The following is a 57,671-nucleotide window of genomic DNA, read 5'->3' as shown; positions in this document are numbered from 1 at the left end:
CGACACGCATAGCGTATATTGCTGAATTTGGAGCAGGGAGGACAGGGGAGATCAGGCGGTGGCTGGCGGTGATGGATGTCAATGGTGGCAATCATCGTTTCATTGCGCGCTGGCACGATAACACGTCTTTCCCTCTTTTTTTAGGCGATAGTGAGGAGCTTCTCTATGTCCTTGCTCAGGGTCATTCGATGCGCTTTTTTGTCTTCGACCTCTCGACGGGGCGTCATGAGTATATTGATATGGTGGAAGGACGTCACGCCCCCTTCATATGGGTGGACTCCCATACGTCACTGGTGATGGGTGCTATGGTTGATGGGAAGGAGGACATTATGATGTTTCATCTCAAGACGGGACAGCGTATGGCTTTGACGGATGATACGGCGACTGATTGGTCGCCTACGTTATACGGGCGTGGCGACAGAGTCGCTTTTTTATCGGATAGGGGCGGTGTGACGGCGTTGTATACGGTGCCTCTTCCAGAGGCGTGGCGTGATGGTGCGCAAGACCCGCAAGACAACATCGTTCCCTTACCTCACCAGCCCGTTCGTCCTTATGATATGATTGTCCATGCTCCCCATCGTGATGGTTTTTTTGCCTTTTATCGTCATATGGGTTCTGATGGGGCGGGTGCTGAGGGAACGGGTACTGAGGGAGAGATGGGGACGTTTGATAGCATGACGGGGAAGGAGACCATTGTGCTACGAGGTGATATAGCGCCCCACATAGGGTGGGCGCCCAGCGGTTGTTGCTTGCTCTATGCCGAGAGGGGTGAGTTGCAGCAGGGACAACAACGTAAGATGTATCGTTTGAAGGTGCTTGATATTGACACCCAGCAAGGGTTTCCTTTGACGATTCCTTTTCATGGGCGCTATGCCGTGTGGTCGCCTTTCATGACGCTCGAGTGACATGTAGAGTGACATGTAAAGTGATATGGGAAGAGAGCGTCCTAGCATTTCTATGCGTTGTATTTTATGGTATGGGTGTATCGGTCACGGGGCCGTAGCTCAGTTGGGAGAGCGCGTCGTTCGCAATGACGAGGTCAGGGGTTCGACTCCCCTCGGCTCCACGCCGTGGTTGTCCTGCCGTAAGCCCTTCCTCAAGCCCTTCCGTAAACCATGTCCATAGCCCCTTTCGTCTTTATGACGCACTCGAGATGACGGATGGTTGATGGCTCTTGTGATACGTCTTTTGTCAATGGAGGGTGAGGGGTTACCTCAGTGTGGCTTATCTTTGTTGCTTGCCGTCCATCGTCGAAGGCGTGAGCATTACCCCCATCTTTGTGCGAGCACGGCATCGAGTGGGGAAAGTGGGCGCTATAGCATTTTATTCGCTTGCCCTCGTTCTGAGATTATCTTCCATCGAGGACGTGGCATTTCTCATGATGGTGTTGTTGTGAGGGAAGACAATTTTTTAGCCTATGTCGTCCAGCAATGGCGTTTGGAGCGTGACATATGGGCGGCCTATGGGGCCTATGGCGAGAGGGCGTGCGCTGGAGCAGAGATTCCGTTTCGTGGTGGGTGGTTTGTCTATGTGGGGTATGAATTAATAGAACAATGGGAGCGTCATCTGATTCTTCCTTCGCCTCCTCAATCATTGCCTGATGCGTGTGCGACCCGCTGTGCGGCGGCTCTTATTTACGACCATCAGCGCCATCGATTGTGGGCGATGCATGAGGGCGGTGAGGACGCTGCCATGTCTGTGGCGCAGATGGAGGAGGATGTGCGGGCTTGTGCTTGTGCGAGGACAGGGGGGGAGCGCGAGCAGTCTATGCCGTTACCTTCCATCCATATGCGAGAAGACGAGGAGGCCTTGTATATGCGGGCATTCAAGCGGTGCATCGAGTATATTTATGCGGGGGATGTCTTTCAGGTGAATTTATCGCGTCTGTGGCGTGGCCTATGTCATGAGGATATGACAGCGGCGGACATATTCGAGCGTTTAGCGCGCCATAATCCCGCCCCTTTCGCGGCATTAGCGACATGGTGTCATCAAGGGGAGCAGGAGAAGGCGGGAGATGGAGCGCGGATACAGGCGGTTATTAGTTCTTCCCCCGAGCGTCTTGTGCGGGTGGATAGGCATGGGGTCATAGAGACTCGTCCTATCGCTGGCACACGTCCACGTCTCAACAGGGATATGGATAGGGAAAAGAAGGAAGAACTTCTCGCCCATCCCAAAGAGAGAGCAGAGCATATCATGCTGGTGGATTTAGAACGCAACGACCTCTCGAAGATATGTCGTGCGGGGAGTGTGTCTGTGGATGAAATGATGATTGTCGAATCTTATGCGCATGTCCACCATATTGTGTCGAATGTGCGAGGTGTTCTGTCAGCACAGGCGTCGGTAGCGCATGTTTTAGAGGCATTATTTCCGGGTGGCACGATAACAGGCTGTCCCAAATTGCGTTGTATGGAGATATTGGCTGAGTTAGAGCATGGCGGTCGTGGTCCCTATACAGGTTCATTGGGGTATGTGAATCATGATGGTAGCCTTGACATGAACATTTTGATTAGGACGATTGTTTGTGATGGCAGGGAGCTGACGTTTCGTGCGGGTGGTGGCATTGTTGCTGAGTCCGTTGCCGAGCAAGAGCTTGAAGAAACGCGGGCAAAAGCGCGTGGCATGGTCAATGCCGTAGCGGGATAGGCGACAGGGTAGGCATATGACGGCAAATGTTTTGGTCAATGGCGGGCAATCTGTGGATGAGTCGCTCTTATGGGACAGAGGGCTTGCCTATGGCGATGGTGTGTTCGAGACAGCTGTGGCCTATAAGGGGAGGATTGCCTTTTTCGAGAGGCACTGGCAACGTTTTCTGTCGGGATGTGAGCGATTGGCGTTACCCCTCTTAGCGCGTTCATGTCTCGAGGAGGACATAGCGCGCCTTCTTGTTGGCAGGGATGGGGAGCGTCATATCATTAAGTGGATGTATACCCGTGGCAGTGGTGGTCGAGGCTACAAGCCGCCGCCCCTTGTCACCCCACGGCGTATCGTCATGGTGACGCCTTATGACTCGGGATATTATCGCGGGCTTGCTGAGGCTGGTGTCCATGTGCGCTATGGTCATGGATGTTTGGCGCGTCACGCCCGTTTAGCAGGGATTAAGCATATGAGTCGTTTAGAGCAGGTCTTGGCGCGCCAAGAATGGTGTGACGAGTCTATCTATGACAGCCTTCTTTTTGATGGGGAAGGCATGTTGGTGGAAGCCGTCATGTGCAATGTATTTTTACGTTGGTGCGGGACGTGGTATACGCCCCTCCTCCATCATTGTGGCGTCAAAGGTGTGATGAGGGATGTTGCCATCGCCTTGGCGCGGGATATGGGGGTGGTTGTGAGGCAAGAGGAGAGCATGCGAGGGCGCGTGGAAGAGAGCGAGGAGATGTTTCTCACCAATGCTGTCATAGGGATTGTGCCAGTCGTTCGTTGCGGGGACAAGGCGCTCTCCATTGGTGAGACGACGCGTCTCTTACAAGGGGCGTTAGCGCAAGAGTTTTCTTGATTTTCACGAAAAGCCCATCTAGAATAGGTGTGTGCGGGGACGGGAGATGGGGTGGGTTTGGTGATATTTTGTATGAGGATGTGTAACATGATGACACGATTCAGAGAGCCTTTATTGATTTTTTCGGGGTTAGGGTCGGTATATGGCATGGGCGTTCGTTTCACGGATGTGCTCTTGCGTATTGTGGCGGGAGGCTTTCTTATCCCCCATGGGATAAAAAAGATAGGAGGCACGGATAGATTTGCGGCGTGGTTGGGGGGCTCGTTAGGCATGCCTGTGCCTGAGCTCTTGGCGTGGCTTGTCGTGCTTGTTGAGGTCGTTTTTGGTGCGTGTATTGTCATTGGTTTATGGACGCGTGCGGCGGCGCTAGGCGCGATTGCTCTCATGGCGGGCATTGTTGGCTTTGTTCATTGGGAGAAGGGATTTTTCATAACGAGCAATGGCTATGAATATAGTCTTATGTGGCTTATCGTTTTGCTGTCCGTGTTTTTCAAGGGGAGCGGCGCGTATTCTGTGGATGCCATGATAGGCAAGCAATTTTAGAGTGGCACATTATCGATAAGGCGTGTTGTGCCGAGCCATGCGGCGGCAAGTAATCGGCAGTCTTTGTGGCGTGTTGTCGTTGGGGTGAGGGTGCGTCCATCACAGAGGTCGATATAGTCGATGGGGTCGAAGCCGTGGGTGCGGAGCTGTTGTTGGGCGTGTGTTATGCACTTGGTGATGTCCTGTCCTTGTTGGATGGCGCGTTGTGTCGTGAGGAGGGTTTTATAGAGGAGGGGGGCGCGTGCGCGTTGCGTGTCGTCCAGATAGGCGTTGCGTGACGAGAAGGCGAGTCCGTCATCATGGCGATAAGTGGGGACGGGAAGAATGGTGATAGGCATGTGCATATCTTTGACGAGTTGTTGGATAAGGCGGAGCTGTTGGTAGTCTTTTTCGCCAAAGACGCCAATATCAGGCTTGACGAGCATCAAGAGGCGAGCGACAACGGTGAGCACAGCGGGGAAGTGGTGTGGCCGATAGCGTGCGCAGAAATGGCGTGTGTGCGTGGGCATGGTGATGGATGTGGCAAAATCTTGAGGATATATGAGGTCTGTGGGGGGCATGAAGAGGGCGTCGATGGCTTGTGCTTTGGCACAAGCGATGTCTTGTTCTGGCGTGTGTGGGTATTGGCGCAAATCTTCATGGGGGGCGAATTGGGTGGGATTGAGGAAGATGCTCACGATACGTTTATGGGCGTGAGAACGTGCGACATGCATAAGATGGCCATGGGCGTCGTGGAGGGCGCCTAAGGTCGGGATAAGGGCGATGGTGTGTTGTTGTTGTCGCCATAGGGCGCATGTGCGTTCGAGGTCATGGAGGGTGCGTATGATAAGCATAGGATGGCGCTGGTGTTTTGGTCTCTATGTTTTTGGGTGAGGCGGCGCGTTGCGGTCGTAGCAGTGTTTTTTTTCTGGAAATTGTCGATGGCGCACATCATGGGCATATTGGCGCACAGCTTGGTCGATGCTATCGCTTATCTGGGCGTAGTGACGCACAAATTGGGGTGAGAAAGCGCGATAGAGTCCTATCATATCCTCTGTGACGAGGATTTGCCCGTCGCAATGGTATGATGCCCCAATACCGATGGTGGGGATGGTGAGGCGTTCTGTCACATGGTGGGCGATATGTTCGAAGCAGCTTTCGATGACGACAGCGAAGGCGCCGGCTTTTTCTACGGCGATGGCGTCATCGATAATTTTTTTCTCTTCGCTGGCGTTGCGTCCTTGCACGCGATAGTCTTGGGGATGAGAGACATATTGTGGCATGAGGCCGATATGTCCCATCACGGGGATATGATGGGCGCACAGGAGGGCGATGGTCTCAGTTGCCTCAGCGCCGCCTTCAATTTTGACGGCGCATGCGTGTGTTTCATGGAGAAGGCGTTGTGCGTCATTGAGGCAGTGTTGTGGCGTTGATTGACATGAGGAGGCTGGCATATCGATAATGACGCATGCGTGGGTGCTGGCGCGCATCACCGCTTGGCCGTGGGCGCTCATCATGTCTATGGTGACGTGGTGGGTTGAGTCCATGCCATAGAGGGTCATGCCTAAGGAGTCGCCTACAAGGATGACGTCACAATGGGGGTCGATGATATGGGCGATTGGGTATGTGGCAGCCGTCAAGCAGACGAGAGGCGGTTTTTTTCCACCCTTTTTATGCTGTTGCAGCTGTGCTATGGTGATACGTTGCGGGGATGATGGTGTTGTCATGGTGGATATGACAGGGGCGGATATGACGGGTCGTATGAATGGGGGTGTGACGTGAGACAGGAGAGACAGAGTGATGTGGTGTGGACGGCCTATTATGCGTTTTACCATTGTTCTTGCTATGGCGGGTCTATTTTATGGCTGTGAGGGTTTGGAGGCACAGCATGGTGAGTCTTTGAGTGGTGACTCGCCTGAGGGCGGGCGTCTGTTTCGCCATGATGTGGAGTCGGTCTATGGTCGTCAATGGATGGTATCGACGGCGAATCCTCTGGCGACTCATGCGGCATGGGCGGCTCTTGACAAGGGTGCTAGCGCCATCGATGGCGCGATTATTGCTCAGATGGTGCTGAATGTCGTAGAACCGCAATCATCGGGGATAGGGGGAAGTGGCTTTCTTCTTTATTACGAGAAGGCATCGAACAGCCTGTTTGTCTATGATGGGCGAGAGGAAGCGCCAGACGCCATGCCGCAGGATGCCTTTTTGGATGACACAGGCACAGCCTTAGGGTTTATGGAAGCGAGTTCCAGCGGTATGGCGGTAGGTGTGCCGGGGTTATTGGCGATGCTTGAGCATGCCCATGAGAGGCATGGCGCATGGGCGTGGCAACGTTTGTTTGATGACGCCATAGATAAGGCGCAGAATGGTTTTGCCATATCCCCGCGTCTCCATAACGCCATCAAGAGCAATCCGTGGCTCCTTATCCAAGATGGTGAAGGGGGATTTTTTGATGATGAAGGACAGCCTCTTGCCATCGGGAGCGTCTATAAGAATGCGCCATTAGCGCACACCTTGCGCGCCATTAGGGAGAGGGGACGTGCAGCTTTCTATGAAGGGGAGCGGGCGCGCGCCATTGTGGCGGCCATTCAAGAGTCGCCTCACAATGTGCCAGCGGGACGAGGTGTCATGACGTTATCGGACCTCTCTTCTTACGATGTGAAAGTGAGAGCGCCATTATGTCGCCCCTATGGCGCATGGCGTGTGTGTTCTCTCATGCCTCCCAGTTCTGGCGGTGTGGCGATAGCGCAGATTTTAGCGTTGCTCGAACCATTTGCTGTGGGGCAGATGGATGATGTGACATATCTTCATATGCTGGCGGAAGCCATGCGCCTTGCCTATCGGGACAGAGCCAGATTTCTTGCCGATAGTGACATGGTGTCTGTTCCAGTAGAGGGACTCCTTGCCCCTTCTTACGTGGAGAGGCGTCGGGCGTTGATAGGCACAGAGAGAGCGCGCCCCTATGTAACCTTTGGCGCGCCCCATGACATCCCGAGCGCCATTGATAACAATGACGACATCCATGACGACACCCGTGATGGCAAGGACACACAGCCTGAGCGTGTGTCCACCACCCATATCAGCATCATCGATAGAGAAGGCAATGCCGTTGCCATGACGTCCAGTATTGGTCCTGCCTTTGGTTCTTCCTTGCGTGTGGATGGTTTCTATTTGAATGGCGAGCTCACGGATTTTGCTTTTATGCCTCATATGGCGCATGGTGATAAGTCGCATGTGAATCGGGCTGAGGGAGGAAAGCGTCCCCTCAGTTCTATGTCGCCGACCATTGTTTTTGATGACGAGGGTCGGGTGCGTCTTGTGTTGGGGTCAGCGGGCGGTGTCCATATCATTGCCTATGTGGTGCGGGTGCTGTTGGATGTGTTGGATAGAGGCATAGACATTCAGGATGCTTTATCTATGGGGCATTTTGTCAAAAAAGAGCATGGGGATCGTCTCTGGTTGGAGGAGGGTCGTCAGTTAGAGCGTTGGCAGTCTGTGCTTGAAGAGAAGGGGCATGGGCTGTCTTATCGTCCTATGAATAGCGGTGTGCATGCCATTTATGTCGATGATGATGGCGGATTATGGGGCGCTGTGGATCCGAGGCGTGAAGGGTTAGCGCGTGGTGATATGTCCGTGCGCTGTCTTGAGAAAGATGGTAAGGTCTGTTAGTCTTGTGATGTGTGAGGGGAGGGATATAGGGTGCACCCGTAGCTCAGCTGGATAGAGTGTCGCCCTCCGAAGGCGAAGGTCGCAGGTTCGATTCCTGTCGGGTGCGCGAGTCAGTTCATAGAGGAGAGAACAATGCCAAAATGTTCATGTCGATGGCGTCTTGTGAGTCGAGAGGGGGGTCTGGGGTTGGCGTTAGGGATATGTGTGGCGCTGTTGTCGGGGGGCGCTGAGGGCTATGGGGAAGAGACGCGCCTTAAGGTCTCTGTGCTCAGTAAGGGGGCGAAATTCATTGGCTCTTCTTTAGGGGGTGCGCGTGTCCTGTTGCGCGACAAGGAGACGGGTGAGATTCTTGCACAAGGTGTAACGAAGGGGACGACGGGGTCGACGGCGGGGATTATGTTGGATGATAGGGAGGCGGGGCGTCCTCTCTCTACTGCCGACTCTGCCCATTACAGCGTGACGTTGGATTTAGAGAAGCCGCGCCTTATCGAGTTTCAAGCCTATGGTCCTCTTGCGCAACGCCAAGCGGCGAATAGGGCGTCGATGACGCAATGGGTCGTGCCGGGCAAGCATATAGACGAAGGTGATGGCATGATGCTGGTGCTTGCTGGCATGGCGGTGGATATTGTCAGTCCTCTTGCCCATAGGCGTTTGGAACTGGCGGGCAAGGAGTCTTATGCCGTGCCTGTGGTGGCGAATGTCACCATGATGTGTGGTTGTCCTTTGACGCCAGATGGTCTTTGGCGCGCCGATGATTTCGTTGTGGAGGCGGTGCTTTCTGATAGTGATGACAAAGTGATTGCGCGTCAGCGTTTGCGCACCCATGACATTCCCAGCCGTTTTTCTACCCAATTCGACATATCCACCAAAGGATGGTATCAGCTCATGGTCTATGCCTATCAGGCAAGCACAGGCAATACGGGACTCGATAGGACGAGCTTCGCCATCACCCAATGACATATGTATTACCTTAGCACGAGGGGGGAGGATAACAGGGTCACCCTTGAGCATGTGTTGACACACGGGCTGGCGAGCGATGGCGGGCTCTACATGCCTGAGCGTCTTCCCCATTATACGATGGAGCAATGGGAGGCATGGCGTCACCTTCCCTACCCCGCCTTAGCCCATGTGTTAGGCGTCCCTTTCATAGGCGATAGCGTCTCTGAGGATGTCTATAGGACTCTGTGTGAGGAGGCATGGCATGCGTTTTCCCCTCCTCGTGCCCATGACCATGAGGCTGGTCGTATTCCCCTTGTGGCTTTGGAGGATGGCCTGCATGTGTTGGAGCTTTTTCATGGGCCCACATTGGCTTTTAAGGACTATGCCATGCAGCTGTTGGCGCGTCTTTTTTCCCATGTCGTGCAGAGGCAGAATCGCCACATGACGCTTTTAGGGGCGACATCGGGTGATACGGGATCAGCCGCCATCCATGCATGTCTTGGTCGTCACGGGATTCGCATATGTATTTTACATCCCCATAACAGAGTATCACCATGTCAGAGGCGACAGATGACGACGGTGAAAGCAGAGAATGTCCTCAACATCGCCATCGAGGGGAGTTTTGATGATTGCCAGCGCATTGTGAAGACATTGTTTTTAGACAACGAATTTGCCCGTCGTTTTTCTCTTGGCTCGGTGAATTCCGTCAATTGGGTGCGTATCATGGCGCAAATCCCTTATTATGCCCATGCCGTTCTTCGCATGAAGGATTGGCGCAAGGGTGTGATCGTCGTTGTGCCTACAGGGAATTTTGGCAATATCTTCGCTGGATTTTGCGCCTTGTGTATGGGGCTTCCCATACGTCGCCTTGTCATCGGGAGCAATCACAACGATGTGTTGGTGCGTGTCGTCGAGACGGGGATAGTATCCATTGGTGCGAGCAAGCCGAGCCTCAGTCCCAGCATGGATATACAGCTTCCCAGCAATCTTGAACGTTGGCTTTATAGGCAGACAGCGGGACATCACACCGAGAAAGCGAACGCTGTGACAGCCTCTATGCGTCTTCTTCAAGAATCGAGGCAATTGTCTCTTTCCTCCCCTATGCATGAGGCTATGGGCGCGGTTTTTTCCGCCACCCGTGTGGATGATGACGAGACGATGAAGACGATGGCGTGGCTATGGGAGACCTATGGCTATGTCTCTGACCCCCATACAGCGGTGGGGATTGCCGCCGCCAGAGCCTATCAAAAACGCTATGGCGCTGAGCCATATCCCATCGTCTGTTTGGCAACAGCCCATGCGGCAAAGTTTGCTGATAGCGTGAGTCGCGCCACAGGAGTCCCATGCCCGTCCCATCCCACCCTTGACGGGACGACATCAAAAGAGGAACATTACGACAGGCTTCCGCCTATCGTCGCGTCTGTAAAAAGCAGGATAGAGGAGCAATGGGGCTCTTGTGCAAAAAAACCATAAAAAAGCTTTGACATATGGCGTGTTTAGTTTGTAGCCTGATAGAAAATCAACCTAAAGTAGTAGGTTAGGAGGGAAGAACGATGGTGACGATAGTGAAAAAGACGCGTTTGCTGTTGTGTGGCGTGGACGAGCATGCGGACTCGGTGTATGACCACTACAGGGGCGTGTTATCGGGGGATGACAGGGTCGAGCTGGTCTCGAAGCGATGTCGCACCTTGTATGAGGGCAATGGCGTTGTGGATACGGCATCGGCGTATGATGGGGCGGTCTTTTGTGTTGGGCAGAACACGAGGGCGGGGGATGTCTATAGCGCTCTTCATGCCGTGCGTGTGCGTCATGGCAACGATATGGTGTGTTTGGTGGCGCGCGCTGGCGTGGACTCGTCTCAGGGCGACACCGATGCGGCGTGGGTGGAACATGGCTTTGACGGCGTCATGCGTGGGGTTCTTGATGCGGACGGGGTGTTAGACCGCCAGAGGTGTCTTGCGTTATTGCGCGATAGATGGCGGGGTTTGGGCAACAAGGAGTCGTCAGAGGGGCATGGCACTTTGTGTGGAGATAGGTGGGCGTTGGGGACGTCTCACGGCGAAGGAGCAGGATATTCTTGCTTTGCTCATGCGCCATCCAGATAGGGTCTTTCACAAGGATGCTATTCACAGGCATATTTATCCGCAGGGTCGCACCAAGACAGCGGCGCCAGATATAAGGATTATCGATGTTTATATCTGTAAGCTACGTGCGAAGATAGAGGCTCTCGGTGGGTATGGCGGGTATATCCAAACCATATGGGGCGGGGGCTATGTCCTATCGGCAACGGTTGTCCAGAGCAAGAAGGTCAAACGTTCCGATAGCGGACAGCGTGAACGGCATGTGGCGGATAAGCACTACATACGCGCTGTCTAGGCGCGCTATCTAGGCGTTGTGCTGTAGATGATGGACGTGGCAACAGGGGAGGCGCACAAGGAGCAGGAATGCTGGGCGCAAGGGGGCGCAAGGGGTGGGGGGGGCAAGGTTGTTGTCATTGGTGGCGGGATACAGGGTCTCGCATGTGGTTGGTCTTTGGCGCGCGCTGGTTTCCATGTGACGTTGTTTGAAGCCAAAACATGCGGGGCGGAGGCCAGTGGGGCAGCGGCGGGCATGTTGAGCGGACGCGCCGATAGCAAAGCCCATGACGATGGGGTATTGCGCGGGTTATGTTTGCTCGGTCAGCGTTTGTGGCGTGATTTTGCGCGCCATGTCCAAGAGGCCAGCGGTATCGATATCGATTACCGACAGGAAGGCACAATCCATCTTGCCTATGATAAGGACGAGCACCATGCTCTTGCGAGGCATATGGCAAGCCATATGGACGAGACATGTGACGAGGATGCGCGGCCCTACTGGCTCAGTCGGGAGCAGCTCACACAGCGAGAGCCTCACCTCACTGGCAATATCTTTTCGGCATTATATTATCCTGATGAACATAGTGTTGATAGTCGCCTTGTCATCAAGGCGTTGTGTAAAGCGCTGAGAGCATCTGGTGGTGTCATCCATGAGAAGGCGCATGTCTCGGCGGTGCTCACGGATAACGGGCGTGTCTCTGGTGTCATGAGCGCTGGCACGGCATGGGCATGCGACTATGTCATTGTGGCGGCGGGGGCGTGGAGCATGGATGTGGAGGGGATAAGGGGAGGGCATGGGCGAAGAGCGCAAGGCGCGGGTTTAGGTGTCGTCCGTCCTATCAAGGGACAGATGATAGCGTTACGTATGGAGGACTCCGCCTCTATCCGTCACCATGTGTGGATGTATACGAAGGCACAAGAATGGGGAGAGGGATGTTATCTTGTTCCCCGTCAGGATGGTCGTCTGTTGGTGGGGGCAACCATCGAGGATAGGGGCATGGATAGAGAGATGTATGCTGGTGCTGTTTCTTACCTGTTACGTGCTGCATGTCGTATGGTTCCCGCCGTTGAGCACATGGCCATCGAGTCGTTATGGACGGGCTTGCGTCCACAATCGTCGTCGTCTCTTCCGTGGATGGGACGTTTAGAGGGGAGTCCCCGTGGGGTTTTTTACGCGTGCGGGCATTATCGCCATGGCATTTTGCTTGCTCCTGTGACGGCATCGACGCTGCTTTGTGCCATAAGGGCAGAGAGGCAGACACATGATGCTTCTTCTGTCTCATCAAGGGCAGAGCTGTTATAATGGCGTGAGGGGGCATCTGTTATGGAGTGGACAATCGATGCAACTGATGGTCAATGGTGAGTCGTTTTCTTGGGATGGCGCATTGACGCTGGCGCGTTTATTGGCGTTATGGGGTGTTTCTCTCGAGCGCGCAGGGATTGCGGTGGCTGTGGATGGCACATTGGTGGTGCGTGAGGAGTGGAGCATGCGCCATCTTCGAGGGGGGGAGTGTGTGGAGATCATTACAGCAGTCCCCGGTGGATGATGGGCACTAAGACGGGGATGACACCATCCCATGACGGGTTGCAGCTGGCTGGTGAGACGTTGTCTAGTCGGCTATTGATGGGCAGTGGTCGCTATCCCAGCCTTGACGTCATGCTGGCGTGTTATGGGCGGGCCTGTCCCGCCTTTGTGACGGTGGCGATGCGTCGCTTAGGTCATCGTCAGAAGGCGGAGGATAGTTTTTTTCATGTGCTCAAGGGGCGCTATCGTTGCCTTCCTAACACGGCAGGCTGTTATACGGCGCGCGACGCCATATTGACGGCAGAACTGGCGCGGGAGGCATTGGCGACATCATGGATTAAGGTGGAAGTCATAGGCGACAGACAGACATTACTTCCCGATAGCGAGCAGCTGTTAGAGGCGGCGCGTGTTTTAGTCAAGCAAGGCTTTCATGTCATGCCGTATTGTAGCGATGATGTCATCTTGTGTCGTAAATTGGCGGATATGGGGTGTGTTGCTGTCATGCCACTGGCAGCGCCCATTGGCTCAGGGTTGGGTATACGCAATCCCCATAGGATCGAGCTGATATGCCACTATTGTCATGTGCCTGTCATTATCGATGCGGGTATTGGCACGGCGTCGGACGCTGTGCGCGCGATGGAGCTGGGATGTGATGGTGTCTTGGTGGATTCGGCTATTGCGGGTGCGCGTGTTCCCGAGCGTATGGCGATGGCGATGGCGGAAGCGGTGCGCGCAGGACGCCATGCCTATATGGCGGGGCGTATTGCCAAGCGTTACGATACCGCCATTGAGACGACATCCTTTCAAGGAATGATGACATCTCAGACACCCCATACATCTCAGGGGGAGGGGCAAGAAAAAACAACGATACCTTGACAGAACCATCCCATCCCTCTAAATAGCAAGGGGGCGAGGACATATGTTAAGAGGAAGAGAAAGTGGCGGCACTGTTTGCGATTGTTCGGCATGGGGGGCGTCAGTATCGGGTGAGAGACCAACGTTATATCTTGGTCGATAAGATGTCTGCCGATGTGGGTGAGGAAATTGCTATGCGTGACGTCTTGATGTTAGGGTCTGACGATGACAAGGCTATGCTCCGTGTGGGCGAGGATGTGGGGAAAGACACGTATGTATCGGCACGGGTGATAGAGCAAAGGCGCCTCCCTAAGATCATTGTTTTTAAGAAGAAGCGTCGCCAGAATTATCGCCGTAAGAAGGGCTTTCGCGCTGAGATGACGTTACTAAAGATTGAGTCCATTCTTCCAGATGGCAAGGGTGGGAAAATAAGTCATCCCTTATCGGCAAAGCCGTCATCGGACATCAAGAAGGAGTACACCCATGCGCAGTCGTCACAGCGACAAGGCGGGGTGGGACAGGCTATGAAAGAGGAGGATACACAGCATGGCGCATAAGAAGGCGGGTGGTAGTTCACGTAACGGGCGCGACACGGCGGGGCGTCGCCTTGGCGTTAAGCGTTTTGGTGGCGAGCATGTTTTGGCTGGCAACATTCTTGTCCGTCAGCGTGGCACGCGGTGGAAGGCTGGCGATAATGTGGGTGTCGGGCGCGACCACACCTTGTTTGCTCTCTGTGATGGCCAAGTGGCATTTCATAAGAAACGTCAGGCGCGGGTGCATGTCTCTGTCGTTCCGAGCATATCCTGAGCGACGTGGCGTTTGTTGATGAAGTCAAAATACACGTCAAGGCAGGTGACGGCGGTGATGGATGTGTCAGTTTCCGCCGAGAGAGGAACATTCCCTTTGGTGGGCCACAGGGAGGGAATGGGGGAAAGGGAGGCGATGTCGTTTTGGCGGTTGATGCGCGCGTCCATACCCTGTTAGATTTTCGCTATCGACAGCATTACAAGGCAGCGAGGGGCGGCGATGGGCGTGGCAGACGTTGCCATGGCCTGTCCTCTCCTCATGTTCTTGTGAAAGTGCCTTTGGGGTGCGTTGTCCTTGCTGAGGATAAGGAGACCATGCTTGCCGACATGGATGCCACAGGCAAGGAGATGACTCTCTGTCGGGGGGGACGTGGCGGGCTTGGCAATACATGCTTCAAGAGCTCGATAAATACAAGGCCGCGTATGGCGACTCAGGGTGAGGCAGGGGAAGAGCGCTGGGTGTGGTTGCGCCTCAAGTTATTTTGTGATGTTGGCTTGGTTGGCATGCCTAATGCGGGCAAATCAACCCTCCTGTCAAAGGTGAGCGCCGCGCGTCCCACCATCGGTGACTATCCTTTTACGACTCTTGCGCCGTCCCTAGGGGTGGTCGACCAGCATGACACGCGTTTTGTCATGGCCGATTTACCGGGGCTCATCGCCCATGCCCATAGGGGTGCAGGGCTAGGCATACGTTTTCTCAGCCATGTCGAACGGTGTCGCTGTCTTCTTCATGTCATTGATGCCACTGGCGACAATGTGGCAGCATGTTTTGACACACTCATACATGAATTGCGCTGTTATGGGCATGGCTTATTGGATAAGCACCATGTCGTTTGTCTCAGTAAAATCGATGCCATCGATACAGACCATGCGCGCATGCAGGTAAAAAAGATGACATCCCATCTTAAGACGCATGCCCGTAACATCCCTTTCCATGGGGATGTCGTTGCCATATCATCTCTGTCTGGCGCAGGCATCGATGATATGTTGACACGCCTTGCTCACCTTATGCGTTTCCACAGACACCCCCACGGGCACACTATGGAAGACACACCAGCCCCCGCACAGACATCCCCGCAGACTCTTACGTGGCATCCTCTCATGTCCGAAGAGTGAGGGGATGGAACAATGGCACGATTAAGCACAAGCAAACGTTTTGTTGTCAAAGTAGGCTCGCGTTTATTGGTGGAATCGACCGACTTGTCTACGAAAGAGGACTGGCTCCAGAATGTGGCAGAGGATATTGCCTTATGTCGACAGCATGGGCAGGATGTCATTGTCGTTTCATCGGGGGCTGTGGCGATGGGGCGGCGCGCCTTAGGGCATCGATGCCATGCTGTAAACCATGTAGCACAACAACAGGCAGCCGCCGCTGTGGGACAAGGCATGCTGTTATCGGCTTGGAATCATGCCCTTGCGCGCCATCATCTTCAGGTCGGTCAAGCGCTGTTGTCTTTGGAGGATATGGAGACAAAACAACGCGCCCTCAATGCCCGTGATACGTTTGACACGTTGCTTTCCTTTGGTGTTGTGCCTGTTATCAACGAAAATGACACCGTTGCCACAGATGAGATTCGCTTTGGCGACAATGACCGCCTTGCGGCGCGTGTTGCCCAATTGGTGGATGCGGATACGTTGGTCTTGTTATCGGATGTGGATGGTTTATATACCGCCAACCCACAACAGCATGCCCATGCGCGCCATATCCCGTTTATTGAGGAGATAACGCCTTCCATAGAAAAGATGGCAACATTATCTGCCCACCATGCGAGTACTGGTGGTATGGTAACGAAACTGATGGCGGCGCGTATTGCCATGCAAGCGGGATGTCGTGTTGTCATGGCAAGCGGTCACGAGGCGTATCCCTTACGCACGATCGATGATAAAAGTCGAAAAAAGACGTGGTTTTTACCTCAATAAAGACCTAAGGAGAGAGAGTCCCGTTTGCTGATCTATGGACATGGTGTGAGAATGATGGAAACAAGGGTGCTATGGTGTCGACGATAAGGCGTGAGGAGCATGCTTTGTGGGATGATGGCGGGGATATTGCCAGCAACGTCACGCGCCTTGCCTGTGAGGTGAAGGAGGCGTCGCAATCCCTTGCCTACGCCTCAGAAGAGAGTCGCAACAAGGCGCTACGTTGTGCTTCTCGCCAACTGCGTCAGAATAAAAAGGCGATATTGTCTGCCAACGAGCAAGATTGTGATATGGCGCGCCAGCATCTACCTCCCGCCTCGCCTTTACTCGACCGTTTGGCGTTGACGGAGGCGCGTATCGAGTCGATGGCGACGGGGTTAGAGAACATTGCCGATATTGACGACCCGCTAGGGCGTGTCTTGGCGTCATGGTCTTGTGCTGGCAACGGGTTGCGTATTAAACGCGTCTCTGTTCCCTTAGGTGTCATTGCCGTTATCTATGAGGCGCGTCCTAACGTGACGGCTGATGCGGCAGGCTTATGTATTAAATCAGGCAATGGGGCGCTCTTGCGCGCTGGGTCAGAGAGTTTACGTTCGTCCCTTGTCATCATGCAGTGCATGCAAGAGGGGTTGCGTGAGGCGGGGCTTCCTCCTCGCTGTGTTTGTCTCATTCCCCATAGATCTCGCGAGGCTGTGGGTGTGTTGTTGTCTTTACAGACGCTCATCGACATCATTGTTCCCAGAGGCGGCGCGTCTTTGATTAAGCGTGTGGAGGAAGAGAGCCGTATTCCCGTCATTCGTCATCTTCAGGGACTATGCCACAGCTATATTCACAGGCAGGCAGATAAAGACAAGGCGCGCGCCATTGTCTTCAATGCAAAAATGCGTAGACCCGGCATTTGTGGCGCTACCGAAACGCTCCTCATCGATAGAGATGTCATCGCGACACATCTTGCGGGATTGGTTGATGACTTACAGAAGGCGGGCTGTGTCCTGTGTGGCGATGAAGACATTGTCGCATGGGGTGAGGGCGCAGGCTATCCTATCACAAGGGCATCAGATGAAGATTGGGCAACGGAATATCTGGAGGCGCGCCTCTCCATGCGTGCCGTTGATGACATTCACGGGGCGATAGACCATATTCAACGCTATGGCTCTCACCATACGGAAGCTATCATCACTGAGGATAAAGAAGCAGTGCGTTTATTCATGGGGCGTGTCGATGCCGCCATTCTCATGCATAATACCTCGACCCAATTTGCCGATGGCGGTGAATTTGGCATGGGCGCTGAAATAGGCATCTCGACAAATAAACTCCATGCGAGGGGGCCCGTGGGCGCGCACCAATTGACGAGTTACAGCTATCACGTGGACTCCGATGGGTCGATTCGCCCTTGACAGGCTCTTCTTCACGGGCCTGTCCTCTCACCACACGCCATGATACCCATGAGTCTCAACCCTTTTCTCAGCCCCTCTGGCCTCTCCACAGCAAAACCAAGAATAGGGCTCTTAGGGGGCTCTTTTAATCCCCCTCACAAAGGCCATGTCCATATCAGCGTGCTTGCCTACAAATATCTTGCGTTGGACGAAGTATGGTGGCTTGTGACGCCTCATAATCCCCTCAAGCAAGAGATGAATAAGAGTTTGCGCGCCTATCAGCAACGTGTTGACAAGGCACGTCAGATAAGTCACACTTTCCCTATGATTAAGGTCAGCATGATAGAACATCAATGTCGCGCTCGTTCCACATACGAGCTGGTGACATTGCTCCAAAGATACCGCTGTTGGTGTCGATGCGCGTATGTCTTTATTATGGGCGCTGATGTTGTGCGTGATGTCCCGCTTTGGCACAAATGGTCTCTCTTGGTGCAGCGTGTGCCTCTCGCTATTTTCGATAGGCCCCCTTATACTTCATCGACCCTTAATGGACAATTTGCCCATCGCTATCGGCGCTATCGAAAGCCTGTGAGACAAGGACAACAATTGCTGGCGATGGGCCCTCCCTCTTGGATTTTCTTTCATACGGCTGGAAGGACGGACATCTCTTCTACCCATATACGAAGAGAACATCGGGCCTCTCATGAGTCTTCTCATGAGTTTTCTCAGGGGTCTTTTGACGCGCAGAAGGGTATACGTCCATGAGCGGTATGCGGGACGCCCATAGGGAGATAGTGCCATGTCGTGACAAGGTGCGCATGATAACGCGCCATCTCGACTCCTATAAGGCAGAGGATATTGTGACGATCCCTCTTCAAGGAAAATCTATTCTTGCCGACTATATGGTCATTGCCTCAGGCAATAATGCGCGTCATGTCAAAGCCCTTGCCGACAAACTCATCAGGCGCTTCAAGGGGAAAACGCCATCGCCTATCGCTATCGAGGGGATGGCGCGGGGTGATTGGGTGCTCCTCGATATGGGCGACATCATCGTCCATCTCTTCAAGCCAGAGGTGCGCCTTTTTTACAGATTGGAAAAATTATGGATGTCTCCCGCCCATAGGATGGCACAAAACGCCCAGACGAAGGCGACCACGACAGCAGAGCAAAAACAAAAACCGCTCTGACGCTTTCCCTCTCTTCACAGAGTGTTTTCCCATAGAAGACACGCATGCCATGCGCGCTGTGGCATGGTGTGACGCCCATTGGCGGCGATGGCTCTATGGTGCTTTATGGAAAAAAAGTTGTATTTTTTAGTCAAATCCTATACTATCCTATAATAACCCATGAAATATAGGACGATGCCTATTGTGGCACAACAGAGGTATAAGGATGGCGCTTTTTGTCTCACAGGTGGCGAACAAGTTAGATGCGAAATTCCGTGTTTCTGTGCCGTCATCATTTCGTAAGGCGGTTACGCACGATAAGGAGCATTTTCATGGTGTCATGGCATGGCCTGGGGTTGGTGAGGCTATGATAGAGGCGTGTGACCACAGGCGTATTGAGCGTATTGCTGAGAGTTTGGACGACATGACGCATTATCCTGAAGATGCCCATGTGCGTTTAGGTTTGGCGCGGGCGTCTTTGGCGGCGCTGAAGCCGCTCGCCTTTGATATTAATGGCAGGATTTTATTGCCTGAGGAATTTCGCCAGCATGCCAAGATTGTGGACGAGGTTCTGTTTGTAGGTGTTGGCACGACATTTCAGATGTGGCAGCCGACACGCTATCGTCTGTGGGAAGAGCGTTTGCGTTCTCAGGGGGAAAAGGAAGGCATTCATTTGCATATGCGTCCTTTGATGGGGGCGTTACAGCCGTCTGTCTCTCGTGAGGCGCATAGGCACAGGAATGGAGGTTCACATGGGTGAGACGACAAAAGCGTATGGAGGCATGGATGGTAGGGGTCATCGTATGGTCATGATGGACAGAATTCTGTCTTACTGTTCTGTTCGTGAGAACGGCATGTATATCGATGCGACATTTGGGGCTGGCGGCTGTTCCTATGGGTTATTGTCGTCCATGCCGTGTCGTGTTGTCGCGATGGATTGTGATGGCGAGGCCATGAGGCGGAGTGCCATGGTGCGTGACCTTTTTGGCGAGCGTTTTTCCTTCATACAAGGGCGTTTTTCGTCATTGGAGGAGTCTGTGCGTTCTGTCATTGGTGATGCGTGTGTGCATGGGGTTATTTTCGATTTAGGGGTGTCATCCATGCAGTTGGATGATGGGTGTCGGGGTTTTTCGTTCATGCGTGATGGGCCATTAGATATGCGGATGGGTGGTGAGAAGGAGAGTCATGTGCCGTCGGCAGGTGATGTTGTCAATACCGCCTCAGAGTCGGCATTAGCGGATATTTTTTACCATTTGGGCGAGGAGAGGCGTGCCCGTCATATTGCCTCACGGATTGTCCATAGGCGAAGGGAGCGTCCTTTCACCCGCACGTTGCAGCTGGCGGATGTCGTTGTCTCAGCATTGGGGGGGAGACGGCATCGCCTTCACCCCGCCACCCGTGTTTTTTTAGCATTACGCCTTTACGTCAATCGGGAATTGGAGGAGTTACGCGCAGCCCTTCCTCAAGCCCTGTCCCTTCTGACGGCGGGGGGACGTTTATTGGTGATGAGTTTTCACTCTTTAGAGGATAGGCTCGTCAAACGATTTATGCGTCTCCATGCGGGCCATGCTGTTCCTCCTTCGCACAGCGTTCATGCCTCTTCTACGCCGTCCATGTCCTTGCGTCTGTTACACAAGCACGTCATCACGCCTTCTCGAGAAGAGGTGGCGCGCAATCCCCGCGCTCGCTCTGCCAAGTTACGTGTTGCCGAGAAACGACCCATCACAGCACGAGGCGTGATGGCATGAGGGGATATTTTTTCTTTGTCATCGCCTTCATCATTGTCATTTCTTCCTCCTTTATCGCACGGGAGAAACATCGCCTTTTAGACAAGGAACGACTCGCTTTGGACCATGCGGTGCGTGATGTGCGCCAGTCATTACGTATTTTAGAAGCGGAATGGAGTCTCTTGTCGGCACCATGGCGTATTGCCTTTCTCAATGAGCGTTATCTCTTTTTGCGCCATGGGCCTAAGGCGTGGGATGAAGAGGCTCTTGTGCCGACAGACCACGCCACGTCTATACGTGAGACATCCCTATGGGCACAGCGTGATTGTGCTGAGGGAGAGGAGTCATGCCAATGAAGAGACGTCTTTGTTCTTGGGCATGTCGCGATGCCTTGTCCCATGCGCATATGCGTGGGCGTCTTACCATGTGTTTGGTATGTTTTGCGTGTGTCGGGATGATTTTAGTATGGCGCTTATTCGATGTGATGGTCTTTGTGGCTGCTCAGGCGCCAGTGTCTGCCACCCATGACATTGTGCGGGGGAATATCTACGATAGGAACGGCGTGTTGCTGGCGGTGAGTCTGCCGACGACGTCAGCCTATGTCCATCCTGATGACATCTATGGCGATAGGGCGAAGGAGACGTTTGCGCGCGCTGTGGCGTCTGTCCTTCCCCATGTCGATGGGGATCATCTCTATGACAGGCTCAAGGGGCGAGAAAAATTCATATGGCTCGAGCGCAACATGACGCCGACACGACATCAACAGCTCATGGAGAAAGCCATTCCGGGCGTGCACTTTGTCCGTTCCAGTCGCCGTTTTTATCCCCATAAGGCGCTCACATCCCATATTGTTGGCTTTACCGATATCGACCATAAGGGACTCGCTGGTGTGGAATATGCATCGCAAGAGGCGTTACATCAGGGGCAGGATGTCCATATGACGGTTGATATACGTTTTCAGCATATTCTCAAGCAAGCCCTCCTCAGCCTTATCCCTGTCTATAAGCCAAAAGCAGCTGTTGCTATCATGCTTGATGTGCGTGATTCGAGCATTTTAGCGAGTGTCTCTCTTCCCGACTACAATCCCCATTATGCGGGAAAATATGACGAGAATGCGCGTTTTCATCGCGCCACCCATGGGATTTACGAGCTCGGCTCACCTCTTAAACTCTTCACGGCGGCGTTGGCGTTAGAACGAGGCGCGTCCCTGTATGACAGGCATTATAACGTCCGTGATTTTCTACGTGTGGACGATATAGAGATACGCGACGCCCATATTCGCCTTCCCGTCATGAGTCTTGCTCAGATTGTTACCTACTCGTCCAATGTGGGGGCAGCGCGCGTTGCTCTGTCCATGGGACAAGATGCTTATTTACGTTTCTTAAAGCGCTTTCATTTTTTTCAATCCCTTCCCTCAGACATATCGGAACGCGGGACACCGCGTTACCCCAGCGTGTGGCATAAGGGCGACTGGGTATCGTCTTCCTATGGGTATAGTTTAGCGATAACGCCTCTCCATCTTGCCACAGCTGTTGCTTCTTTGGTGAATGGCGGCGTGTATCATGCGCCTTTTATCGTGCGTGGGCGTTCAGAGTCGTCATCCCATGTTGTCGCGGGGTATCGCGTTATTTCTGAGGGGACGTCGGCGTCCATGCGGCGTCTCTTGCGTGACGTTGTCATCTATGGCACAGGCAAGCAGGCGTCCGATACATCCGTGACCATCGGCGGTAAGACGGGAACGGCAGAGAAGGCGTCCATAGGAGGCTATGACCATGACCGCCTCGTCGTGTCTTTTGTAGCAGTGTTCCCTATGGAAGAGCCACGTTACGCGCTGTTCGTCTTGGTGGATGAGCCACAGACATCGCCAGCGGGAGAGGCGCTCAGTGGCGGCACGGTGGCAACACCCCTTGCCCGCGACATCGCACAGCATATTATGCGCTTACACCAGAACGACAGACATGGAGGCGCATTGTGATGACTCTCTATGAGCTCTTACACCATAGTGGGGTCAGCCAAGGGGCGCTCCTATGGACAGGGAGAGGCGATACAGAAGGCGTCATCTCAAAGAGCAAGGCATGTCATGTGACGGGTTTATGGTGCGATTCCCGCATGGTGCAAAAGGGGGGATTGTTCGCTGTGTTCGATGGCACACATCATCAAGGTGAGACATTCGTCAAAGATGCTCTCGCTTGTGGCGCATGTATCTTGCTCGTCTCTCAGAGACGTAAAGACAAGATCATCGAACGCTACGCGCCTCTCTCTTCCTTTTTTCTTGTGTGGGATGATGTGCCAAGACGTTGCTTTGCCTTGATGGTGGCATCGTGGTTTTCCCATAGGCAACCTCCCCATATGGCCGCTGTGACAGGGACCAATGGCAAAACATCGGTCGCCTCTTTCACGCGCCAATTATGGGCTTGTGGTGGCATGCATGGGGCGTCTCTAGGGACATTGGGCGTTCAGACAAAGGAAGACGCCAGAGTGCCCGCCACCCGACCGGCCACCATGTCTCACCATCAGCCGTCTCTCACGACCCTTGACTCTTACCGCCTGCACGAATCCCTCGCATGGCTCGATGGGATAGGCATGAGCCACGCCATCATGGAGGCATCGAGCCATGGTTTAGCGCAATATCGTTTGGATGGCGTGCGCATCGATGTGGCGGCATGCACCAATATCGGACGAGACCATTTAGATTACCATGTCACAATGGAGGCGTATCAACGGGCGAAGGCGAGGCTCTTCTTTGAGATTGTCGAGGATGATGGCTGTTGTGTGTTTAATCTGGATGATGATGTGAATGCTCTCTGGCATGACACCCTGACGCGTCAAGGCATGCGACTCATGAGCTATGGACGCGCTCACGGAAGCACCCTCAGACTCCTCAAGATTGATGGCAATGGGTGTGTCGTCACCTATGATGGCCGAGACTATCGCCTTGCCATTCCGTTTAGGGCTGAATTTCACGTCATGAATGTTCTCTGTGCTTGTGCCATTGTTTTGGCATCGTCTTCTATGGGCTGTGAAGAGCTTTTTGCGGCTGTGCGCCATGTGCGTTCTGTGGCAGGGCGTTTGCAACGGGTGGCGCGCGCCTCTGATGGGTGTGGTGGGATTTATATTGATTATGCCCATACGACAGATGCTTTGCGCGCCGTATTGAGCGCTCTATCTGTGGGGAAAGCGCGCCATGCGTCACTATGGGTCGTCTTTGGCTGTGGCGGCGAGCGTGATAAGGGCAAGCGCATTGAGATGGGGCGCTGTGCCGACATGTTGGCGGATAAGAGTATCATCACCGATGACAACCCGCGTCTCGAAGATGCCTCCTCCATTAGGCGGGACATTATGGGAGGGTTTGCGCGCGCGCCGATGGAAATTCCTTCTCGAGAGCAGGCAATCGCGCATGCGATGGACGGGGCGGGATGTGATGACATTATTCTTATCGCTGGCAAGGGGCATGAGGACTATCAGATGATCGGCAGAGAGTCTCTTCCCTTCAGCGATGAAGCATGCGTCCATAGCTGCTGTGCGTTATCCCCACGTTGGGAGGCGGTTGCGTGATGACGAGTGCGAAGGAACGCGTTTTGTGGCATGAGAAGCGTCTCAATGCCGTGGGGATGAAAACTGTCGGCGGGAAGAGAGATTGGCAAGCGAGAGGCATTGCCATTGATACGCGTCTCTTGTGTGATGGTGATATGTTTGTCGCCCTTCGAGGCGCGCGTCAAGATGGGCACGCTTATATACAGCATGCCCATGAGAAAGGCTCTCCTGTGGCACTCGTCTCTCTGGAGTCTGTGGATATTCCCTCCTCTATGGCATCGATTCTTGTGGATGATTGCGAGGATGCATTGCGCGCTATGGCCTCCTATGCAAGGACACAAAGTCAGCGCGTTATCTGCGCGGTGACGGGGTCTGTCGGCAAGACAACGACAAAGGAACTTATCGCCACAGCCCTCTCATGTCAGGCAGATGTCCATAAGAGCACAGGTAACTACAATAATGCGTTAGGTGTCTCTATTGCCCTTGCCTGTTTGCCCGTTGATGGTGGCTATGGGGTTTTTGAATGTGGCATGAATCACAAAGGCGAGATAGAAACCCTCAGTCGCTGGTTACGCCCTGATATTGCGGTGATAACCCATATACGTGAAGCCCATTCGGCCTTTTTCTCTTCGATGGAGGACATATGTGACGCCAAGGCAGAGATTTTTTCTTCGACCCGTCACGATGGTTGGGCTGTCCTGAACCGAGATGATGCCTTTTACGAGCGGCTCGAAGGGAAGGCGCGAGACCGAGGCATCAGTAATATCATGTCTTTTGGGAAGCACAAGGACGCCACCATGCGTCTCCTCTCTTATGAGAGAAGCACAGGACGTGGTCGCCTCTGTTATAGAGGAGAAACGCCCCTCTCTTTTTCTTTGAACATGATGGGTGAGCATAACGCCATGAATATGTTAATAGCACTCTGTGTCGTTAAAATCTGTGGCTTATCTATGACGAAGGCACTGGCAGCGCTGGCGACGCATGAGGCTCTCGAAGGGCGAGGCATGGTGCTAGAGATTCCCTTGCCTGAAGGCGGTTCTGTGACGCTCCTTGATGAAAGTTACAATGCATCGCCAGCCTCGATGGCGGTCGCCTTACAGACTCTCACCGATATTGACAGCAAAAAGCCGAAAGGAAGGCGTATTGCCGTGCTAGGCGATATGGACGAATTGGCAGAGCCGCGCATGCGTCACGAGGAACTCGCCCATGTCATTGCCAAGCTGGCCATCGACGCCGTTGTGTGCTGTGGGACGTGGATGGCCTATTGCGCGTCGATGCTCCCCACAGAAAAACGATATGCCTATGTGGATAATGTCCATAGGGCAGGTGATACGCTCTGTGCCTTTGTGCGTGATGGTGATGTCGTCATGATAAAAGGCTCAGCGTCTCAGAACATGGGAACAATACGGGACAGGCTCTACGCCTTGAATCGGGGGGTGGGCGAGGATGGCGCGCTCAGACAACGAGGGAGGACGACATAGCTTATGTTCCATGCTCTCTTGACGCCTTTATCGAGCGTCTTTGGTCCTTTCAACTTATTTCACTATATCAGCGTCCGCTGTTTTGGTGCGTTGCTCACGTCACTCCTCATCTGTTTTGTCATCGGTCCTCATGTCATCGGTTGGCTTAAGCGTCATCAAGGCTATGGGCAACCCATACGTGACGATGGGCCTGTGCGTCATGTCCTCACAAAAAGGGGGACACCGACGATGGGCGGGAGCATGATTCTCTTATCAACACTGCCTTCTGTGCTGTTGTGGGTGGATGTGAGCAACCTCTATGTGTGGATTACCATTGGCGTCATGTTAGCCTTTGCCTGTATCGGTGGCATGGATGACTACCATAAGATAAAACAGCTGTCCCATAGAGGCTTGCGTGGTCGGACGCGTCTCTTGCTGGAGAGTGCTGTGGTGGTGGCGGCGGCCTTTGTCCTCTACAGCTATACTGATTATTCGTCAGAACTCTTATTCCCATTCTTTAAGGATATATCGTTGGATATAGGCTTATGGAGCATTCCCTTTATGGTGTTGGTGATTACAGGCTCTGCCAATGGCGTTAACTTAACCGATGGTTTGGATGGTCTTGCCATTGTGCCTTTGATGTTTTGTTTGGCGTGTTTTCTTGTGATCGCATGGGTTGTGGGCAATGTCGTCCTCTCTTCCTATTTGCAGCTGACATATGTTGCTGAGAGTGGCGAATTGGCTGTTCTCTGTGCGGCGATGATAGGGGCATGTTTAGGGTTTCTTTGGTATAACGCGCCGCCAGCGATGGTCTTTATGGGTGATATGGGCGCTCTCTCTCTGGGCAGTGCCTTAGGATGTATTGCCGTCATCGCAAAGCATGAGTTTGTCCTTGTGATTGTCGGCGGCGTCTTCGTCTTGGAGACGGTGTCTGTCATTGTGCAGGTGCTCTCTTACAAATTGACAGGCCGCCGCGTGTTTTTAATGGCACCTCTCCATCACCATTACGAGCAAAAGGGCTGGCAAGAGGCGACCATTGTTATTCGTTTTTGGATTATCTCCGCCATTTTAACCTTGCTAGGCTTGGCAAGCCTCAAGATACGCTAGGGAGGATAGGTCTTATGGTTTCTCTTGCCTATTATCGCCATCGTCATCTTGCCTTGTTGGGATTAGGGAAGGCGCACTATGCCCTCTATACGGCCTTGCGCGCCTCTGGCGCTTATATTGATTGCTGGGATGATGATGAGAATGTGAGGCGCGCCTTAGATGAAAGCGGTGATGCCATCACACTGGTTGACCTGTGGGAGCAAGATTTTTCTCGCTATGAAGGCTTGATTGTCAGTCCGGGGATTGCCCATCGAGGCGCCTCAGCACATCCCTTAGCGCATAAGGCCCGTGCATGTGGCTGTCCTATTATGGGTGAATTATCCTGTTTTGACCATGTGGCGAGTGCCGACACGACCATCATCGCCATCACAGGCACGAATGGCAAGACGACAACGACGGCGTTGCTCACCCATATGTTGCAACAAACCCACGAGCATGCGTATGAGCGTGTGCATATGGCTGGCAATATCGGCACGCCTTTATTTTCCTTAGAAGAGATCGAAGGCGTCTGTGTGTTTGAATTATCGTCTTTTCAGTTGGACTTTCCGCGCACACGCGCCTTCGAGGTCGCTGTTTTGCTGAATATCGCACGAGACCATCTTGCACACCACGGGGGCATGGATGCCTACTATCAGGCAAAAGAGTCCATTTTTCAAGGCGGGGGGCGCAACGCTCATGCTTTCATAGGCGTTGATGACGCTAAGAGTTTGGCGCTCTTCAAGACGCTGCGCGCCTCCAGTCAGCGCCACGTCGTCGGGGTGAGCGAGTCCTCCCATGTGGAGGGAGGACTCTTCATCGAGAATGGCTATGGCATCGATGACCGTCATGGCAAAAGAACACGTCTCTTTTCCATCAAGGAGCGACAAGACATTCATCCCCTCAATCAATTGGTTGCCTTTGGCGTTGCTGACGTGATGGGGGTGGAACAGACAGCCTGTATGCGCGCCTTGCGTTCCTTTGTTGCGCCATCCCATCGGTGCGCCCATGTGGGGCAGACAGAGATGATCACGTTCGTCAATGATAGTAAGGCGACAAACATTCACGCATGTCTCCATGCCTTGTCGCGCTATGACAACATTTTTTGGATTGCTGGCGGCTCAAGCAAAGGGGAGGAAGAGCATGCTCTCAAGGATTTAGAGGAGTCTCTGACGTCCGTATGTCATGCCTTTTTTATTGGCGAGATGGCGCGCGCAATGGCGCGCTCTGTGGAACGCTATGTTCCTGTGACATGCTGTGATAATTTACGCAGCGCCTTCTCGAAAGCATGTGAACATGCCCAAGAACACGCCTCTTCAGGGAAGCGGTCGACGGTGTTGTTGTCGCCAGCATGCGCGTCTTTCGACCAATTTCGGGATTATCGTCATCGTGGCGCTTGTTTCACCGCCTATGTGGAAGAATGGTTGACAGCGCGGACATCGATGGAGACAGCGCCATGAGCACATCACCTGTGTTCTTTATACAGGCATGGTGGCGAGGGCTTGACAAGGGTGTCTTTGCCTTTGCGATGGTGGCATCTGTGTTGGGGATTGCATGGGTTGCCTCCTCCAGTGAGAGCCTTGCCCTGAGGGTGGATGTGGAACGTTTCTATTTTGCCTATCGTCAATGGACGGTGTTTGTCTTTTCTTGTGCGTGCCTTATGGCGTTGTCGATGATGGGACGGCGGCACATTCTTCTTTTTTCTATGGTCGCCTTAGGGCTTTTGAGCCTATTGCTTGTGGCGGTCTTAAACTATGGCGACTCCATCCATGGGGCACAACGTTGGATAACGCTACGAGAGTGGCGTTTCCAGCCGACAGAGCTGGTGAAGCCATTTTTGATTATATTGTCGGCTTGGTTGTTTCAGAGACATTTTCTCGACCCCGATGGCTATAGTCTTGTTCTTCACCTTGTGCTCTTTGTGCTTATTCTCACGCTTATCATGGCACAGCCTGATATTGGTCAGGCTGTGCTTATCATGATGGTATGGGGCTTGCAATGTTTTGTGGCGGGTGGGCGTATGCGTTTTTTGTTGGGGCTTGCCCTCATGTTTCTTGGTTTTTTTGTGGTCGCCTATGGGACGTTTCCTCATGTGTCGGTGCGCCTCTCTGAATTTATGAACAGCGCGACCGAAGAGAGCTACCAAGTGGGACGTTCCTTGCGCGCCTTTGCCCATGGTGGTCTTTTAGGCGTTGGTATGGCGCAAGGGGTTGTCAAGATACAATTGCCTGATGCCCATGGCGATTTCGTCTTTGCGGTGATAGGCGAGGAGTGGGGCTTTATGGGATGTTTTATGGTGCTGTGCGCTCTCGCATGGTTTGTCAGACATTGTATGGTGGCTATTGGCGCTCTTTCGAGGCATGAGGAATTATGGGTTCTTCTTGCCATTTTCGGCTTGATGTCCATGCTCACCATACAGAGTATCATCCATATGGCGTCGGTGATGGCATTGATTCCGACAAAGGGTATGACTCTTCCCTTTTTATCTTATGGCGGGTCATCTCTGTTAGGCAGCTGTGTGACCATAGGGCTCTTATTAGCGCTGATGCGGAGGCGGGTGTCATGCTAAGGGTTTCTCGGCGTCACAGCATGCTGAATGTTGTCGTTGTTGCTGGCGGCACAGGGGGGCATGTGTATCCCGCCTATCGTGTGGCATGCTTGTTAGCAGAGCGAGGGTGCAATGTCTTTTTCATGACAGATAAACGAGGGTCTCGCTATCTCCATGGCGTGCCTTATTTTCCTGTGACGATGGTCAGGGATGTGCGTTATCGCCAGCTGTTCGACATGCCTCTTTTTATCATACGGCTCGGTGTCTCATGTCTACAGAGTTTCATCTTACTATGGCGATGGCGAGTCAGGAGGGTGATCGCCTTTGGTGGCTATGTGTCTCTTCCCTGTATGGCGATGGGGTGGTTATTGGGATGTCGCCTCTTTGCCCATGAGCAAAATGCGCGTATGGGGCGGGTGAATCGGTGGTGTCTGCCGTATATCGATGGCATGGCGCTGGGTTTTGCCGAGACAGATGGCATGGCGCGCCGTTATGTTGGCAAAACACGTCATACACACCATGTCGTTCGACAAGACATTATCGAGGCACAGGAACGAGGAGACACGCATAGACATGATGGGGAGAAACTCACCATCTTAGTGGTTGGTGGCTCGCAAGGGGCGTCTGTTTTTTCTTCTCTTATCCCTCAAGCTCTCTCTCATTTGACGAGAGAAGAACGCCACCGCGTCGTTGTCATGCAACAATGCCTCTCAGACCAGCTGACGTCATTACGTCAACGCTATCACAGGTTAGGGGTCGATGCGTCTCTTTCTCCTTTCTTTAATGATATGGGGAAGCTCTTGGCGTTAGCGGATATGGCGATCTCTCGGGCGGGTGCTTCTATCATTGGCGAACTCTTGATAACGAAGACACCCGCATTGTTTATTCCTTATCCTTTTGCTCAAGACAACCATCAGCATGCCAATGCCATGAGGGTGCAGGCATGGGGGGGCGCATGGCTCTACGAGCAAAGTGATGTCGCCATAAGCCACAAGATAGGCGAGACGCTCCGCCATGTCTTAGGCAATCCTCAGCGCTTAAAGGCGATGTCTTCTTGCCTAGCGCCTCATGCGACGCCGCATGCGGGCGAGCATATTGTGGATATGCTGTTGGCGTGTGTCGGGCATGAAGGAGGCACGCCATCATGATGGACGTCTTGATGAAGGATAAGGGGATGATACATTTTGTCGGTATCGGTGGTATCGGCATGAGCGGTATTGCCGAAGTGCTCTCTACGCTGGGCTATGGAGTGCAAGGGAGCGACATGACAGAAAATGCCCAAGTGAAGCATTTACGGGCGCTTGGCATCAGTGTCAGCATAGGACACAAGGCAGACAGAGTCGATGACTCGGTATGGGTGGTCGTCATGTCGTCAGCGGTCGGTGAGGACAATATCGAGATTAGAGAGGCGCGTCAAAGGCGTATTCCCGTGATAAGGCGCGCTGAGATGCTGGCAGAAATCATGCGTTTCAAGCATTCTGTCGTCATAGGGGGCTCTCACGGCAAGACAACGACAACATCTCTTGTCGCCAATGTTCTTGCGCGAGGAGGGTATGACCCAACGGTTGTCAATGGTGGCGTCATAGAGCAGTGGAAAAGCACAGCGCGTATTGGAAAGAGCGCATGGATTGTCGTCGAGGGAGACGAGTCTGATGGCACATTCACGCGCCTTCCCGCCACGGTGTCGGTTGTGACGAATATGGATGAAGAGCATATGGACCATTACAAGACGTTGGACGCCTTAGAGGACGCCTTTCATCTCTTTGCCAGCAATATCCCCTTTTATGGCTTTTCGGTCTTATGTATTGACCATCCAAGGGTGCAACGTCTTGTCGCCAAGATGGAGTGTCGTCATGTCGTCACATGCGGGTTGTCGCCCCATGCCGATGTGCGCGCCTATGATGTGCGCCCATGCGGTATGTCCATGCTTTTTTCTGTCGATTTTTCTCAGCAGTCGTTCCCCATGCGCGACAGGATAAAGGATATACGTCTTCCTTTGGTGGGAGAGCATAATGTCAAGAATGCTTTGGTAGCGGTGGCGCTGGCGGCGACATTGGGGGTGGAGAACGAGACCATCATCGATGGGTTAAAACATGCGCCTAAGGTGCGCCGTCGTTTTAGCCATATTGGCACGAGCAAAAAGGGGGCGATGATTATTGATGATTACGCCCATCATCCATCAGAGATACGTGCTGTCCTACAAGCAGCCGCTGGCGTGACGTCTCCGCCATCCCATACATCACATACGTGGCAGGGGGCATGGCGGGGGGGTGGGCGTCGTATCGTTGTCTTTCAACCTCATCGTTATAGTCGCTTGCAGTCTCTCTTTCCTGAATTTTGCTATGCGCTCAGTCAAGCCGAGATTGTGGGGATTGTGCCAGTGTATGGCGCTGGCGAGGACGCCATAGAGGGTATTCATCGTGATAAGCTCATTGAAGGTCTACGCACATACGGGCATCGTCATGTCTATGGGCTAGAGGGTGAGCATTCCCTTGCGCCCTTTATCGAGGAACAGGCGCAGAGCGGGGATATTGTCCTCTGTTTAGGGGCGGGGTCTATCAGTGCGTGGACACATCGCCTTAAGGACAAGGAGGGGTTTTTATCATGACAATATCGTCTTTCCCGTCCTTATGTCGTGATATGCGTTCTCTTGTGCCTCTATCGCAAAAGACGTGGCTGGGTGTTGGTGGCCATGCCGATTGGTTTTTCGAACCGCGTGATATGACGGCGCTTCAAGCGTTTTTGCGTCATAATGATGCTCTTGGTCTGGACGCCTTGCCTGTGTTGTGCATGGGGGGCGGGTCTAACATGCTTGTCCGCGATGGTGGCGTGCGCGGTGTCGTTGTGCGTTTGGGGCGTGGCTTTCATTCTGTGCGCTTTGAGGATGAAAGTGTTGTTGTTGGCGCTGGTGTGTCGTTGGTGCACTTAGCGCAACGCGCCTATCGGGAGGGGAGGACGGGTCTTGCCTTTTTAGCGGGCATTCCGGGCACTGTGGGTGGCGCTTTGTTTATGAATGCGGGGGCGTTTGGCGACGAGATAGGCTCTATCACTGAAGAGATGACATGGGTGACAAGGCACGGCGACGTGCAGACCTTGCGTCCTCGACAAGGCGCTTTTTCCTACCGTCAGAATCATTGTGTGGGTGATGGAGTCATTGTGGCGGCGCGCCTCTCATGCCCTCAAGGACATAAGGAGGCGATAAAAGAGCAGATGGACGCTTTTCGTGCCATGCGTCATCGTCATCAGCCTATTAAGGAACGTAGCGGTGGAAGCACATTCAAGAATCCCGACAATGATAAGGCGTGGCGTTTGATTGATGCGGCAGGCTGTCGCTCTATGCGGCGAGGGGATGCCATGATGTCGCCTGTGCATTGTAACTTTATGATTAATACGGGGCATGCGTCAGCATACGATATGGAAATGTTGGGGGACGCTGTATGGCATGCGGTGTATCGCCATTGTGGCGTGCGTCTACAATGGGAAATTCAGCGCGTCGGTATGGCGCGCGGGGGACAAACATGATGATGAGTCTCTCTCCCCATACAAGGAAGAAAGTCGCTGTTTTGATGGGCGGTTGGTCGAGGGAACGCGCCATTTCTCTCGAGACTGGACGCTGTGTCTATGATGGCTTATGTCGTCTGGGCCATGACGTTGTGGCATTGGATGTGGCGGACAGGGGTGCTATAGGCAAAATCGTCGCGCTGGCACAAGATGGCACAGAGTGCATTTTCAATGCGCTCCATGGGCGTTGGGGGGAAGATGGCTGTGTGCAGGGCATATTAGAGTGCATGGGCGTCCCCTATACCCATTCGGGTGTGTGCGCGTCTTCTTTGGCGATGGATAAATATGTTGCGCAGCGTTTCTTCATGCAAGAGGGGCTTGTTTGTCCTCCCATGAAACGTTGCTATCGTCACCAATGTCTTGTGGGTGATGAACCTTTCCCTCGCCCCTATGTCATCAAGCCTATCAATGAAGGCTCTAGCGTTGGTGTCTTCGTGGTGCGTGAGGACAAGGATGTGGAGGATATGCGTTCCTTTGGCGCTCTTGATGACCTTATCCTTGTTCAAGAATTTATCTTAGGGCGCGAACTCAGTGTTGGCGTGATGGGAGGCAAGGCGTTGGGTGTCATAGAGATTGTCCATCGTCGGGGGTTTTATGATTACCGCGCAAAATATGATGAGGGGGGGTCACAGCATGTCATGCCAGCGCCTATTGGCAAGGATATGTACGGGCGCGCCATGCATCTTAGCGAGCAAGCCTATCGTTGTTTGGGATGTCGAGGGATTGCGCGGGTCGACTGGCGTCTACAGGAGTCCAGCAACCACCTCTACATGTTAGAGGTCAATACACAGCCCGGTATGACGAGGCATTCACTTTTCCCTGAGATTGCCGCCTATGAGGGTATCGATTTCGAGTCCTTGCTGACGTGGAGCATTGCCCATGCGACTCTTGACGCCACAGCCGCTGACGGCGGCGCTGTTGAACGAGAGGAGGGACAAGCATGCTAAAGAGAATGGCACAACGAATGGGACGGGCATTGGTCGTGGGTTGGCGTGTCTATTGGGGGACGCGCTATCACAAGACGAAGGCTTGCGTTGCTTTGTTCCTGTTGGTGTCTGTTTTATGGTCGGTGGACGCCTTACGCCATGCGGTGATTCCCTATGGTGAGCGTGCCTTGATTCGTGTGAGTCATCATTTAGGGTTTGTGGTGCGCCATGTCACCATTGACGGGACGAGGAGTCTCTCTTACGAGGATGTCCTTCGTGCGTCTGGTCTTGCCGATGGGATGTCCCTTGCCTCTTTTTCGGTGGATGATGTGCGCGCCCGTGTGCGGACGTTAGAGTGGGTTCGTGACGTGCGTGTGCGCCGTTATTGGGGAGGCCATATCCATATCACCCTCTATGAAAGGGAGGCGTTTCTTGTGTGGAAAAAGGAACATCGTTTTTTTCTTGTTGATACACAAGGCGTGACCATCGAGGAAGTCGCGCGAGACATCGTGCCGTCACATGTCGTTATCAGCACGAGGGAGCGCTTGGCATCTGGCTTAGCGTTATATCAGGCGCTCAGTGATGTGAGCGAGGGCGTGCTGGAGATTAGGGCGATAGCGGACATAGGCGGCGCAAGGTGGGAAATCCACATAGAGGGCGACATCATTGTGTTCTTACCTGTGGCAGAGCCTATCACAGCATGGTCGCGTATGGTGAAGGCACGGCGCGACTCAGCGCTTCTCTTAGGTGACGATGTTGCCTATGTCGATATCAGAACGAAAGACAAAATGGTGCTTTCTCTCAAGACGCCGCCATCCGAGTGGCGACAGCGCTTTTACCGCATGATGGCACAGCAAAGACAAGCCAATACAGCGATGCACCCCCATGGACAACACTAAAAATTAGGAGGAAAAGATGACACTTGACTTACAGGTACCTCAGACAGAACAACTCTTCAAGCCACGTTTATGTGTGTTTGGTGTCGGTGGGGCTGGTGGCAACGCTGTCGCCCGTATGGCAGATTTAGGCATGGAAGGAGTCGAGCTCATCGTTGCCAACACGGATGCTCAAGCCCTTATGTCGTCAAAGGTGACAAACCGCTTGCAACTTGGCCCCTCCATCACACAAGGGTTAGGCGCTGGTGGCGACCCAGCCATTGGTAGGAAGGCGGCGGAAGAAGTGAAGGAGATTATTTCCGAGAGAATACAAGGCACAAATATGGTTTTTGTTGCCGCTGGTCTTGGTGGTGGGACGGGAAGTGGCGCCGCCCCTATCATTGCCCAATGCGCTAAAGAGCAAAATATCCTCACAGTAGGCATTGTGACGACACCTTTCCAATTTGAGGGGGTGTTGATACAACAGCGCGCTCGGGAGTCCCTTGAGATATTAGAGCCTTTGGTAGATACCTTGATTACCGTGTCCAATCATAATTTGTTTACGGTCCATGGTAACGTGCATATCGGTGAGGCGTTTGCTCTGGCTGATGGCATTCTTGTCTATGGCGTGCGGAGCATCACCGATTTGATGGTGCGTCCGGGGCATATCAACCTCGACTTTGCCGATATTCAATCGGTGATGCGTTCTATGGGGAGGGCGCGTATCGGGAGTGGCGAGGCAAGAGGCAAAGACCGCGCCATCACGGCGGCGAAATCAGCGGTGACAAATCCTCTCTTGGAGGATGATAATATCAGTGATGCGCGGGATGTGCTCATCAATATCACATGTAGTGTCAATGCCGACCTCAATGAAGTCAATGACGCCATTCAGTATGTGCGTGGCATGGTGCGAGATGACGCCAATATCGTCTTTGGCCTGTCCATTGACCAGCACTTACAAGAGGATATGCGCGTCTCTGTCTTGATAGCGGGGATGGATAAGAAGAAACACCCCAATGCCCATCCTCATGATGTCGGACAACACGCCCCTCACACGCAAGAAACGCTCGTATCGCCAGCGCGCTCACGTCACGAGTCGACTCATGACTCTCCCGATAGAGGTCAAGGGAACGGGTGGTGGCAAGCTTTTTGGCGGTGGTTCGTTTATGGGAAAGGAGCAAGCTTCGAGGATGACAAGAGCATTCTATCACAAGACACAATGCCTGAGCCTATCAACAGACACCACAAGAGGATACCATCGAGACAAAAGCTGTCTCAAGAGAAGAAGACAGAGAACGACTCTCCTCTTTTAACGCATGAGAAGACAGAGCAAGAACAAGCCTATCGCCAGAGATTCGTCAAAGATCTCTCGAGGGATACCCACCCTCACGACCATGGCCATGCGCCAACCCTTCCCCTCCCTTTAGAGCGCATGTCATCGCCCTCGATTCTCGACCTCACGGACAGGAAAGAGAAAAAAGCGCCTCAGCGCGCCACGTCCCATGATGCTGACGATATGGGAGGAGACTCTGCCCACCCCACAATGCCAGAGGAAACGCCCGCCATGCCCCAGCCCCAACCCCTTGTTCCCGTGGCGGTGCGTCCTCAAGAGCCTCACCCTATCCCATTTTATACGGGACGTAAAACACAGCCCGAGCACACCGACCCTACACCCCATACTCATCCATCGCCAGAACAAGCCAGCCAACAAGACAGCGCCCAACAAGACAGCACATGTGACGACTTTCCCCCCTTCCTACAAAAACATCATTCCCGCTGAAAAATCATGGGTGGTATCCGCACAGTCCACGTCTCAGACACATGTCTCAGACACATGATGACATTTTGTCACAATTGTTGATTTCCCCCTCAGCTCTTTTTTTGTCATCTTAACACAGAGGGGCAGAGGAACGAGGGGCATCGAGAGAGACAAGAGGGACGCATGATAAAGGCAAAACGAGGGGCGCGTATGATAACGGGAAGGGATGTAATACAGGACGGGACAAGGGGCGTTGGCGTGTGCCAACAGACGATAGAGCAGACGACAAGCACGAAGGGTAAAGGCCTACACACGGGCAAGAGGATTACCTTGACGATGCATGCGGCAGCGGCGGGGACGGGGATTGTCTTTATGGCCGATGGCAAGAGGACTCCCGCCTTATGGCGCAATGTGGTGGCAACACGGATGAATACGAGCTTGGGCGAGGAATGTAAGGGGATTTCCTTATGGACGGTTGAGCATATGATGGGAGCATTGGCTGGTTGTGGCATTGATAATATGGTGGTCGAGGTAGAGGGGGGAGAGATGCCCGCCATGGATGGTAGCGCCCTTGCCTTTGCCGACATGATCAAGCGCGCTGGGATTAAGAAGCAAGACAGAGCGCGTCGCTATATACGTCTTTTGAAGGAGGTGCATGTGACCAACGTTGATGATGGCGGATATATCGTGGCGACCCCGTCACAGCGCGCGTCTTTCGATTATACGATCGATTTTCCCCACCCTCTCATTGGCAAGCAGCAGTATGACTATCATGAACAAGGCATGGAGCATTTCTATAGGGAGATAGCACCCGCTCGCACATTTGGCTTTATGGAGGATATCGAACGCCTACGGGCTCAGAATTTAGGGCTTGGAGGCGATAGAGATAATGTCGTTATTCTCAACCATCAGGCTGTTGTCAATGGCGGCGCGTTGCGCTTTGCGGACGAATTTGTTCGCCATAAAATACTGGATGCTTTAGGCGATACCTTTTTAGCAGGGGCGCGTATCATTGCCCGCATGGCATGTTATCGAGCAGGGCATGGGTTACACCACCGATTCGTGCAGGCATTGATGGCGACGCCAGATGCTTGGTGTTGGTCTTCCGTCTTTGATGAGGGGAACGTTGGTGATGTCTCCCCCCAGAGTCACATGATGACACGTTCTATATCTTAACGGGCTATATCGTAACGGGCTATATCGTGATGGGGGCGACGTTGTGCCTGTCATGGATGGATTCTTTTCTTGTGTGTTGTCATTTTCTTGGCTATATAACACAAGTGTGGGGCATAAGAGAGACAAGCGTGTAGTGGGGTTTGAGAGCGATGGCACAAGGCAGAGCGTTATATCGGGTGGTGATGGTGATCTGTGTGCTTTTGGCACATGGGTGTTCTGGCGCAAGGGATGTCTTAGATCTGAATGAATATAGTGAGCGTTCGGTTGCCTCGATATATAATGAGGCGTTGGCGATCCTCTATGAGGAACGCTATGGCGATGCGGCAAAGCTGTTCGAGGAGGTGGAACGACAATATCCTTATTCATGGTGGGCGACAAAGGCGCAGATGATGGCGGCTTTTGCTTATTATCACATTAATGAATATCAGGATGCCATTTTGACGGCAGACCGCTTCATTGGCCTTCATCCGGGTCACCGCTATGTTCCTTATGCCTATTATCTCAAGGGGATGAGCTATTATGAGCAGATAAAGGATGTCGCCCGTGACCAAAGGGATACGGAGTTGGCATTGGACACATTTAGACAATTGGTCGACCGCTATCCCGAGTCGATTTATGCACAAGATGCCGTGGCAGAGAAAATAGACGTTCTCATAGACAACCTTGCTGGTAAAGAGATGGAGATAGGGCGTTTTTATCTTAAGCGTGGGAAAGACATTGCCGCATTGAATCGTTTTAATAAGGTTATTCGTGATTATGACGAGACGATCCATGTGGTTGAAGCATTACACCGCCTTGTTGAAAGCTACTTGCGTCTTGGCTTGGTAGAGCAGGCAAAAAAGGCAGCAGCTGTTTTAGGGCATAACTATCCTAAGAGTGAATGGTATAGCGATAGTTATTATTTATTGGCATCCAAAGGACTGGTTGGGGAGGGGAGAGCCGACAGGGTGCGTCCGGGTGCTATTTCTGTGCGCAACATTCGTCCGGGGGATTTAGATTTAGAAGATGATGGCAAGGCGACGCTCTTGACCCTATGGCAGCAGCTGTTGGACGAGGATGACACGGGCTTTCGCGAGCGCCTTGCCGAGAAACAGCAAGATGTGCGCTAGTCGATTTTTGTGATGGACGATACTGTCGAGAGGCGACGAGTCTCATGTTGTGTCAATTATCCATCAGGAATATCCTATCTCTTGAGTCGATAGATATAGAGTTCTCTTCGGGGTTGAGCGTCCTGACGGGGGAGACGGGGGCGGGCAAATCTATTTTGTTGGACGCGTTAGGATTGGCGTTAGGCTGGCGCGCTGAGTCGGGCTTGTTGGGGCGCGCTGGGAAAACAGCCTCTGTTTCTGCCGTTTTTGCTGTGGATGCGCAGAGCAAAGAAAAAATAGAGCAGGTCCTCTCTCCCCATGATATTGCCATCGAAGGCGACAGCCTCATCATGCGTCGTGTCATCCAGAGCGATGGACGTAGCCGTGGCTATATCAACGATATGCCAGTGAGTATCACCTTGATGCGCCGTTGCGCCGCCCATTGCGTGGAGGTGGAAGGGCAATTTGCCAGTCAAGGCTTATTAAATCCTCACAATCATCGCCTTATCCTCGACTCCGTTGCTCAGATCGCCGACGAGCGAGTCTTGTTGGCTGAATACTATAAGGCTTATGCGGAAAAACGCGATGCGTTGAGGCGCGCTCAGGACATCATTGAACGAGAACGAGAACAACAAGCCTATCACATGGCATGCTTGGATGAATTGGATAGGTTAGCGCCTAAAGAAGGCGAGGTGACGCAACTCACAGAGAAAAGACGCCTCTTTCGAAGGCGTCATGCATTACAAGAGCATATCGAGGGGGCACGGAAGGTTTTACGAGGGGACGGGCATAAGGGAGGAAGCGTCTATCATCAATGTGAAAAAATACAGCGTCACATGCATGCGGTGAAAGATGACATGCCGGGCCATGCCGATGCTCTTGTTCAGAGTGTGGACAGCATCTGTTTGGAACTGACGGAATTGGAGTCCGCCTTGCCGACGTTGGACCATCTCATCGACACTGAGGGCGAGTCCTTAGAGTCCATAGAGGAGCGTCTTTTCGCCCTTAAGGGCATTGCGAGAAAACACCATATCGATGGCGATATGCTGTGCCAATTTCATCAAGATTTGGCACAACGTGTGGAGCGGGTGCGTCGTGAGGAGGACACGCTGACACAATACGAGAAGGATGCCCGTCATGCGTGGGACATCTATGAACGCCAGAGTTTATTGGTGCGTGAGAAACGCAAGGAGGCGGCGCATATTTTGGATGCTTCTGTGGTTGGTGAGCTATCGTCCCTCAAACTAGAGAAAGCCCGTTTTGAGACGAGAATTGAGGAACTCCCGCGTGATGAATGGAGAGAGCATGGTGGCGAGAATGTAACATTTGCCGTGTCCTTCAATCCGGGCTTTGATATGGCTGGGGTGCATAAAGTCGCGTCGGGGGGTGAACGTTCGAGGATGTTGCTTGCCCTACGTGTCGTCACGTCTCAAGCGTCCTGTCCGCCAACGCTCATTTTTGACGAGGTAGATAGTGGCGTCGGTGGTGCTGTTGCCGATGCTGTGGGTCAACGTCTGTCTTCGTTGGCACACCAGCGGCAAATTCTTGTTGTAACCCACTCTCCCCAAGTCACAGCCTTTGGACACGACCATTATCTTATCCGCAAGGACACGGAAGATGGACGCGTCGTGACGCGTTTAGAGTCACTCAATGCCGATGATAGACGAGAAGAACTAGCGCGCATGCTCTCAGGGGCGTCCATAACGGCAGAGGCGCGCGCTGCCGCCACACGCCTCTTAGAAGGACAGGTATAGCGCTTCCCACAATAGCTCCCCACGATAGCCTTATGACAGCCCCCCGAGACAGAATGACAGAGACGACAGAAGACAAAAAGAGGCAGGGAGACGCTCAACAGGAATGGGAGACGTTGGTCGCGACTTTAAGACGTTATGATGATGCCTATTATGGCAAAGACGCCCCTTTAGTTTCAGATGAAGAATATGATGCGCAGCGCCTACGTCTAGAGCAACTGGAAGCATCGAATCCCACGTTGAGGAAAAAGGGGAAGAGCAAGGGAGGCGAGGCTATCGGGTTTGTGGAGCCAGTGCGAGGGTTTACCAAGCGCCCTCACCACCATCCCATGCTCTCTTTGGAGAATGCTTTTTCCGCTGACGACATGCGCGCCTTTATGGCGCGTCTCAGACGTTACCTACAATTGACTGATGACATGCCCCTTGTCATGCATTGTGAGCCAAAGTTAGACGGCTTGTCTCTTAATCTTCACTATCAGGATGGGGTTCTCCAATGGGCGGCAACGCGTGGGAATGGCGAGGTGGGGGAAGACGTCACGGATAATGTGCGTCATGTGCAAGGCATTGTTTCGACTATTCCCATGAAGGGAGACTCTGTCATTGAAGTGCGGGGAGAGGTCTATATGAATCATAAGGACTTTGTCGCCTTAAATCGTCTATGCGAACAAAAGGGCGATACGCCTTTTGCCAATGCGCGCAATGCGGCGGCAGGCAGTCTACGGCAGTTAGATGCTTCCATCACGTCCGAACGTTCCTTGTCTTTCATGGCCTATGGCTGTGTTGGCTATCCCATGCCGACGCAAAGTGCATGCCTTGGGCTGTTGCGGGATTGGGGTTTTCCCACAGATCATTTAGCGCGTCAATGCGAGTCGTGGGACGATATCGCGACCTCTTATGAAGCCCTTCTTGAGGAGAGGGAAACACTAGGATGGGATATTGATGGTGTTGTTTACAAGGTAGACCATGCCGATTATCAAAGGAGGCTAGGTGTTGTGGGGCGAGCGCCGCGTTGGGCGGTTGCTTGGAAGTTTCCCGCCCAGAGTGGAAGAACGCGTATTGAGGGCATATCGATTCAGGTAGGACGGCATGGCACATTGACTCCTGTTGCCGAATTAGAGCCTGTGCGCATAAGCGGTGTTCTTGTCAAGCGGGCAACCCTTCATAACGCCAACGAGATAAAACGTCTTGACCTCTGTATAGGCGATGACGTCATTGTTCAGCGCGCTGGCGATGTGATTCCTCAGGTGATACGAAAAGCCAAAGATGGACGAGGAAGGCAGACATTTTCTTTTCCCACAGCCTGTCCTGTCTGTGGGAGCGAGGTGGTGCGCCATGACGGGGAAGTGGCGTATTATTGTACGGGTGGCTTATCGTGCGATGCGCAGAGAATGGCATGGATGAAGCATATTGTCTCGAGGGAAGCCTTCGATATCACGGGTCTTGGTGAGCAGCATATTAAAACATTGATGGCAGAGCATATTGTGCATATGCCTGTTGATTTATTCACCTTAGACGCCCATCGCGCTCGCCTCCAAGCGCTAGAGGGATGGGGACAACGTTCGGTGGATAATCTTCTCCATGCTATTGCCAAGAGCAAAGATGTCTCTTTGCCTCGTTTCATCTATGCGTTAGGCATTCCGCAGATAGGGCGTGTCACGGCTGAGCTCTTGGCGAAGCACTATAAGAATGCGCCTCATTGGGTGCGTTCTATGGAACAAGCACAGGATACAAGCCACGAGTCATGGCATGACGTGTGCGCTATTGACGGGGTCGGTGAGTCTATGGCGCGTTCCATTGTTGATTTTGTGCGGACATATGGCGCTATGATTGAGCAGCTCCGCCATGTTTTACGTATCAAAGACTATGAAATCAAGGGGGCTGACATGTCTCTTCCCCTCTATGGAAAGCGTGTCGTGTTGACGGGGGCGTTGCAGGGGATGACTCGGGAGGAAGCAAAATATCGGGTGCAAGAGATGGGCGGTATTGTGGCATCCTCTGTGTCCCATGCGACCGATTATGTCGTGATGGGAGAGAATGCTGGCAGTAAAGCAAAGAAAGCGCATGCTTTAGGCATTAAAATTTTGCGTGAGCAAGAATGGATGCAGCTCTTAAAGGGGCATATTGTGGGTACAGGGGCACGTGACACCGAGCTTCATGAGACGGCAGATGGTTTAGCAAAAGGGCAAGGCACATTGCCTCTCTAGCCATGTTTTGCCGTCTTGGTCGAGGTGGGGCATGACATGGGTTTTTATGGTGGCGTAATAGGCTGTGAGGTAAGATTTTTCTTGGGTCGTGAGCATGGTGTCATCTATGAGGGCGATGTCATAGGGCAGGAGGGTGAGGTTTTTGAGGGTGTGCATGGGATGGGCGTTCTGTGTTGTGGATATTGGCGGGAGGACGAGCATAAGATTCTCGATACGCATGCCATAATGGTGCGCCTTGTAGTAGCCGGGCTCGTTAGAGAAGATCATGCCTGTCATGAGGGGATGTGATGGATGATGTCGGGAGAGAGAAGGGGGAGATTCGTGGACACTGAGCACACTCCCCACGCCATGCCCTGTGCTATGGTCGTAGTTGAGTCCGTGTTGCCATAGATATTGGCGAGCGAGACTATCCAATTGAGTCCCCGTTGTTTTGGGTGGAAAGCGAATGGAGGCGACGGCGATATGTCCCTTGAGAACAAGGGTATAGAGATGTTTTATCTCTTGGGGAGCTGTTCTGTCAGGGCGATGGTTGATGAAGAGCGTGCGCGTCACATCTGTCGTGCCATCGGTATAATGCGCGCCAGAGTCGATGAGGTAGGGGGTATTATCTTTAATGATGGCGCTCTTCTGGCTGTCGGGGATATAGTGCACGATGGCGGCATTTTTCCCGCTGGCAGAGATTGTCGGAAAGCTGGGTTGTTGGAAGGAGGGGTGGCGTTGCCGATATGTGCAGACCATGTGGGCGGCGTGATGTTCGCTGACGCTGTTAGGAGGTTGTTGCTCAAGCCATGCAAAAAATTGCGTCAGGGCAACGGCGTCTCGAATATGGGCTTGGGTGCTCCCGTGAATTTCCGCTGATGTTTTGCATGCCTTGAGGACAAGACATGGGTCATCCGCTTGTATGATGGCACATCCTTGCTCTTGGAGGGTGTGGTGTATCCATGCGGGACATGTGCGGGGGTCGAGGAGGATAGGGTCATCATGGTGACTCCATGTCGTGATGTGGGATGTGAAGGCATGTTCGGGGGCAAGTGTTATGGAGGCTGGCGGGTTGTGGTAGCGTGTTTCATTGAGAAAGAGGGTGGGCTGTCCTTTTGCGTAGAGGATGGCGCGGGCGAGACAAACGGGCATGTGAGGAATGTCGGAGGCGCGTATGTTGAAGAGCCAACATACAGAGGGCGGTGATGTCAGGATGGTCGCATGGCAGTCATGGGTTCTGAGGACAGCTTGGATTTTTTTTATCTTATGGGCTGTGCTATCGCCGCTCACGTCATCGGGGAAAGGTATAATCTTTGTTTGTGGGAGGGGTGGTTTATCCGTCCATAGTCTATCGATGGGATTAGGAGACATGGCATGCATCCGTGCTTGGCATCGCTCTATCATCTTTGTTAATTGGCGCAATTCGTGGGGGCTATGGAGCCATGGGTCATAGCCTATGACGCCATGCGGTTGGAGCGTCTGTTTGAGCCATTGTTGGAGTGTGTCGAGGCTATAGGATTGAATAGAAAAGGTCTCTGTATCCACTTGCTGTTGTGCTTGGAGAGCATAGCGTCCATCGACAAAGAGGCTCGCATGGTCGGACATGATGATTGCCATGCCCGCAGACCCTGTAAAATTCGTCATGAAGGCAAGACGCTGTGATGATTCTGGCAGATATTCATTGAAGAAGGCATCCCTATGGGGGATGATAAAGCCATCAACGCCATGCGCGCTCATGAGCTGGCGCAATCCCGCAAGGCGTTTGCTATAAGGGTTTTTCATGCTGTCTTCCCTTTTCCTTTTCTGTGCCTTTTGTCAGTCGGTCATCAGCCCTTTGCCAGAATATCTTTCTTGACATAGCTGCTGAGAATTTTCTTCTGGCCAGAGTCGAAGATGATATCGAGAATATCGCCGTCAATATCTTGGACAACGCCATATCCGTAGGACGGGTGGCGCACATAGTCGCCTCGTTTCATAGCGGCGTCTTTCTGGTGGTATCGTCTTGTGTTTTGCGTGTGGGGATGGTGTCTTCTTCTTTCTGTTTCATTATGACACGTGATAGCGTCTGAAGGGATAAGGGAAAGAAAGGGTGAGGGGCGGGATGTGACCCATTGTTGGTATATTTGTCGATGGGTGCAGTGTGATATATAGAGGCGTTTTTTTGCCCGTGTGATACCGACATGGGCGAGTCTTCTTTCTTCCTCGATACCCTTGACGGAGTCTTCTTCTAGAGCATTTTTGTGGGGCATGATACCGTCCTCCCACCCGGGCAAGAAGACGACGTCAAATTCCAAGCCTTTAGAGGCATGGAGCGTCATGAGAGAGACTTTGTCGGCATGGTCTTCTTCTTCACTCTCTGTGAGAAGGCTGACATGGTCGATAAATTGGGCGATATTGGCGTAATTTTTTAATGTATTGATGAGCGCTTCGATATTATCCCCTCGACTCTGAGCGGTTATATCACCCTCGTTGTGCCACAGAGCAAGGTAACCAGCATCTTCTAAGATCTGTCGTCCTGCTTCTTGGTGCGGCATGGAGGCAAGCCATTGTCGCCAATTTTTATGGGATTGTAAGAACAGAGAGAGGGCGTGGCCTGTTTTTCCTTTTATCTCGTTCTGTGTGAGGAGGGCTTGGGTCGCTTGCATGCATGAGAGCCCATGGTCTATGGCATAGGATTGTATGATATGTTGTGTTTTATCGCCTACGCCACGCTTTGGCATGTTGATCACATGCAAGAACGCTCTATCATCATGGCTGTGATGTGCTAGACGCCAATAGGCGATAGCGCCGCGGATCTCTTTGCGGTCGAAGAAACGCGTTCCACCGATGATACGGTAATCGATGTGTTCTTGAGAGAAAGCATCTTCGAAGGCGCTGATTTGTGCTGTGACACGGACAAGGACGGCCATGGTCTTGAGGGGAACGCCTTCTTGTCGTAATGCGTTCATGCGTTGGCTCACCATCATGGCTTCTTCCTCGTGGGTATGGCAATGGCAGAGATGGATTTTCTCACCCCGCGCCATATTGGTCCACAAGGTTTTTCCCAGACGTCGGGTATTGCTTTTTATAATACAGGAGGCTGCCGACAAAATATGGGGTGTTGAGCGATAATTTTGCTCGAGACGAATGGTCTTGGCTTGGGGGAAATCTTGTTCGAAACGCAAGATATTGTTGATGTCTGCCCCTCGCCAGCCATAGATGGATTGGTCATCATCGCCCACACAACAGATGTTATGGTGCTTTTGTGCCAGTAGACGTAGCCATAAGTATTGGGCGGTATTGGTATCTTGGTATTCGTCCACAAGGATATGAGAGAAGCGTGACTGCCAGTGGTCCAGAATCTCACCATGATGTTTCCATAGTTGGAGCGTTTGTAGGATCAGGTCGCCGAAATCCATCGCATGGTATGTTCGTAAGGCGTCTTGATATCGGTGATAAAAGCGACAGAGGCGTTTTGTGTAGGTTGCCGTTTGAGAAGGAACGTCCACGTCTTGGGGGCGTAGCCCTTGATTTTTCCACATGTCGATATGTGCGAGGATGGTTTTTGCCGTCAGCTGTTGTCCTTCAGTGGGATGGCTTTTGAGGATGTCTTGCATGATTTTTTTACTTTCCTGTTTGTCGATGATGGCAAAATCCCCTTTCATGTCGAGGACATCCTTGTGCCTCTGGAGTATACGCAAAGAGAGCGCATGAAATGTTCCAGCCCATAGGGCGCGTGTTTTTTCTGCGCCTATGAGAGATGTTATCCGCTCTTTCATTTCCTTTGCGGCTTTATTCGTAAATGTCACAGAGAGTATACGGTGTGGTTGTGCCTTGTTTCTTGCTATAAGATAGGCGATACGGTGGACGAGGACTTTCGTTTTTCCCGTTCCAGCACCAGAGAGGACGAGGAGAGGGCCTGTATCATGGTCAACGGCTTGGCGTTGTGGGGGGTTGAGTGCTTCTAAGAGGTGATGATGTGTTGTCATGGTGATGGGGTTGGGCGCGGTGCTATGATGAAGGTGAGGGGTCGATGGGACTTATCTTATCTATATGGCATATCTATGGCCTTTATTCTTGTATTTACAATGTATGGATGTGGTGGTGCAAACATCCCTCAGCAGAAAGCCGTTCATGCTGATGATGGAGCGGCGACAGGCGCTGAGCAGGCGACAGAGTCTCAGAAAAAGCGTTTTCCCTATTTTGCCTCTTTGCGTCATCAGCAAGTCAATCTTCGCGCTGGTCCCTCGAAGGACTATCCTATCAAATGGACGTATGTCAGGTCGTTTGTTCCTGTGGAGGTTCTTGCGTCCTATAAGGACTGGCGTCAGGTGCGGGATTGGGATGGCAAGGAAGGTTGGCTTCATCGTCGCATGTTGACACGTCAGCGTAGTATTATTCTCCTTTTGCCTGTGCAAAACCTTTACCGAGAACCTTTTTTCCATGCGCGAGTCATTGCGCGCGTGGAGGGTGGTCTTTTTGCGCTTCTCCATGCGTGTCAGCAAGACTGGTGTCGCATCGAAGTCGGTGGGTATGACGGCTGGTTGCATCGGGATAGGAGGCGCATGGGGTTTTGGGGTGTCTATGACAATGAAATTGTCGACTAGAGGGACGTAAGAAATTGCATACACTATGACAGAAAATGTCACTATGACGTGACGTGGTGGTGTTAAGCCACGAGGACGTCTCATAACAGGAGGGAAGAGCTCAATGAACACGATGTCGCCACACGCCTTTCATCGTTTGGGAGGCCAGCATCGCCCCTTCCTTATCAAGGAAGACCGTCAAGGACGCTTCCATGTGAAGCGTTATGGGCTCATAGGGCGTTTTAAGGTGGCGTTACGGCAGCGTTTAGGCATGTCGTCTAGCAACGACTCTCTCAAGACACATCATCACTTTTCCCGTTTTTTGAGAGCGCATTACGGCGAGCGTCTTGCTGGCGAGGCGCTCCAAGAAGCAAATGTGTCCCATCCAACCTATAAACATTTGACGTTGCATCAGGCGCGTCAAGCCTTGTCCTACGCCCAGAGCCATCGCTTTCAGAATATCGTTTATCATCGGGAACAGGTAGGAAAAATCATCCCTTCCACCCCCGAGCAATCCCCTCATTATAGGTTACTGGTTGCTGCGTGCGCGACGATGACACCTCCTGTAGAGCCACAGAAATTGACGTCATCACAATGGGCTTATGTCAGGGCGTCGCTGGCGCGTTGTCTTAATATGGAGGGTCATCATGGCAAGGTGCGTGTCTCTGATGACAGGGCTATTATTTTGGCGTCTCGCATGATGGCCCAAGCCCATGCGTTAGGTGGAGAGGCATGTGAGCTTATCAATGGCATGCGTGATTCCCTCCATCGATGTTCAGCGGACATTTTTTGCGCTATGGAGAGTGGCGACATCAGTGCCGTCACACGAGACATGGGCCACTTTGATGCTCAGCTCCAAGCGCTCAAGGCGCAAGAGATGAAGGCGTTAGCGCCCGATGCATCAAAACACATAGAAGCCTTTTATCATAGCGACACAGGCGCGCCCCATGCCCTCATGGCGTGTTTAGAGGATAGCGTGACCGCGCAAAAACACGACAATTTTTACTTTGCTCAGATGGAAATGCACCTAGCGCAAAGTGCGTTTCCAGATGCTTTTCAGCATGCGATGGCACAGATAAGGCGCTCAGGGATGATGTCATCTTTACATCCGGGCGCCGAACAGACATTGCAACGTTGCGAGGCGATGATGGTGCGTATGCGCGCGCATATCGAACAGCAAATCTATGCTCTGATGGGTAAGGATGACCCACGTCTTGCTGGTATGCAGGCGCGTTTTGTTCAAGAATCTCTCGATAAGGGATTGGACCATGTGAGGAAAGGGTTGACTGTACCGAACAATGTTGCTTTAGGAGAAAACGGGCAAGATAAAAGGAAGAGCCTCGAAACATTGACCTTCATGCAGAAGGGCATTGAAGCAGCGATGAGTCAGGATAAGGCAGTGCTCGCCCTCCAAAAAGCCAAGGACGTAGAAAAGGAGGTTTCTCGCCGAGATGACGCCAGCATACCGCGTATCAGGCAAGTGAGACAGCAGACACAAGCCGTCTACCAAGAATTGTTGGCATCTCAAGGCCCTTACATGCGTCTTCTCAATACCATGCATGACATGAGGCAGGCGCTGGCCGCAAGGAAGCCTCAATCCTCAGTCCATCGCCAGAGCATCGAGCGCGATGTAGAAGCGCTCGATACCCTCTTAGACATGTATGACCCACATAAGGCGCATGCCATTCCTCAAGGAAGCAAGCCCCAATGGCAGGAGGACACATTGGTGTTCGTCACCACAAAAACATCTATGACACCAGAGCAAAAGGCATTCATTCAAAAGTTTGTCACGCCCCCTCCTTCTCGTAAAGCATGGGACCATGATGGGCGTGTCTCGAAACAATTTGCCGCAGACCTTGTTCGTCAAACGATTCTCCTTGACGATAAGGGAGAGAAAAAAGATTTATGCTCGCCACAAGATGTGCAAAAAGCCTTTCCTCACGGCTTGACGAAACTGACGACCGATGCCATCGACCAGTTAGAAGCCTATGTAGGCAACAAGGAGGATACGTTCTTTATATCGGAGTTACTCAATCAAACATTGGGAAATGCTGCGACGGGTGCTATGCAAAATGGAAAAAACGGCGTCTTAGTGTCTAAACTCAGTGGGCAAGGGATTAATTTTGCGCAAGTTATTGAGGATGAAGCAACCTCTCTCCAGAAGAGAGAAGATGGCGGTTTTTCCATTGATTATGAGGCGGCGTTTAAAATCCGTGCTTTGTCCAGCGAAGAGGGTACCCAAGAGGTGCGCGATAATTCCCGCTATCGCATTGCGTATCGCGTGGACATTTCGCCAGAGGAGCTCGCTCAGAAGCGTTTTACGTTACGGGAGCCTCAATTATCTTTCCATGTTGCCCTCTAGGGGCGCATGCGCCCCCCTATGCGTGCGACACTTTTTTCCCAAGCCTCAGGTGATACAAAGGGCTTAAAACAGCTCATCGACCATTGCCACCATTTTTGCCTCTGTTATGGCATGTCTTTGCGTGATATGTCCCATGTCCTTGTCATTTGTGATGAGATCGCATCCAACATTGTCCATCATGGCTATCATGGGCATAAGAGGCCATGTCTTGCTGTGATAACGTTGACGATGTCCATGCGTGATTGTTTTCTACGGATATGTTTTGAGGATAACGCCCCTCCCTTTAATCCCTTACGCCATAACCCATGCAAGCCAGCCAATGAGAAAGGCGGTTTTGGCTTATCTCTTGTGAAGGCGTTTGTTCATCGTATGCATTATTATCGTGATGGTGGGCATAATATCCTCACCATGATAAAACGCTTGGATGTGCTTCCTGTCAATGGCGAAAAAAGCGTTGCCCGCTCATGACCATGGCCATATGGTGCGTATTGGCGGCGTCTATGGACTCTTGATCTTTGCGTGACCCGCCGGGTTGCATGACAGCACAGACGTGGTCTCGCGCCATCATGTTGACACTATCAGGGAAGGGAAAGAAGGCGTCAGAGGCGGCGACAATGGGGTCTCCTTGTTGTTGTGCGTGGCGGCGCAAAGGCGCGCTTTTTGTGCTGGCGATGTGGACCGAGTCGAGGCGGCTCATTTGTCCGGCGCCGATACCGATGGTGGCGCGCATGCTTGCATAGACGATGGCATTGGACGCCACATGTTTGCAGACTTTCATGGCAAAGAGCATATCGTCCCATTCTTGCTGTGAGGGCTGTTTTTTTGTTGGGCAGAGCATAGACTCGATGGGGGGTATGGCGCTCTCATCATAATGCTGAACGAGGAGGTCGCCTTCGATACAGCGCACATCCCATTGTTGTCTGGCGTCTGTTCTATGTTGACGGCTATGGTAGGGTGTGAAGAGCTGTGCGCATGTGATGATACGTAGAGTCTTTTTGTGCGCCATCGCTTTTTTGGCGGTATCGGTGAGAGAGGGGGCGACAATGACGTCTAAAAAAACATCTCGCAAGGCATGGGCGATGTCGTCATCGAGGGGACGATTGATGGCGACGATACCACCGAAGGCGCTTTGGGGGTCACATCGGTAGGCGTTGTGCCATGCATGCGTTATTGTGTCTTGTGCCAAGGCGACGCCACATGGATTTGCATGTTTGATGATGACACAGCAAGGCTCTGTGAATTCGCGTATGAGGCGTAGGGCAGCCGCTGTATCATTGAGGTTATTCCACGAGAGTTCTTTTCCTTGATGGAGTGTCCCTTGGGCGAGGGATGCTACGCCATGGGGCTTGTATCGTTGATAGAATGCCGCCTGTTGTTGAGGATTTTCGCCATAGCGCAGGGCGTGTTTTTTAGTCGCGGTGATGGTGATATAGGGTGGCATGCTGTCTGTCTCTTTTTGGTGAGTGCTGGCTGAGGCAAACCAATCGGCAATGGTGGCGTCATAATGGGCGGTGAGGGCAAACGCTTGGGCGCTTAAGGTGTGGCGTAGGGCGATGTCTGTTCCGTTGTCATGGCGTTCCATGCTTTTTTGGAGCAAGGCGTAATGACGTGGGTGGGTGGCGACGGCGATGGCGTGATAATTCTTTGCGGCGGCGCGTATAAGGGTGGGGCCGCCAATATCGATGGCGTCTAGCCATGCCTCATGAGCATCTTCATGCGCCTTGTCATGCGTTCCGTCACGGGCAACAAGGTCGAGGAAGGGATAGAGATTGACGACAACGAGGTCGAAGGGGAGGATATGGCGTTTGCGGAGTGTCTCTTGATGGGGGGCATATCCTTTTTTTGCCAAGAGGCCAGCGTGGATATGGGGATGCAGGGTTTTCACCCGTCCATCGAGAATTTCGGGGAAGCCTGTTATCTCTTCTATGGTGCTGACATTCACCCCTTCTTTTTTGAGGAGCGCATGCGTGCCTCCTGTAGAGACGAGCGACACTTTTTTCTCTTGGAGGAAACGGGCAAACGCAACGATACCATCTTTATTATAGACGGAGAGGAGAGCCCGCTTTATGGGAACAACGGACATGGACATAACAGGCGGGGGAACAACAGACGGGGGAGGGAGTGTGCGTGTGTCCACATATTATATTGTGTCGCCACATACCGCCATAAAAATTGTTATGGCCCGCCGGGCTGTGTATTGGGGAGCGATGCCCGACTAGAGAGGAGCTGTTCCCAGAAACTGAGCTCACGGCCGCTGGCGGGTGTCTTACGTAGTTGCGCTGCCACATCGTAGGTCTGTTCTTTAGAATATAGATAGATATTTTGTAGGACACCATCATCATCGAAGGAAAATTCGAGGGTGCGCTGGTCTACGACATTCTCTCCAAAAAACGCCAGAGAACTTGTTTTTTTATAGATATAAAACCATCGATTTTCGGTGAAGAGAGGCGTATGGGAAGGCGTCCCTAATAACGTGCGCACATCGTCACGGGAAGAGACGCCGGGCTTTATCTTTGTCATTTTTTGTGGGCTAGGCAATTGGCCTGTGACACGCACATGGCCTGCGCATGCGCTGACGAGCGCCATCGCCATGGTCATGGCAACGAAGGAAGAGAGGAGGCGGTGAGGGTGATACCAGACAGGATGTTTCATCGTCAACATGATGGAAGGGGAAGCAAATCCTCAAGCAATAGGTTGTATAGTCGTATATAACCATATGATAAGGGCAAAGCAAGGGAAGAATTGTCCCCGTAGCTCAGATGGATAGAGCGACAGCCTCCTAAGCCGTAGGTCGCAGGTTCGAATCCTGTCGGGGACGCTTGTTTTTTTGCGCGTCACGTCCTATAGTGAGGGGGGCTATAGTGAGGAGGGGACATTCCATTGTGGCTTGGTGTAAGGAGCGAGAGATGAAGATACAAGGAAGCATCGTGATAGGTGGGGCGATGGCACTTTTTATGGCGGGAACGGGTTTTGGTTTTGCCTTAGGTATTTTTTTCTTTCCCTTCTTATTTCCTCAGGCGATGGAGATAGAAGAGCCTCTCTCTTCGCCCTATGGCGAGGGGATGCCTTCCCATAAATCCTCCCGTGAACCCTCTCAGGCACAGATGGCGGACGAGCCTCCGTCCACAACAGCGCAGACGCCATCATCACCCCCATCATCCATGCCTTCTGATAGGGAAGTGGCACAAGGGACGTTTATCCATGTCAATAAATGGGATCTTGTCCATTGGGGAAAAGGCGATGTCGTTGTCTACGAAGATAAAGTCGTTATGGCAGAGGATTTCGAAGTGGGCCCGGGCCCAAAATACCATGTGTATCTCTCGAAGGCAGAACAGATAGAGGGGGCGAGCGATGTGGAGGACAATCCTTTCGTTGATTTAGGGCGTTTGCGTCGTTTTAAAGGCATGCAGAGTTACCAGATTCCTTCCTCTGTGTCTTTACTCGAGCAAGGCTATCGCCATGTCGTCATTTGGTGCGAGGCCTTTGGTGTCCTTATTTCTCCCGCTCTTTTGCGTTTTGATGACGGGGTGTAAGGCATTGATGGCGTGTCTCTTGTTTGAGATGGGCGCGGAGGCTTTCTAGCATATGGTGCTGTGTTGGTCGTTTGGCGCAATGAATGGCTTTGAAGGCGAGCGGGCGTAGGATGGTGGCGGTGCTGTCGTTCAAGGCAAAGGCATGGAGGGACGTCATCCATTGGGCGGGGATGTCTTCTTTAGCGAGGGTGACTTTAAAGAGGGCGGCGGTGCGCGCTGAGAAGAAGAGGACGGCATCGATGGCGTTGTGGCATAGGGCGTCTTTCACCGCATGTGGGAGGGTTGTTCGTGGGACAGCCTGATAGAGTGGTATACTATGAATGGTGAAGCCATAGTCGGTGAGCATGCGGGTTGTTTTGTCGGCATGGACGGTGGCGCATGGGTGATAGAGGCTTCCCGCGTCTGGTGTCATGTGACGTAATGCCTGTTGTAGGAGGCTGGTGCGCCTCCCGTCACCAGAGGTGACGGGGGTGAATCCGTGGCGTTTGGCTCTATGGGCGCTATGAGGTCCTATGGTGAGGGAAGGAAGACGTTTTTTTGTGCGTCTTATGAGCGCCTCGACTCCATAAGCGCTCGTAAAGAGGCAAGCCTGGGCCGTTGCGGGGATAGAAGAAAAGGGGAGTGTCGGGTCGAAGACAATATCCATCATAGGGGCATGGAGACTATGAATGTTTTCTTGGGCGAGGATATGGGCGAGATGTTGACTATCCTCTATGGGGCGGGTGAGTAAGACATGATAGGGCATGGCGAGGATATGGACGTAGCGTGATAGGATTTACGTGATGTCTTGTAGGTAACGTTGGGCAAAGGTTTTTCCTGCTGTTTGGCGTAATTGTGTGCCAATATGGTGTCCTAGCCTTTGTCCATCTGAGAGGGTGGCGGGACATGTGCCATCCAATTGCCAAGATAGAGCGCCTGTTTCATCGCCAAGAAAGGCGCGCACACAGAGCATGGCGCGTTCCTTATGCTGTCGAGTGATGGTCGCATGGACGCCTATGGGGGCGTGGCATGATGCGCCGACGCCACGTAGGACAGCGAATTCGGTCTGAGCGCACAGGGACGATTCTTCGTCATTGAGGGGCGCTAACAAACAGCGCGTGTCTTTATCATCATGGCGACAGACAACGGCAAGGATTCCTTGCCCTGCAGCGGGGAGCATGTCGTCTTTTGCAATGGGTAGGGTGATGTGATGGTCCATGCGTAGGCGTTTGAGTCCGGCGGTGGCAAGGATAATCCCGTCGATGGGCTCACCTTGTCCTGTGAGGTGACGAAGACGGCTATCGATATTGCCAGTGATAGGAAGAATGGTGCTATGGGGAAGCACATGCTGTAATTGCGCTTTACGCCTGAGGGAGGACGTTCCTAAACGTATGGGCGTTGATGGGGGAAAGAAGGGGCGTATGTCGCGTAGACGTGGTATTGTGCCTTTGAGCCTTGCATGCATGGGTGGGGCCATGAGCAAGGCATCGCTGGCATCTTCTCGTGGGAGAAAACAGGCAATCACCAATGGTGGCTCAAGCCGTGCGGGCATATCTTTGAGGGAATGAACAGCGCAATCAATGCTGTGGGCGATGACGGCGTCATTGAGGGTTTTTGTGAAACGCGCTTTTGGCATTGATGGGGAGAGGGTCGAACGCATGGTCGTCACAGTACAACGTCCCTGCATGTGGGGCTGTTGGCTGTAGAGCCTCTCTAAAAAGAGGCGTGTTTGTGCGCGCGCAAGGAGTGAGCGACGGCTGGCGATACGCAATAATGGTTGGGCTGGCTGTGGCGTCATGGCATGGGGAGAAACAGAGGACTTATGGAACACAAGCTCGTCTTAGGCATTGAGAGCAGCTGTGATGAAACCGCTGTCGCCCTCGTTCGCAGTGACGGCACTGTCATAGAGGACATTGTCCATACCCAGCAAGACCATATGTCGTGGGGTGGCGTTGTTCCAGAGGTAGCAGCGCGGGCGCATGTGCGCATATTGCCTCGCCTTGTAGGCATGCTGTTTGCCAAGACAGGCCTTTCTGTCGCCAGTATAGATGCCGTTGCCGCCACATGTGGACCGGGCCTCATCGGTGGTCTCATCGTTGGTATGTCCTATGGTAAAGCACTTGCTGTGTCGGCGGGCAAGCCCTTTTTTGCCATCAATCACCTCATCGCGCATGCGCTCTCGCCGCGTCTGATAGCGCCTTGCCCTTTTCCCTATTTGTTGCTTCTTGTGTCTGGCGGACATTGTCAGCTGCTACGCGTCTCTGGCGTTGATGCCTATCACCTTTATGGCACAACCCAAGATGATGCTGTGGGTGAGGCGTTTGATAAGATCGGACGTATGTTAGAATTACCATGGCCCTACGCGCCCCATGTCGAGAAGATAGCACAGGGAGGCAATCCCCATGCCCTCACGCTTCCACGTCCCATGCGAGGAACGCCCCATTGCCACTTTTCCTTTTCTGGCATTAAAACAGCGGTCTCGCGCCATATCATATCCCTTGCCTCCCCCTTGACAGACGCGCAAAAAGCCGACATCGCCGCCAGTTTTCAACATGCTATCATCGATATCTTATGTGAGCGCACCCATAACGCCATGAGGCTGATGGGACAGCATTGTCGTGACATAGAAGAAGGCGGGGAAGAAGGCGGGGAAGAAGGCGGGGAAGAAGGCGGGACGTCTCTCTTGGTCGTTGCTGGCGGTGTCGCCGCCAATGGCGCGCTCCGCCAAGCCATAGACACGCTGTCAACGCGCAATGGCTTTCGATGCATGATTCCACCGCCATCCCTCTGCACTGACAATGCGGCTATGGTGGCATGGGTGGGATGTGACTATATCAACCATTATGGTCTTGAGGCGTGTCGTCGTTTTGATAAGCCTGTTCCTCGCCCACGCTGGCCTTTGGACGAGTCGCTTTAATGCCTCAATGCCTTTTTGTGTCATATTGCTTGGCACTGATACGGGGTTAGGCGACACACATGTGATAAGGAAAAGCCTCAGAGCGCAGAGCGCAAAGGGGCTATGGTCATCAAGGAGTCATCATGGGAGAATGGGCTGGATAAAAAGAGTACGTTTTCTTCCTTTTCGCACGCAATTGATGTTGCTCTTGCTCTCGGTGTCGGTGCCGCCTTTGGTGCTTCTGACGTTGATCGACGTTTGGACATTGGGCAATTTTGCCGACACCATCGCCATGCGCTTTCAACTCTCTATGGAGCAGTTACGCCAAGAGGCGCGTGTCTTGCGTTCCTTGATTATCATTGATTTATTGGGCGCGATGGCGATCGCTATGATCGTTGTAGGATTGGCTGGTTGGTGGGTTGGGCGTTTGGATAGGCGTATCCGTCCATTGATTGATATGGTGCAGAGGGCGGGGCGGGGCGATTTGCATGTGGATAGGCATGTCATGGACTCGTATGGGGTAGGGCGAGGGAGTCAGGAGTCTTCTCGTCCGTTGCGCGATGGATTGAGTTTATTGGGACGTTCTCTTGTGAAGATGGTCGAAGCGTTACGTCAGCATGAGCGTTTAGTGTCTTCCTTATCCCTTGCCCGTAACGTCCACCATTCTCTTCTGCCAGCCATGCCATGTCGGGTTGGCGATTACCATGTGGCGGCGCGTTCTGACTCTTGTGATTTTTTAGGTGGTGACTACTACGATATTGTCGGTCATATGGCGGTCATTGCCGATATTTGTGGGCATGGGGCGGGTGCTGCTCTCCTTGCTTCCCGCACGCAAGGGTTGCTCCGTTCGGTGCATCATGGCAAGGAAGAGGACGTGATGGGAAGTGTCAACCGACATTTATGCGAGGATGTGAAGGACTTTACGTTCTTATCGATGATGGCGGTGTTCTTAGAGGAGTCGCATGTGACCTATTGCAATGCTGGACATCCTCCCGCTCTTCTCTATCGAGGGCGTTATGACGAGGCGCTATGGCTTGAAGGGGAAGACCTTTTGGTGGGTGTGCGTCCTGATTGGCAGTATCGCTACCATGCGTTGCCGCCTATGACACAAGATGATGTTCTTGTGCTTGTAACTGATGGCGTCTATGAAGCAAAAAATAAGAAAGGCGCTTTCTATGGGCGTAAAAATCTTTTGGCATGTGTGCGGGAGCATGCCCGCCATGATGTTATGGCGCTACAACAGAGCCTCTTTCAGAGCATTAAAGGCTATCAAGGCGAGCAAGAAGATGACATCACCCTCATGGTTATAAGGCGCGTTTGAGGAATTGGGCTGTGTCGCTCTTCTTATGACGGCATAGCTCTTCAGGCGTGCCGGTGGCGATGATATGGCCACCTCCTTCCCCTCCCTCGGGCCCCATATCGATAATCCAATCTGCCGTTTTGATGACATCGATGTTATGCTCGATGACGATGACGGTATTGCCTTGGTCTGTGAGGCGGTGGAGGACGTCGAGGAGCTTGCGTATATCTTCAAAGTGCAATCCTGTGGTGGGTTCATCGAGAATATAGAGGGTGTTGCCTGTTTGTGTTTTAGCGAGTTCTCGTGCCAGTTTGATACGTTGGGATTCGCCACCAGAGAGAGTCGTTGCTTGCTGTCCTAATTGGACATACCCTAGTCCGACATCCATGAGTGTGCGTAGTCGTGTTTTGATAGGGGGGATTGCTTTAAAGAAATCGAGGGCTTCTTCCACTGTCATATTGAGGATGTCTGCGATTGTCTTGCCTCGATAGAGCACTTCGAGGGTTTCATGGTTGTAGCGGCGCCCTTTGCATGCTTCGCACTGAATGAAGACATCAGGCATGAAGTGCATTTCGATTCTGATAACGCCATCTCCCTTACAATGTTCACATCGCCCCCCCGCCACGTTGAAAGAGAATCGCCCTGCATTGTAGCCGCGTGTTTTTGACTCTGGGAGATTGGCGAACCATTGGCGTATGAACGTAAATGTGCCGGTATATGTGGCGGGATTGGAGCGAGGCGTG

General features: G+C 52.7%; 53 protein-coding genes and 3 tRNA genes (1 of these 56 running past the window's edge). 47 read left to right on the top strand and 9 right to left on the bottom strand.

The window, feature by feature from the left end; all coding sequences use genetic code 11:
• The 5 genes from GDA54_05550 to GDA54_05530 all read left to right on the top strand — a co-directional run.
• Positions 1-905 carry the 3' portion of a hypothetical protein gene (locus GDA54_05550; GenBank protein MBC6497765.1) on the top strand. Its footprint begins 559 nt before the window's first position, so only the last 905 of its 1,464 coding nucleotides appear in the window; the start codon falls outside the window, past its left edge; it ends in the stop codon at positions 903-905.
• Between the two features lie 88 nt (positions 906-993).
• A tRNA-Ala gene (locus GDA54_05545) sits at positions 994-1,066 on the top strand.
• A 128-nt stretch (positions 1,067-1,194) separates the two neighbouring features.
• Positions 1,195-2,643, top strand: a complete 1,449-nt coding sequence (locus tag GDA54_05540) for an aminodeoxychorismate synthase component I (protein ID MBC6497764.1) — start codon at positions 1,195-1,197, stop codon at positions 2,641-2,643.
• Positions 2,644-2,659: 16 nt separating this feature from the next.
• Positions 2,660-3,493: an aminodeoxychorismate lyase gene (gene pabC / locus GDA54_05535; protein MBC6497763.1), complete on the top strand. Its 834-nt coding sequence runs from the start codon at positions 2,660-2,662 to the stop codon at positions 3,491-3,493.
• Positions 3,494-3,580: 87 nt separating this feature from the next.
• Positions 3,581-4,036 (top strand): DoxX family protein, encoded by a 456-nt coding sequence (locus GDA54_05530; protein MBC6497762.1) that lies wholly within the window; start codon positions 3,581-3,583, stop codon positions 4,034-4,036.
• On the opposite strand, the gene GDA54_05525 is transcribed toward GDA54_05530, so the two are convergent.
• Both GDA54_05525 and panB read right to left on the bottom strand, forming a co-directional pair.
• The gene (locus tag GDA54_05525; protein ID MBC6497761.1) at positions 4,033-4,869 is read right to left on the bottom strand and encodes a pantoate--beta-alanine ligase; all 837 of its coding nucleotides are present in this window, start codon (positions 4,867-4,869) and stop codon (positions 4,033-4,035) included. The two genes, GDA54_05530 and GDA54_05525, sit on opposite strands and share 4 nt — an antisense overlap.
• A 24-nt stretch (positions 4,870-4,893) precedes the next feature.
• Entirely contained in the window at positions 4,894-5,742 is an 849-nt protein-coding gene (panB, locus tag GDA54_05520; GenBank protein ID MBC6497760.1) for a 3-methyl-2-oxobutanoate hydroxymethyltransferase, read from the bottom strand.
• Between the two features lie 70 nt (positions 5,743-5,812).
• Between panB and ggt the strand changes: the two genes are divergently transcribed.
• The 35 genes from ggt to ligA all read left to right on the top strand — a co-directional run bounded on the left by ggt (position 5,813) and on the right by ligA (position 42,314).
• On the top strand, positions 5,813-7,684 hold the full coding sequence (gene ggt / locus GDA54_05515) for a gamma-glutamyltransferase (protein ID MBC6497759.1): 1,872 nt from the start codon (positions 5,813-5,815) through the stop codon (positions 7,682-7,684).
• Between the two features lie 32 nt (positions 7,685-7,716).
• Positions 7,717-7,790 (top strand) — tRNA-Arg (locus tag GDA54_05510).
• A 26-nt stretch (positions 7,791-7,816) separates the two neighbouring features.
• Complete coding sequence (locus GDA54_05505) at positions 7,817-8,641, top strand: hypothetical protein (protein ID MBC6497758.1); 825 nt, start codon at positions 7,817-7,819, stop codon at positions 8,639-8,641.
• 3 nt (positions 8,642-8,644) lie between these two features.
• Positions 8,645-10,096: a threonine synthase gene (locus GDA54_05500; GenBank protein ID MBC6497757.1), complete on the top strand. Its 1,452-nt coding sequence runs from the start codon at positions 8,645-8,647 to the stop codon at positions 10,094-10,096.
• An 80-nt stretch (positions 10,097-10,176) separates the two neighbouring features.
• Positions 10,177-10,728, top strand: a complete 552-nt coding sequence (locus tag GDA54_05495) for a hypothetical protein (protein ID MBC6497756.1) — start codon at positions 10,177-10,179, stop codon at positions 10,726-10,728.
• Complete coding sequence (locus GDA54_05490; GenBank protein MBC6497755.1) at positions 10,706-10,999, top strand: winged helix-turn-helix domain-containing protein; 294 nt, start codon at positions 10,706-10,708, stop codon at positions 10,997-10,999. The genes GDA54_05495 and GDA54_05490 overlap by 23 nt, the downstream gene beginning before the upstream one ends.
• A 27-nt stretch (positions 11,000-11,026) precedes the next feature.
• The gene (gene thiO, locus GDA54_05485) at positions 11,027-12,280 is read left to right on the top strand and encodes a glycine oxidase ThiO (protein MBC6497754.1); all 1,254 of its coding nucleotides are present in this window, start codon (positions 11,027-11,029) and stop codon (positions 12,278-12,280) included.
• Positions 12,240-12,524, top strand: coding sequence for a sulfur carrier protein ThiS (gene thiS / locus GDA54_05480; protein MBC6497753.1), 285 nt, complete (start codon positions 12,240-12,242; stop codon positions 12,522-12,524). The genes thiO and thiS overlap by 41 nt, the downstream gene beginning before the upstream one ends.
• 17 nt (positions 12,525-12,541) lie before the next feature.
• Positions 12,542-13,378, top strand: coding sequence for a thiazole synthase (locus GDA54_05475; protein MBC6497752.1), 837 nt, complete (start codon positions 12,542-12,544; stop codon positions 13,376-13,378).
• Positions 13,379-13,440: 62 nt separating this feature from the next.
• On the top strand, positions 13,441-13,914 hold the full coding sequence (gene rplU, locus GDA54_05470) for a 50S ribosomal protein L21 (GenBank protein ID MBC6497751.1): 474 nt from the start codon (positions 13,441-13,443) through the stop codon (positions 13,912-13,914).
• Positions 13,904-14,164: a 50S ribosomal protein L27 gene (gene rpmA, locus GDA54_05465; protein MBC6497750.1), complete on the top strand. Its 261-nt coding sequence runs from the start codon at positions 13,904-13,906 to the stop codon at positions 14,162-14,164. The genes rplU and rpmA overlap by 11 nt, the downstream gene beginning before the upstream one ends.
• 5 nt (positions 14,165-14,169) lie before the next feature.
• A complete protein-coding gene (obgE, locus tag GDA54_05460; GenBank protein ID MBC6497749.1) occupies positions 14,170-15,279 on the top strand; it encodes a GTPase ObgE in 1,110 nt (369 codons plus the stop codon).
• Between the two features lie 12 nt (positions 15,280-15,291).
• Positions 15,292-16,083 carry a glutamate 5-kinase gene (gene proB, locus GDA54_05455; GenBank protein ID MBC6497748.1) on the top strand — a complete coding sequence of 264 codons (792 nt, stop codon included), beginning with the start codon at positions 15,292-15,294 and terminating at the stop codon, positions 16,081-16,083.
• A 71-nt stretch (positions 16,084-16,154) separates the two neighbouring features.
• Positions 16,155-17,477 (top strand): glutamate-5-semialdehyde dehydrogenase, encoded by a 1,323-nt coding sequence (locus tag GDA54_05450; GenBank protein MBC6497747.1) that lies wholly within the window; start codon positions 16,155-16,157, stop codon positions 17,475-17,477.
• A 48-nt stretch (positions 17,478-17,525) separates the two neighbouring features.
• Positions 17,526-18,221 (top strand): nicotinic acid mononucleotide adenylyltransferase, encoded by a 696-nt coding sequence (locus GDA54_05445; protein ID MBC6497746.1) that lies wholly within the window; start codon positions 17,526-17,528, stop codon positions 18,219-18,221.
• Between the two features lie 5 nt (positions 18,222-18,226).
• Complete coding sequence (rsfS, locus tag GDA54_05440; GenBank protein MBC6497745.1) at positions 18,227-18,643, top strand: ribosome silencing factor; 417 nt, start codon at positions 18,227-18,229, stop codon at positions 18,641-18,643.
• A 205-nt stretch (positions 18,644-18,848) separates the two neighbouring features.
• Positions 18,849-19,382, top strand: coding sequence for a division/cell wall cluster transcriptional repressor MraZ (locus tag GDA54_05435; GenBank protein ID MBC6497744.1), 534 nt, complete (start codon positions 18,849-18,851; stop codon positions 19,380-19,382).
• 22 nt (positions 19,383-19,404) lie between these two features.
• Positions 19,405-20,370, top strand: a complete 966-nt coding sequence (gene rsmH / locus GDA54_05430; GenBank protein MBC6497743.1) for a 16S rRNA (cytosine(1402)-N(4))-methyltransferase RsmH — start codon at positions 19,405-19,407, stop codon at positions 20,368-20,370.
• Entirely contained in the window at positions 20,367-20,705 is a 339-nt protein-coding gene (locus tag GDA54_05425) for a hypothetical protein (protein ID MBC6497742.1), read from the top strand. Before rsmH ends, GDA54_05425 begins: the two co-directional genes overlap by 4 nt.
• The gene (locus GDA54_05420) at positions 20,702-22,324 is read left to right on the top strand and encodes a penicillin-binding protein 2 (protein ID MBC6497741.1); all 1,623 of its coding nucleotides are present in this window, start codon (positions 20,702-20,704) and stop codon (positions 22,322-22,324) included. The genes GDA54_05425 and GDA54_05420 overlap by 4 nt, the downstream gene beginning before the upstream one ends.
• The gene (locus tag GDA54_05415; GenBank protein MBC6497740.1) at positions 22,321-23,904 is read left to right on the top strand and encodes a UDP-N-acetylmuramoyl-L-alanyl-D-glutamate--2,6-diaminopimelate ligase; all 1,584 of its coding nucleotides are present in this window, start codon (positions 22,321-22,323) and stop codon (positions 23,902-23,904) included. Before GDA54_05420 ends, GDA54_05415 begins: the two co-directional genes overlap by 4 nt.
• On the top strand, positions 23,904-25,364 hold the full coding sequence (locus GDA54_05410) for a UDP-N-acetylmuramoyl-tripeptide--D-alanyl-D-alanine ligase (protein ID MBC6497739.1): 1,461 nt from the start codon (positions 23,904-23,906) through the stop codon (positions 25,362-25,364). The genes GDA54_05415 and GDA54_05410 overlap by 1 nt, the downstream gene beginning before the upstream one ends.
• 3 nt (positions 25,365-25,367) lie before the next feature.
• Positions 25,368-26,450: a phospho-N-acetylmuramoyl-pentapeptide-transferase gene (locus GDA54_05405; GenBank protein MBC6497738.1), complete on the top strand. Its 1,083-nt coding sequence runs from the start codon at positions 25,368-25,370 to the stop codon at positions 26,448-26,450.
• 14 nt (positions 26,451-26,464) lie between these two features.
• Complete coding sequence (murD, locus tag GDA54_05400) at positions 26,465-27,886, top strand: UDP-N-acetylmuramoyl-L-alanine--D-glutamate ligase (protein ID MBC6497737.1); 1,422 nt, start codon at positions 26,465-26,467, stop codon at positions 27,884-27,886.
• The gene (locus GDA54_05395) at positions 27,883-28,995 is read left to right on the top strand and encodes an FtsW/RodA/SpoVE family cell cycle protein (GenBank protein ID MBC6497736.1); all 1,113 of its coding nucleotides are present in this window, start codon (positions 27,883-27,885) and stop codon (positions 28,993-28,995) included. Before murD ends, GDA54_05395 begins: the two co-directional genes overlap by 4 nt.
• Positions 28,989-30,122, top strand: a complete 1,134-nt coding sequence (locus tag GDA54_05390) for a UDP-N-acetylglucosamine--N-acetylmuramyl-(pentapeptide) pyrophosphoryl-undecaprenol N-acetylglucosamine transferase (GenBank protein ID MBC6497735.1) — start codon at positions 28,989-28,991, stop codon at positions 30,120-30,122. The genes GDA54_05395 and GDA54_05390 overlap by 7 nt, the downstream gene beginning before the upstream one ends.
• Entirely contained in the window at positions 30,122-31,582 is a 1,461-nt protein-coding gene (locus GDA54_05385; protein ID MBC6497734.1) for a UDP-N-acetylmuramate--L-alanine ligase, read from the top strand. Before GDA54_05390 ends, GDA54_05385 begins: the two co-directional genes overlap by 1 nt.
• Positions 31,579-32,496, top strand: a complete 918-nt coding sequence (murB, locus tag GDA54_05380) for a UDP-N-acetylmuramate dehydrogenase (GenBank protein ID MBC6497733.1) — start codon at positions 31,579-31,581, stop codon at positions 32,494-32,496. The genes GDA54_05385 and murB overlap by 4 nt, the downstream gene beginning before the upstream one ends.
• A 2-nt stretch (positions 32,497-32,498) precedes the next feature.
• A complete protein-coding gene (locus tag GDA54_05375) occupies positions 32,499-33,482 on the top strand; it encodes a D-alanine--D-alanine ligase (protein ID MBC6497732.1) in 984 nt (327 codons plus the stop codon).
• The gene (locus tag GDA54_05370; GenBank protein MBC6497731.1) at positions 33,476-34,360 is read left to right on the top strand and encodes an FtsQ-type POTRA domain-containing protein; all 885 of its coding nucleotides are present in this window, start codon (positions 33,476-33,478) and stop codon (positions 34,358-34,360) included. The genes GDA54_05375 and GDA54_05370 overlap by 7 nt, the downstream gene beginning before the upstream one ends.
• A gap of 16 nt (positions 34,361-34,376) precedes the next feature.
• Positions 34,377-36,116: a cell division protein FtsZ gene (gene ftsZ / locus GDA54_05365; GenBank protein MBC6497730.1), complete on the top strand. Its 1,740-nt coding sequence runs from the start codon at positions 34,377-34,379 to the stop codon at positions 36,114-36,116.
• Between the two features lie 162 nt (positions 36,117-36,278).
• Complete coding sequence (gene lpxC / locus GDA54_05360) at positions 36,279-37,271, top strand: UDP-3-O-[3-hydroxymyristoyl] N-acetylglucosamine deacetylase (protein ID MBC6497729.1); 993 nt, start codon at positions 36,279-36,281, stop codon at positions 37,269-37,271.
• Positions 37,272-37,453: 182 nt separating this feature from the next.
• Positions 37,454-38,380: an outer membrane protein assembly factor BamD gene (locus GDA54_05355; GenBank protein ID MBC6497728.1), complete on the top strand. Its 927-nt coding sequence runs from the start codon at positions 37,454-37,456 to the stop codon at positions 38,378-38,380.
• 44 nt (positions 38,381-38,424) lie between these two features.
• Positions 38,425-40,113 (top strand): DNA repair protein RecN, encoded by a 1,689-nt coding sequence (locus GDA54_05350; GenBank protein ID MBC6497727.1) that lies wholly within the window; start codon positions 38,425-38,427, stop codon positions 40,111-40,113.
• Between the two features lie 32 nt (positions 40,114-40,145).
• Positions 40,146-42,314: an NAD-dependent DNA ligase LigA gene (gene ligA, locus GDA54_05345; GenBank protein ID MBC6497726.1), complete on the top strand. Its 2,169-nt coding sequence runs from the start codon at positions 40,146-40,148 to the stop codon at positions 42,312-42,314.
• Here ligA and GDA54_05340 read toward each other — a convergent pair.
• A complete protein-coding gene (locus GDA54_05340) occupies positions 42,282-44,075 on the bottom strand; it encodes an aminopeptidase P family protein (protein ID MBC6497725.1) in 1,794 nt (597 codons plus the stop codon). The two genes, ligA and GDA54_05340, sit on opposite strands and share 33 nt — an antisense overlap.
• 44 nt (positions 44,076-44,119) lie before the next feature.
• Positions 44,120-46,261 carry a UvrD-helicase domain-containing protein gene (locus GDA54_05335; protein ID MBC6497724.1) on the bottom strand — a complete coding sequence of 714 codons (2,142 nt, stop codon included), beginning with the start codon at positions 46,259-46,261 and terminating at the stop codon, positions 44,120-44,122.
• 75 nt (positions 46,262-46,336) lie between these two features.
• Between GDA54_05335 and GDA54_05330 the strand changes: the two genes are divergently transcribed.
• From GDA54_05330 to GDA54_05320, 3 genes are all read left to right on the top strand, one after another.
• Positions 46,337-46,879, top strand: coding sequence for an SH3 domain-containing protein (locus GDA54_05330; protein ID MBC6497723.1), 543 nt, complete (start codon positions 46,337-46,339; stop codon positions 46,877-46,879).
• Positions 46,880-46,982: 103 nt separating this feature from the next.
• Positions 46,983-49,220 (top strand): hypothetical protein, encoded by a 2,238-nt coding sequence (locus GDA54_05325; GenBank protein ID MBC6497722.1) that lies wholly within the window; start codon positions 46,983-46,985, stop codon positions 49,218-49,220.
• Between the two features lie 18 nt (positions 49,221-49,238).
• A complete protein-coding gene (locus tag GDA54_05320) occupies positions 49,239-49,688 on the top strand; it encodes an ATP-binding protein (GenBank protein ID MBC6497721.1) in 450 nt (149 codons plus the stop codon).
• On the opposite strand, the gene purH is transcribed toward GDA54_05320, so the two are convergent.
• Complete coding sequence (gene purH / locus GDA54_05315; GenBank protein ID MBC6497720.1) at positions 49,657-51,357, bottom strand: bifunctional phosphoribosylaminoimidazolecarboxamide formyltransferase/IMP cyclohydrolase; 1,701 nt, start codon at positions 51,355-51,357, stop codon at positions 49,657-49,659. The two genes, GDA54_05320 and purH, sit on opposite strands and share 32 nt — an antisense overlap.
• 38 nt (positions 51,358-51,395) lie before the next feature.
• Positions 51,396-51,881, bottom strand: coding sequence for an outer membrane protein assembly factor BamE (locus GDA54_05310; protein MBC6497719.1), 486 nt, complete (start codon positions 51,879-51,881; stop codon positions 51,396-51,398).
• A gap of 83 nt (positions 51,882-51,964) precedes the next feature.
• Here GDA54_05310 and GDA54_05305 point away from each other — a divergent pair.
• A tRNA-Arg gene (locus GDA54_05305) sits at positions 51,965-52,038 on the top strand.
• A gap of 88 nt (positions 52,039-52,126) precedes the next feature.
• Positions 52,127-52,753 carry a DM13 domain-containing protein gene (locus GDA54_05300; GenBank protein MBC6497718.1) on the top strand — a complete coding sequence of 209 codons (627 nt, stop codon included), beginning with the start codon at positions 52,127-52,129 and terminating at the stop codon, positions 52,751-52,753.
• Here the strand turns inward: GDA54_05300 and GDA54_05295 are convergent.
• Together GDA54_05295 and hemC are read right to left on the bottom strand one after the other, a co-directional pair.
• Positions 52,713-53,498: a uroporphyrinogen-III synthase gene (locus GDA54_05295; protein MBC6497717.1), complete on the bottom strand. Its 786-nt coding sequence runs from the start codon at positions 53,496-53,498 to the stop codon at positions 52,713-52,715. The genes GDA54_05300 and GDA54_05295 overlap by 41 nt on opposite strands.
• Positions 53,499-53,528: 30 nt before the next feature.
• A complete protein-coding gene (gene hemC / locus GDA54_05290) occupies positions 53,529-54,563 on the bottom strand; it encodes a hydroxymethylbilane synthase (protein ID MBC6497716.1) in 1,035 nt (344 codons plus the stop codon).
• On the opposite strand from hemC, the gene tsaD reads away from it, so the two are divergent.
• Both tsaD and GDA54_05280 read left to right on the top strand, forming a co-directional pair.
• A complete protein-coding gene (gene tsaD / locus GDA54_05285) occupies positions 54,555-55,649 on the top strand; it encodes a tRNA (adenosine(37)-N6)-threonylcarbamoyltransferase complex transferase subunit TsaD (GenBank protein ID MBC6497715.1) in 1,095 nt (364 codons plus the stop codon). The two genes, hemC and tsaD, sit on opposite strands and share 9 nt — an antisense overlap.
• Positions 55,576-56,949, top strand: coding sequence for a serine/threonine-protein phosphatase (locus GDA54_05280; protein MBC6497714.1), 1,374 nt, complete (start codon positions 55,576-55,578; stop codon positions 56,947-56,949). The genes tsaD and GDA54_05280 overlap by 74 nt, the downstream gene beginning before the upstream one ends.
• Here GDA54_05280 and GDA54_05275 read toward each other — a convergent pair.
• Positions 56,933-57,671, bottom strand: a 739-nt coding sequence (locus tag GDA54_05275) for an ATP-binding cassette domain-containing protein (GenBank protein ID MBC6497713.1), incomplete at its 5' end; no start/stop codon positions are given. The genes GDA54_05280 and GDA54_05275 overlap by 17 nt on opposite strands.

This window comes from Alphaproteobacteria bacterium GM7ARS4, assembly GCA_014332745.1.
GTDB lineage: Bacteria > Pseudomonadota > Alphaproteobacteria > GM7ARS4 > GM7ARS4 > GM7ARS4.
Note: the sequence above shows the minus strand (reverse complement) of the source record. Positions and strands in the feature narration are given on the sequence as shown.

Excerpts from the sequence above, each read along its gene's own strand:
- GDA54_05540 (MBC6497764.1), top strand. The coding sequence starts at position 1,195 with ATGGAGGGTGAGGGGTTACCTCAGTGTGGCTTATCTTTGTTGCTTGCC.
- pabC (MBC6497763.1), top strand. The coding sequence starts at position 2,660 with ATGACGGCAAATGTTTTGGTCAATGGCGGGCAATCTGTGGATGAGTCG.
- GDA54_05530 (MBC6497762.1), top strand. The coding sequence starts at position 3,581 with ATGATGACACGATTCAGAGAGCCTTTATTGATTTTTTCGGGGTTAGGG.
- GDA54_05525 (MBC6497761.1), bottom strand. The coding sequence starts at position 4,869 with ATGCTTATCATACGCACCCTCCATGACCTCGAACGCACATGCGCCCTA.
- panB (MBC6497760.1), bottom strand. The coding sequence starts at position 5,742 with ATGACAACACCATCATCCCCGCAACGTATCACCATAGCACAGCTGCAA.
- GDA54_05505 (MBC6497758.1), top strand. The coding sequence starts at position 7,817 with ATGCCAAAATGTTCATGTCGATGGCGTCTTGTGAGTCGAGAGGGGGGT.
- GDA54_05500 (MBC6497757.1), top strand. The coding sequence starts at position 8,645 with ATGTATTACCTTAGCACGAGGGGGGAGGATAACAGGGTCACCCTTGAG.
- GDA54_05495 (MBC6497756.1), top strand. The coding sequence starts at position 10,177 with ATGGTGACGATAGTGAAAAAGACGCGTTTGCTGTTGTGTGGCGTGGAC.
- thiO (MBC6497754.1), top strand. The coding sequence starts at position 11,027 with ATGATGGACGTGGCAACAGGGGAGGCGCACAAGGAGCAGGAATGCTGG.
- thiS (MBC6497753.1), top strand. The coding sequence starts at position 12,240 with ATGATGCTTCTTCTGTCTCATCAAGGGCAGAGCTGTTATAATGGCGTG.
- GDA54_05475 (MBC6497752.1), top strand. The coding sequence starts at position 12,542 with ATGACACCATCCCATGACGGGTTGCAGCTGGCTGGTGAGACGTTGTCT.
- rpmA (MBC6497750.1), top strand. The coding sequence starts at position 13,904 with ATGGCGCATAAGAAGGCGGGTGGTAGTTCACGTAACGGGCGCGACACG.
- proB (MBC6497748.1), top strand. The coding sequence starts at position 15,292 with ATGGCACGATTAAGCACAAGCAAACGTTTTGTTGTCAAAGTAGGCTCG.
- GDA54_05450 (MBC6497747.1), top strand. The coding sequence starts at position 16,155 with ATGGTGTCGACGATAAGGCGTGAGGAGCATGCTTTGTGGGATGATGGC.
- GDA54_05445 (MBC6497746.1), top strand. The coding sequence starts at position 17,526 with ATGAGTCTCAACCCTTTTCTCAGCCCCTCTGGCCTCTCCACAGCAAAA.
- rsfS (MBC6497745.1), top strand. The coding sequence starts at position 18,227 with ATGCGGGACGCCCATAGGGAGATAGTGCCATGTCGTGACAAGGTGCGC.
- GDA54_05435 (MBC6497744.1), top strand. The coding sequence starts at position 18,849 with ATGGCGCTTTTTGTCTCACAGGTGGCGAACAAGTTAGATGCGAAATTC.
- rsmH (MBC6497743.1), top strand. The coding sequence starts at position 19,405 with ATGGATGGTAGGGGTCATCGTATGGTCATGATGGACAGAATTCTGTCT.
- GDA54_05425 (MBC6497742.1), top strand. The coding sequence starts at position 20,367 with ATGAGGGGATATTTTTTCTTTGTCATCGCCTTCATCATTGTCATTTCT.
- GDA54_05420 (MBC6497741.1), top strand. The coding sequence starts at position 20,702 with ATGAAGAGACGTCTTTGTTCTTGGGCATGTCGCGATGCCTTGTCCCAT.
- GDA54_05410 (MBC6497739.1), top strand. The coding sequence starts at position 23,904 with ATGACGAGTGCGAAGGAACGCGTTTTGTGGCATGAGAAGCGTCTCAAT.
- GDA54_05405 (MBC6497738.1), top strand. The coding sequence starts at position 25,368 with ATGTTCCATGCTCTCTTGACGCCTTTATCGAGCGTCTTTGGTCCTTTC.
- murD (MBC6497737.1), top strand. The coding sequence starts at position 26,465 with ATGGTTTCTCTTGCCTATTATCGCCATCGTCATCTTGCCTTGTTGGGA.
- GDA54_05395 (MBC6497736.1), top strand. The coding sequence starts at position 27,883 with ATGAGCACATCACCTGTGTTCTTTATACAGGCATGGTGGCGAGGGCTT.
- GDA54_05390 (MBC6497735.1), top strand. The coding sequence starts at position 28,989 with ATGCTAAGGGTTTCTCGGCGTCACAGCATGCTGAATGTTGTCGTTGTT.
- GDA54_05385 (MBC6497734.1), top strand. The coding sequence starts at position 30,122 with ATGGACGTCTTGATGAAGGATAAGGGGATGATACATTTTGTCGGTATC.
- murB (MBC6497733.1), top strand. The coding sequence starts at position 31,579 with ATGACAATATCGTCTTTCCCGTCCTTATGTCGTGATATGCGTTCTCTT.
- GDA54_05375 (MBC6497732.1), top strand. The coding sequence starts at position 32,499 with ATGAGTCTCTCTCCCCATACAAGGAAGAAAGTCGCTGTTTTGATGGGC.
- GDA54_05370 (MBC6497731.1), top strand. The coding sequence starts at position 33,476 with ATGCTAAAGAGAATGGCACAACGAATGGGACGGGCATTGGTCGTGGGT.
- ftsZ (MBC6497730.1), top strand. The coding sequence starts at position 34,377 with ATGACACTTGACTTACAGGTACCTCAGACAGAACAACTCTTCAAGCCA.
- lpxC (MBC6497729.1), top strand. The coding sequence starts at position 36,279 with ATGATAAAGGCAAAACGAGGGGCGCGTATGATAACGGGAAGGGATGTA.
- GDA54_05355 (MBC6497728.1), top strand. The coding sequence starts at position 37,454 with ATGGTGATCTGTGTGCTTTTGGCACATGGGTGTTCTGGCGCAAGGGAT.
- GDA54_05350 (MBC6497727.1), top strand. The coding sequence starts at position 38,425 with ATGTTGTGTCAATTATCCATCAGGAATATCCTATCTCTTGAGTCGATA.
- ligA (MBC6497726.1), top strand. The coding sequence starts at position 40,146 with ATGACAGCCCCCCGAGACAGAATGACAGAGACGACAGAAGACAAAAAG.
- GDA54_05340 (MBC6497725.1), bottom strand. The coding sequence starts at position 44,075 with ATGAAAAACCCTTATAGCAAACGCCTTGCGGGATTGCGCCAGCTCATG.
- GDA54_05335 (MBC6497724.1), bottom strand. The coding sequence starts at position 46,261 with ATGACAACACATCATCACCTCTTAGAAGCACTCAACCCCCCACAACGC.
- GDA54_05330 (MBC6497723.1), top strand. The coding sequence starts at position 46,337 with ATGGCCTTTATTCTTGTATTTACAATGTATGGATGTGGTGGTGCAAAC.
- GDA54_05325 (MBC6497722.1), top strand. The coding sequence starts at position 46,983 with ATGAACACGATGTCGCCACACGCCTTTCATCGTTTGGGAGGCCAGCAT.
- GDA54_05320 (MBC6497721.1), top strand. The coding sequence starts at position 49,239 with ATGCGTGCGACACTTTTTTCCCAAGCCTCAGGTGATACAAAGGGCTTA.
- GDA54_05310 (MBC6497719.1), bottom strand. The coding sequence starts at position 51,881 with ATGTTGACGATGAAACATCCTGTCTGGTATCACCCTCACCGCCTCCTC.
- GDA54_05300 (MBC6497718.1), top strand. The coding sequence starts at position 52,127 with ATGAAGATACAAGGAAGCATCGTGATAGGTGGGGCGATGGCACTTTTT.
- GDA54_05295 (MBC6497717.1), bottom strand. The coding sequence starts at position 53,498 with ATGCCCTATCATGTCTTACTCACCCGCCCCATAGAGGATAGTCAACAT.
- tsaD (MBC6497715.1), top strand. The coding sequence starts at position 54,555 with ATGGAACACAAGCTCGTCTTAGGCATTGAGAGCAGCTGTGATGAAACC.
- GDA54_05280 (MBC6497714.1), top strand. The coding sequence starts at position 55,576 with ATGGTCTTGAGGCGTGTCGTCGTTTTGATAAGCCTGTTCCTCGCCCAC.